Annotated in this window: 52 protein-coding genes (1 of these 52 running past the window's edge); 39 read left to right on the top strand and 13 right to left on the bottom strand. The window is 63.8% G+C overall.

The features are described 5' to 3' along the window. Together metH and LPA37_RS02125 are read left to right on the top strand one after the other, a co-directional pair. Positions 1–1431, top strand: the 3' portion of a protein-coding gene (metH, locus tag LPA37_RS02130) for a methionine synthase (protein ID WP_267478078.1). Its footprint begins 1368 nt before the window's first position; 1431 of the gene's 2799 nt are visible here — the last part of the coding sequence; the start codon falls outside the window, past its left edge; its stop codon occupies positions 1429–1431. 158 nt (positions 1432–1589) lie between these two features. After that, a complete protein-coding gene (locus LPA37_RS02125) occupies positions 1590–1802 on the top strand; it encodes an acid-shock protein (RefSeq protein ID WP_228977266.1) in 213 nt (70 codons plus the stop codon). A gap of 130 nt (positions 1803–1932) precedes the next feature. Here LPA37_RS02125 and LPA37_RS02120 read toward each other — a convergent pair whose 3' ends face one another. Then, entirely contained in the window at positions 1933–2259 is a 327-nt protein-coding gene (locus LPA37_RS02120; protein WP_228977264.1) for a DUF1840 domain-containing protein, read from the bottom strand. A gap of 357 nt (positions 2260–2616) precedes the next feature. Between LPA37_RS02120 and argS the strand changes: the two genes are divergently transcribed. The 5 genes from argS (at position 2617) to LPA37_RS02095 (ending at position 8668) form a co-directional block, all read left to right on the top strand. Continuing rightward, positions 2617–4407, top strand: coding sequence for an arginine--tRNA ligase (gene argS, locus LPA37_RS02115; RefSeq protein WP_228977262.1), 1791 nt, complete (start codon positions 2617–2619; stop codon positions 4405–4407). A 94-nt stretch (positions 4408–4501) separates the two neighbouring features. Next, complete coding sequence (locus LPA37_RS02110; RefSeq protein ID WP_228977260.1) at positions 4502–5263, top strand: SPOR domain-containing protein; 762 nt, start codon at positions 4502–4504, stop codon at positions 5261–5263. 44 nt (positions 5264–5307) lie between these two features. Beyond that, positions 5308–5949 (top strand): thiol:disulfide interchange protein DsbA/DsbL, encoded by a 642-nt coding sequence (locus LPA37_RS02105; RefSeq protein ID WP_228977528.1) that lies wholly within the window; start codon positions 5308–5310, stop codon positions 5947–5949. A gap of 15 nt (positions 5950–5964) precedes the next feature. Continuing rightward, positions 5965–6744, top strand: a complete 780-nt coding sequence (locus LPA37_RS02100; RefSeq protein WP_228977258.1) for an SDR family oxidoreductase — start codon at positions 5965–5967, stop codon at positions 6742–6744. Between the two features lie 337 nt (positions 6745–7081). Next, positions 7082–8668, top strand: coding sequence for an ABC transporter substrate-binding protein (locus LPA37_RS02095; protein WP_229011265.1), 1587 nt, complete (start codon positions 7082–7084; stop codon positions 8666–8668). An 87-nt stretch (positions 8669–8755) separates the two neighbouring features. On the opposite strand, the gene LPA37_RS02090 is transcribed toward LPA37_RS02095, so the two are convergent. Next, a complete protein-coding gene (locus LPA37_RS02090) occupies positions 8756–9826 on the bottom strand; it encodes an MBL fold metallo-hydrolase (protein ID WP_229011263.1) in 1071 nt (356 codons plus the stop codon). Positions 9827–10007: 181 nt separating this feature from the next. Here LPA37_RS02090 and LPA37_RS02085 point away from each other — a divergent pair, with 181 nt between their 5' ends. The 7 genes from LPA37_RS02085 (at position 10008) to LPA37_RS02055 (ending at position 17524) form a co-directional block, all read left to right on the top strand. Next, positions 10008–10490 carry a MerR family transcriptional regulator gene (locus tag LPA37_RS02085; protein ID WP_228977253.1) on the top strand — a complete coding sequence of 161 codons (483 nt, stop codon included), beginning with the start codon at positions 10008–10010 and terminating at the stop codon, positions 10488–10490. A gap of 68 nt (positions 10491–10558) precedes the next feature. Beyond that, positions 10559–12394: a bifunctional isocitrate dehydrogenase kinase/phosphatase gene (gene aceK / locus LPA37_RS02080; protein WP_228977251.1), complete on the top strand. Its 1836-nt coding sequence runs from the start codon at positions 10559–10561 to the stop codon at positions 12392–12394. Between the two features lie 94 nt (positions 12395–12488). Further along, positions 12489–13265: a carbonate dehydratase gene (gene can / locus LPA37_RS02075; RefSeq protein WP_229011261.1), complete on the top strand. Its 777-nt coding sequence runs from the start codon at positions 12489–12491 to the stop codon at positions 13263–13265. Next, complete coding sequence (locus tag LPA37_RS02070) at positions 13258–14451, top strand: acetyl-CoA C-acetyltransferase (RefSeq protein ID WP_229011259.1); 1194 nt, start codon at positions 13258–13260, stop codon at positions 14449–14451. The genes can and LPA37_RS02070 overlap by 8 nt, the downstream gene beginning before the upstream one ends. A 102-nt stretch (positions 14452–14553) precedes the next feature. Further along, positions 14554–15231 (top strand): SDR family oxidoreductase, encoded by a 678-nt coding sequence (locus tag LPA37_RS02065; protein WP_228977245.1) that lies wholly within the window; start codon positions 14554–14556, stop codon positions 15229–15231. Between the two features lie 106 nt (positions 15232–15337). Beyond that, positions 15338–15790 carry a YchJ family protein gene (locus LPA37_RS02060; protein ID WP_228977243.1) on the top strand — a complete coding sequence of 151 codons (453 nt, stop codon included), beginning with the start codon at positions 15338–15340 and terminating at the stop codon, positions 15788–15790. A gap of 459 nt (positions 15791–16249) precedes the next feature. Beyond that, positions 16250–17524 (top strand): dienelactone hydrolase family protein, encoded by a 1275-nt coding sequence (locus LPA37_RS02055; RefSeq protein ID WP_229011257.1) that lies wholly within the window; start codon positions 16250–16252, stop codon positions 17522–17524. Between the two features lie 613 nt (positions 17525–18137). Here LPA37_RS02055 and LPA37_RS02050 read toward each other — a convergent pair. Continuing rightward, complete coding sequence (locus LPA37_RS02050; protein WP_229011255.1) at positions 18138–18542, bottom strand: hypothetical protein; 405 nt, start codon at positions 18540–18542, stop codon at positions 18138–18140. Between LPA37_RS02050 and bioA the strand changes: the two genes are divergently transcribed. The 4 genes from bioA to bioB are packed head-to-tail and all read left to right on the top strand — an operon-like array spanning position 18535 to position 22918. After that, a complete protein-coding gene (gene bioA / locus LPA37_RS02045; protein ID WP_229011253.1) occupies positions 18535–19893 on the top strand; it encodes an adenosylmethionine--8-amino-7-oxononanoate transaminase in 1359 nt (452 codons plus the stop codon). The two genes, LPA37_RS02050 and bioA, sit on opposite strands and share 8 nt — an antisense overlap. Continuing rightward, entirely contained in the window at positions 19893–21077 is a 1185-nt protein-coding gene (gene bioF, locus LPA37_RS02040; RefSeq protein ID WP_229011251.1) for an 8-amino-7-oxononanoate synthase, read from the top strand. The genes bioA and bioF overlap by 1 nt, the downstream gene beginning before the upstream one ends. Next, positions 21074–21793 (top strand): dethiobiotin synthase, encoded by a 720-nt coding sequence (gene bioD, locus LPA37_RS02035; protein WP_228977231.1) that lies wholly within the window; start codon positions 21074–21076, stop codon positions 21791–21793. The genes bioF and bioD overlap by 4 nt, the downstream gene beginning before the upstream one ends. Before the next feature lie 36 nt (positions 21794–21829). Further along, positions 21830–22918 (top strand): biotin synthase BioB, encoded by a 1089-nt coding sequence (gene bioB / locus LPA37_RS02030; protein WP_229011249.1) that lies wholly within the window; start codon positions 21830–21832, stop codon positions 22916–22918. 127 nt (positions 22919–23045) lie between these two features. Here bioB and LPA37_RS02025 read toward each other — a convergent pair whose 3' ends face one another. After that, a complete protein-coding gene (locus LPA37_RS02025) occupies positions 23046–24095 on the bottom strand; it encodes a sulfate ABC transporter substrate-binding protein (RefSeq protein ID WP_407672471.1) in 1050 nt (349 codons plus the stop codon). 332 nt (positions 24096–24427) lie between these two features. On the opposite strand from LPA37_RS02025, the gene LPA37_RS02020 reads away from it, so the two are divergent. Continuing rightward, positions 24428–25072 carry a hypothetical protein gene (locus tag LPA37_RS02020; RefSeq protein WP_229011247.1) on the top strand — a complete coding sequence of 215 codons (645 nt, stop codon included), beginning with the start codon at positions 24428–24430 and terminating at the stop codon, positions 25070–25072. Positions 25073–25090: 18 nt separating this feature from the next. Here LPA37_RS02020 and LPA37_RS02015 read toward each other — a convergent pair whose 3' ends face one another. After that, the gene (locus tag LPA37_RS02015; RefSeq protein WP_228977525.1) at positions 25091–25693 is read right to left on the bottom strand and encodes an RBBP9/YdeN family alpha/beta hydrolase; all 603 of its coding nucleotides are present in this window, start codon (positions 25691–25693) and stop codon (positions 25091–25093) included. Between the two features lie 202 nt (positions 25694–25895). Here LPA37_RS02015 and LPA37_RS02010 point away from each other — a divergent pair, with 202 nt between their 5' ends. The 7 genes from LPA37_RS02010 to LPA37_RS01980 all read left to right on the top strand — a co-directional run bounded on the left by LPA37_RS02010 (position 25896) and on the right by LPA37_RS01980 (position 30488). Beyond that, on the top strand, positions 25896–26342 hold the full coding sequence (locus LPA37_RS02010; protein ID WP_229011245.1) for a VOC family protein: 447 nt from the start codon (positions 25896–25898) through the stop codon (positions 26340–26342). Positions 26343–26381: 39 nt separating this feature from the next. Continuing rightward, positions 26382–27323 carry a 2-hydroxyacid dehydrogenase gene (locus tag LPA37_RS02005; RefSeq protein WP_229011243.1) on the top strand — a complete coding sequence of 314 codons (942 nt, stop codon included), beginning with the start codon at positions 26382–26384 and terminating at the stop codon, positions 27321–27323. A gap of 41 nt (positions 27324–27364) precedes the next feature. After that, a complete protein-coding gene (locus LPA37_RS02000; RefSeq protein ID WP_229011242.1) occupies positions 27365–28291 on the top strand; it encodes a hydroxymethylglutaryl-CoA lyase in 927 nt (308 codons plus the stop codon). Between the two features lie 70 nt (positions 28292–28361). Beyond that, entirely contained in the window at positions 28362–28889 is a 528-nt protein-coding gene (locus tag LPA37_RS01995; RefSeq protein WP_229011414.1) for a YbaK/EbsC family protein, read from the top strand. Continuing rightward, positions 28886–29128 (top strand): DUF1289 domain-containing protein, encoded by a 243-nt coding sequence (locus LPA37_RS01990; RefSeq protein WP_228977221.1) that lies wholly within the window; start codon positions 28886–28888, stop codon positions 29126–29128. Before LPA37_RS01995 ends, LPA37_RS01990 begins: the two co-directional genes overlap by 4 nt. Then, entirely contained in the window at positions 29125–29574 is a 450-nt protein-coding gene (locus LPA37_RS01985) for a MaoC family dehydratase (RefSeq protein ID WP_228977219.1), read from the top strand. Before LPA37_RS01990 ends, LPA37_RS01985 begins: the two co-directional genes overlap by 4 nt. Then, positions 29571–30488, top strand: a complete 918-nt coding sequence (locus tag LPA37_RS01980; RefSeq protein ID WP_228977218.1) for an MBL fold metallo-hydrolase — start codon at positions 29571–29573, stop codon at positions 30486–30488. Before LPA37_RS01985 ends, LPA37_RS01980 begins: the two co-directional genes overlap by 4 nt. A 309-nt stretch (positions 30489–30797) precedes the next feature. Here LPA37_RS01980 and LPA37_RS01975 read toward each other — a convergent pair whose 3' ends face one another. Then, positions 30798–31697, bottom strand: coding sequence for a DMT family transporter (locus tag LPA37_RS01975; protein ID WP_229011240.1), 900 nt, complete (start codon positions 31695–31697; stop codon positions 30798–30800). Positions 31698–31812: 115 nt separating this feature from the next. Between LPA37_RS01975 and LPA37_RS01970 the strand changes: the two genes are divergently transcribed. Next, a complete protein-coding gene (locus LPA37_RS01970) occupies positions 31813–32298 on the top strand; it encodes an Lrp/AsnC family transcriptional regulator (RefSeq protein ID WP_228977216.1) in 486 nt (161 codons plus the stop codon). A 54-nt stretch (positions 32299–32352) separates the two neighbouring features. Here LPA37_RS01970 and LPA37_RS01965 read toward each other — a convergent pair whose 3' ends face one another. Next, positions 32353–33243 carry an alpha/beta fold hydrolase gene (locus LPA37_RS01965; protein ID WP_228977215.1) on the bottom strand — a complete coding sequence of 297 codons (891 nt, stop codon included), beginning with the start codon at positions 33241–33243 and terminating at the stop codon, positions 32353–32355. Positions 33244–33538: 295 nt separating this feature from the next. Between LPA37_RS01965 and LPA37_RS01960 the strand changes: the two genes are divergently transcribed. Continuing rightward, positions 33539–34492 (top strand): NAD(P)H-dependent flavin oxidoreductase, encoded by a 954-nt coding sequence (locus LPA37_RS01960; protein ID WP_228977214.1) that lies wholly within the window; start codon positions 33539–33541, stop codon positions 34490–34492. A gap of 40 nt (positions 34493–34532) precedes the next feature. Here LPA37_RS01960 and LPA37_RS01955 read toward each other — a convergent pair whose 3' ends face one another. The 3 genes from LPA37_RS01955 to LPA37_RS01945 all read right to left on the bottom strand — a co-directional run bounded on the left by LPA37_RS01955 (position 34533) and on the right by LPA37_RS01945 (position 37756). Then, positions 34533–35471 carry a LysR family transcriptional regulator gene (locus tag LPA37_RS01955; protein ID WP_229011237.1) on the bottom strand — a complete coding sequence of 313 codons (939 nt, stop codon included), beginning with the start codon at positions 35469–35471 and terminating at the stop codon, positions 34533–34535. 222 nt (positions 35472–35693) lie between these two features. Further along, a complete protein-coding gene (locus LPA37_RS01950; RefSeq protein WP_228977206.1) occupies positions 35694–36782 on the bottom strand; it encodes a porin in 1089 nt (362 codons plus the stop codon). A gap of 455 nt (positions 36783–37237) precedes the next feature. Further along, complete coding sequence (locus LPA37_RS01945; RefSeq protein ID WP_229011235.1) at positions 37238–37756, bottom strand: hypothetical protein; 519 nt, start codon at positions 37754–37756, stop codon at positions 37238–37240. A gap of 533 nt (positions 37757–38289) precedes the next feature. Here LPA37_RS01945 and LPA37_RS01940 point away from each other — a divergent pair. From LPA37_RS01940 to LPA37_RS01900, 9 genes are all read left to right on the top strand, one after another. Then, positions 38290–39315 carry a bile acid:sodium symporter family protein gene (locus tag LPA37_RS01940; protein ID WP_229011233.1) on the top strand — a complete coding sequence of 342 codons (1026 nt, stop codon included), beginning with the start codon at positions 38290–38292 and terminating at the stop codon, positions 39313–39315. 268 nt (positions 39316–39583) lie between these two features. After that, positions 39584–41419 (top strand): EAL domain-containing protein, encoded by a 1836-nt coding sequence (locus LPA37_RS01935; RefSeq protein ID WP_228977198.1) that lies wholly within the window; start codon positions 39584–39586, stop codon positions 41417–41419. Between the two features lie 329 nt (positions 41420–41748). Beyond that, a complete protein-coding gene (locus LPA37_RS01930; RefSeq protein ID WP_229011231.1) occupies positions 41749–42735 on the top strand; it encodes a LacI family DNA-binding transcriptional regulator in 987 nt (328 codons plus the stop codon). After that, a complete protein-coding gene (locus LPA37_RS01925) occupies positions 42732–44006 on the top strand; it encodes an AGE family epimerase/isomerase (RefSeq protein WP_228977196.1) in 1275 nt (424 codons plus the stop codon). Before LPA37_RS01930 ends, LPA37_RS01925 begins: the two co-directional genes overlap by 4 nt. A 5-nt stretch (positions 44007–44011) precedes the next feature. Further along, on the top strand, positions 44012–44926 hold the full coding sequence (locus LPA37_RS01920) for a carbohydrate kinase family protein (protein WP_228977195.1): 915 nt from the start codon (positions 44012–44014) through the stop codon (positions 44924–44926). Positions 44927–45039: 113 nt separating this feature from the next. Continuing rightward, positions 45040–45261 carry a hypothetical protein gene (locus LPA37_RS01915; RefSeq protein WP_228977192.1) on the top strand — a complete coding sequence of 74 codons (222 nt, stop codon included), beginning with the start codon at positions 45040–45042 and terminating at the stop codon, positions 45259–45261. A gap of 107 nt (positions 45262–45368) precedes the next feature. Beyond that, complete coding sequence (locus LPA37_RS01910) at positions 45369–45614, top strand: hypothetical protein (RefSeq protein WP_228977190.1); 246 nt, start codon at positions 45369–45371, stop codon at positions 45612–45614. Positions 45615–45747: 133 nt separating this feature from the next. Continuing rightward, positions 45748–46788, top strand: coding sequence for an ion channel (locus tag LPA37_RS01905; RefSeq protein WP_229011228.1), 1041 nt, complete (start codon positions 45748–45750; stop codon positions 46786–46788). Between the two features lie 200 nt (positions 46789–46988). Further along, entirely contained in the window at positions 46989–50624 is a 3636-nt protein-coding gene (locus tag LPA37_RS01900) for an indolepyruvate ferredoxin oxidoreductase family protein (protein ID WP_229011226.1), read from the top strand. A gap of 45 nt (positions 50625–50669) precedes the next feature. On the opposite strand, the gene LPA37_RS01895 is transcribed toward LPA37_RS01900, so the two are convergent. Next, on the bottom strand, positions 50670–51971 hold the full coding sequence (locus tag LPA37_RS01895) for an EAL domain-containing protein (protein ID WP_228977185.1): 1302 nt from the start codon (positions 51969–51971) through the stop codon (positions 50670–50672). 346 nt (positions 51972–52317) lie between these two features. Here LPA37_RS01895 and LPA37_RS01890 point away from each other — a divergent pair, with 346 nt between their 5' ends. Then, positions 52318–53958, top strand: a complete 1641-nt coding sequence (locus tag LPA37_RS01890; RefSeq protein WP_229011224.1) for a Na+/H+ antiporter — start codon at positions 52318–52320, stop codon at positions 53956–53958. A gap of 78 nt (positions 53959–54036) precedes the next feature. Here the strand turns inward: LPA37_RS01890 and LPA37_RS01885 are convergent, their stop codons facing one another. Next, positions 54037–55344 (bottom strand): solute carrier family 23 protein, encoded by a 1308-nt coding sequence (locus LPA37_RS01885; protein ID WP_229011223.1) that lies wholly within the window; start codon positions 55342–55344, stop codon positions 54037–54039. Between the two features lie 163 nt (positions 55345–55507). Next, positions 55508–56191 carry a TetR/AcrR family transcriptional regulator gene (locus tag LPA37_RS01880; protein ID WP_229011221.1) on the bottom strand — a complete coding sequence of 228 codons (684 nt, stop codon included), beginning with the start codon at positions 56189–56191 and terminating at the stop codon, positions 55508–55510. Positions 56192–56262: 71 nt separating this feature from the next. Here LPA37_RS01880 and LPA37_RS01875 point away from each other — a divergent pair, with 71 nt between their 5' ends. Then, positions 56263–56904, top strand: a complete 642-nt coding sequence (locus LPA37_RS01875; protein ID WP_228984154.1) for a glutathione binding-like protein — start codon at positions 56263–56265, stop codon at positions 56902–56904. Positions 56905–56978 lie beyond the last annotated feature (74 nt).

The raw sequence follows: 56978 nt of genomic DNA, 5'->3' as shown, positions 1-56978 counted from the left end.
GGCGACGTGCACGACATCGGCAAGAACATCGTATCGGTGGTGCTCCAGTGCAATAACTTCGAAGTGGTCAACATGGGCGTGATGGTGGCGTGCAACGACATCCTCGCGAAGGCGAAGGTCGAGGGCGCTGATATCGTCGGCCTGTCCGGACTCATCACGCCGAGCCTCGAGGAAATGGCTTACGTCGCGTCGGAAATGCAGCGCGACGACTACTTCCGCATCAAGAAGATTCCGCTCCTGATCGGCGGCGCGACCACGTCGCGCGTCCACACGGCCGTGAAGATCGCACCGCATTACGATGGGCCGGTGGTGTACGTGCCGGACGCATCGCGCTCGGTTTCGGTGGCGTCGAGCCTGCTGTCCGATCAGGGCGCGGCGAAGTACCTCGAAGACCTCAAGACCGACTACGACCGTATCCGCGAGCAGCATGCCAACAAGAAGGCGCTGCCGATGGTCACGCTCGCCGAAGCGCGCGCGAACAAAACGAAGATCGACTGGCGCAGCTATCAGCCGGTGAAGCCGAAGTTCATCGGCCGCCGTGTGTTCAAAAATTTCGACCTGAACGAACTGGCCCCGTTCATCGACTGGGGTCCGTTCTTCCAGACGTGGGATCTCGCGGGCCCCTACCCGGCGATCCTGAACGACGAGATCGTCGGCGAATCGGCGCGCAAGGTGTTTTCGGACGCGAAGTCGATGCTCGCACGCCTGATCCAGGGGCGGTGGCTGCAGGCCAACGGCGTGATCGCGCTGCTGCCCGCCAACACCGTGAACGACGACGACATCGAAATCTACACGGACGAATCCCGCTCGGAAGTCGCGCTGACCTGGCGCAACCTGCGCCAGCAGAGCGTGCGCCCGGTCGTCGACGGCGTGATGCGGCCGAACAGGTCGCTCGCCGATTTCATCGCGCCGAAGGATTCGGGCGTCGCCGATTACATCGGGATGTTCGCGGTGACGGCGGGAATTGGCGTCGACGTGAAGGAACAGCAGTTCCTGAAGGATCACGACGACTACAACGCGATCATGCTGAAAGCGCTGGCCGACCGCTTCGCGGAAGCGTTCGCCGAAGCGATGCACGCCCGTGTCCGCCGTGACCTGTGGGGCTATGCGAGCGGCGAAACGCTTTCCAACGACGACCTGATCGGTGAAAAGTACAAGGGCATCCGTCCGGCGCCGGGCTATCCGGCGTGCCCGGACCACCTGGTCAAGCGCGACATGTTCGACTACCTGCAGGCCGGCGAAGCCGGCATGAGCGTGACCGAATCGCTCGCGATGCTGCCGGCGGCAAGCGTGTCGGGCTTCTATCTGGCCCATCCGGACAGCACGTATTTTTCGGTCGGCAAGATCGGCGAAGACCAGCTGGCGGACTACGCGCGGCGCGCCAGCCTGTCAGCCTCCGATGCCCGCCGGGCACTGGCTCCCCAGCTATAGGCGGCCCGCGCGGGACGGACTATATCGTTGCGCGTATAAGCTGAATATTTCAGGCAGCCTGGTTTTCGGCTTTGTAGACTGCGATTGCCTGATCCCGCCAGACGCGGCCTAAAAACGCGTCGGTTCAATGACTTGCAACCGTCATGGAGAAAAATCGCATGAAGAAGCTGACGCTGATATTGACTGGACTTTCACTCGCCTGCGGCGCCTCGGTGACGCTGGCGCAACAGCCGGCGGCCCCGGCGCAGGCGAGCTCGGTGAGTTCGTATTCACCGCCCACGACCAGGCACGTGAAGAAGCCGAAGAAGGCGAAGACAAAAAAGGGTGCCTCGGCGCCGATGGCCGCACCGGCAAACGCCGCCAGCGAGTAAATACCGGCGATCCATCAGCAGGAAACGAAAGAGCCCGCATCGCATGCGGGCTCTTTTTTGTCAGGCAAGGATCGATACGCACGAAGAGGGCATCGCGCTCCATCAGCGCAGTGGCGTACCGCCGGCCCTGTCAGATGCCCCAAAGGACGTCTGTGTTTTCCTTCTGCGCCGCGCGCAGCATGTCGAGGAACGGGAACGCGCGCTGCGCGAGGCCGATCGGAATCTCGTGATGCTCATGGCCTTCTTCCCCTTCGTGGAAGTGGCCGTCGTGCTCGGCGCGCTCTTTCTTGTCGGTGTGAATCGCGGCTTCGAGTTTCGTGATCGCGCCGGGGAGCTCATCGTGCGTGATGACGCCACGCTCGCCTAACCGCTTGCCCACGATACCGACCAGATACTGGGCGAGATTCTCCAGCATCACCACATCCGGACAGGAGCGGCACTTAAAAGTAATCAACATGACATTTCCCTTTTCGTTTTGTTGGATCCGCGCGCGCGGCGTCAATCGGAACGCGTCCGCGCTGGTCCCGCCAACGCTTTCGCGCGTGCCGGCGGCCCCGGCTGTTGCCGGGTATCTCATTGGATATATTAGCACCTGCTAAAATCCGTCTGAACGGAAAAGCGCCGACTGGTGCGCCGCACAGGGCCTTGTGTGCATGGTCACGCGCCGCGATGGCCGGACATGCCGATGGCGCCGCCGCGGCTGTCGCGGCACGAAGCCCGCTTTCCACCTCATTCGACGGACCGGCCGGAAGCATTAAACAAGGCCGGTGCCGCGCCCGAACACACGGACTGCCTCACTGGACTCGCAACAAGCATGCTGCCCGCACATAAACAAACCATCGAAACCCTCTTCGCCGATGCCGTGAAGCAGGTCGCCCGGACGACCCAGGGCGCGACCGAAGCCGCCTTCGTCGAGCCGGTGATCACACTCGAACGCCCAAAGGTCGCCGCGCACGGTGACGTCGCGTGCAACGTCGCGATGCAGCTCGCCAAACCGCTGCGTGCGAATCCACGCCAGCTCGCGCAGCAGATCGTCGAAGCCGTGCTCGCGCATCCGAAGGCTGCGGGGCTCGTCGAAGGCGCGGAAGTGGCGGGTCCGGGCTTCATCAACCTGCGTCTTGCCGCGACCTCGAAGCAGGCCGCGGTCGGCGCCGTCTTCGCCGAAAAAGAAGCGTTCGGCCGCTCGACGCGCGAAGCCGGCAAGCGGGTGCTGGTCGAATTCGTGTCGGCGAACCCGACCGGTCCGTTGCACGTGGGTCACGGCCGTCAGGCCGCGCTCGGCGACGCGCTGTCGAACGTGCTCGCTTCGCAAGGCTATGCGGTGCATCGCGAGTTCTACTACAACGACGCCGGCGTGCAGATCGCCACCCTCGCCGCTTCGACCCAGGCCCGCGCCCGCGGGCTCAAGCCGGGCGATGCCGGCTGGCCGGAGTCGGCCTACAACGGCGAGTACATCGCTGACATCGCGCGCGATTACCTGGCGGGCGAAACCGTGTCGGCAAGCGACGGCGAGCCGGTCAAGGGCGAAGGCGACGTTGAGAACATCGACGCGATCCGCCGCTTTGCCGTGGCGTATCTGCGCCACGAGCAGGACATGGACCTGCAGGCCTTCGGCGTGAAGTTCGACCAGTACTATCTGGAATCGTCGCTGTACAAGGAAGGCCGCGTCGAAAAGACGGTCGCGGCGCTCGTCGCCGCCGGCAAGACGTACGACCAGGAGGGCGCGCTGTGGCTGCGCACCACCGACGACGGCGACGACAAGGACCGCGTGATGCGCAAGACCGACGGCACGTACACGTACTTCGTGCCGGACGTCGCCTATCACGTCGCGAAGTGGGAGCGCGGCTTCACGAAGGTCATCAACGTGCAGGGCTCGGATCACCATGGCACGATCGCGCGCGTGCGCGCCGGTCTGCAGGGACTCGGCGTCGGCATTCCGAAGGGCTATCCCGACTACATCCTGCACAAGATGGTCACCGTGATGCGCGACGGCGCCGAGGTGAAAATCTCGAAGCGCGCGGGCAGTTATGTGACGGTGCGCGACCTGATCGAGTGGTCGGGCGGCGCGACGCCGGGCGCGGAAGTGTCGCCGGACCTGCTCGACGAAGAGACGATCCGCCGCGGCCGCGACGCCGTGCGCTTCTTCCTGATCTCGCGCAAGGCCGATACGGAATTCGTGTTCGACGTCGACCTCGCGCTCAAGCAGAGCGACGAAAACCCGGTGTATTACGTGCAGTATGCGCATGCGCGGATCTGCTCGGTGCTGAACGAATGGAAGTCGCGCTACAACGCCGACGAAGCCATTCTGCCGGCGGTTGATCTCTCGCCGCTGGTCACCGAACGCTCGCTCGCGCTGTTGCAGAAGATCGCCGGATTCCCGGACATGCTCGAACACGCCGCGAGCGAGCTCGCGCCGCACGCGGTCGCGTTCTACCTGCGCGATCTCGCGGGTGAATTTCACTCGTTCTACAATGACCGCGCCGAACGTGTGCTGGTCGACGACGAAGCGGCCCGCAACGCGCGCGCCGCGCTTCTCGCCGCGACGCGCCAGGTGCTGGCCAACGGTCTCGCGACGATCGGCGTCTCGGCCCCCGAAAAGATGTAATCGTCGCAATGCGACTTGCGTGCGGCCGTCGTTATAATCGACGGTCGTTCCAGGCTCTTTTCAAGACTCATTTCTCTGGCAGGTGATTCAGACGATGGCAAAACCACGCCGCACAACGAAGCAGTCAAAGCAGTCCGGGGGCACGTTCCTCGGCATCGTGCTGGGCCTCATCGTAGGTCTCGCGATCGCGGTGGTGGTGGCGCTCTATATCACACGTGCGCCCACGCCATTTGTGTCGAAAGTCGCGCCGCCTGCGGCATCGGAGGGTGGCGCAAGCCAGCCGCAATACGATCCGAACCGTCCGCTGCAAGGCAAGACGCCGGGGCAACCCGTGCCGCAGGCCGCCCAGCCGGCGCCGCCGAACACCGCGCCCGGCCAGACGACCAACCAGACGCAGTCGTCGGGCATGCTCGAAGAGCCGCAGATCGTCGAAGTGCCGCCTTCGACCGCGAACGGCGTCGCCGTACCGCCGAAGGCCGCCACCGACAACGGCAGCAGCGCCGCGCCAGGCAAGAAGCCACAACCTTCAGGCGCAACCGCGGGCACGGCAACGTCCGCACCGAAGCAGGCCGAGGCGAACGCGAAGTCAGGCTCCGCGCCCTCCGCCGCGGAGGCGAACACCGGCTATTTCCTGCAGGTCGGCGCCTACAAGACAGCCGCCGACGCCGAGCAGCAGCGCGCGCGTCTTGGCTTCCAGGGTTTCGAATCGAAGGTCACGCAGCGCGATGCCGGCGGCGTCACGTACTATCGCGTACGCATCGGGCCGTTCTCGAAATTCGAGGATATGAACACAACACGCCAGCGGCTGTCTGATGCTGGAGTGGACACCGCCGTGATCCGCTTCACCAGACAGTAACCACAGGCCAACGCCATTCCGCCTTCACAGGTCAATACAACATGATCAAAAAACTACTCGGCATTCTCTTTCTCTCGCTCGGTCTCGTGACCGCTGGCGCAGCGCAGGCTTCGCCCGCCGCGCCGGTCGCCGGCAAGGACTACACCGTGCTCGCCTCGCCGCAACCGGTCGAAGCGCCGGCCGGCAAGATCGAAGTCACCGAATTCTTCTGGTACGGCTGCCCGCACTGCAATGAATTCGACCCGTTCCTCGAGGCGTGGATCAAGAAGCAGGGTCCGGATGTCGTCTTCAAGCGCGTGCCGGTTGCTTTCCGCGACGACTTCATTCCGCACTCGAAGCTGTATCACGCACTCGACGCGCTCGGTCTCGCGCAGCAACTCACACCGAAGATCTTCAACGAAATCCACGTCAACAAGAACTACCTGCTGACGCCGGAAGATCAGGCCAGATTCCTCGCGAAGAACGGCGTCGATCCGAAGAAGTTCATGGACGCGTACAACTCGTTCTCGACGCAGAGCGAACTGCAACGCGACAAGAAGCTGCTCGACGCCTACAAGATCGAGGGCGTGCCGACGCTCGCCGTGCAGGGCAAGTATGAAACCGGCCCGGCCGCGACCGACAGCCTGCCGGGCACGATCCAGGTGCTGGATTACCTCGTCGCACAGATCCGCGCGAAGAAGATGTAACACCCGGGCGCCGGTATGAATTCACCGTTGAAGGTTTTCATTACCGGCGCGTCGAGCGGTATTGGTCAGGCACTCGCCGCCGAATACGTGCGGCGCGGTGCGATTCTCGGCCTCGTCGCCCGTCGCGGCGAAGCACTCGCCGCGTTTCAGCAGGCGCATCCGCAGCACCTCATCTCCGTTTATCCCGTCGATGTTCGCGATGCCGACGCGCTGGCGTCCGCGGCCGAACAGTTCATCGCGCAATATGGCTGCCCCGACGTGGTGATCGCCAATGCGGGCATCAGCCGCGGCGCGGTCACCGGTCAAGGCGATCTGGCGGCGTTTCGCGACGTGATGGACATCAACTACTTCGGCATGGTCGCGACGTTCGAGCCGTTCGCGCGCGCAATGATCGCGGCACGCAAAGGCACGCTCGTCGGCGTGACGAGCGTCGCGGGCGTGCGTGGACTGCCGGGTTCAGGCGCGTACAGCGCGTCGAAATCGGCGGCGCAGAAGTATCTCGAGGCACTGCGCGTCGAGATGCGGCCGTTCGGCGTCCCGGTCGTGACGATCGCGCCCGGCTACATCCGTACGCCGATGACCAGGCACAATCCGTATCCGATGCCGTTCCTCATGGACGCAGACCGCTTCGCCACGAAGGTCGCCGATGCGATCGCGAAGAAGACCGTCTTCGCGACGTTCCCGTGGCAGATGCGCATCGCGGGTGCGATGCTGCACGTGTTGCCGCGCTGGCTGTACGACCTCGCGTTCGAAAAGGCACCGCGCAAGCCTCGGGCGTCCGATAGCGGATCGTGACGCGTGCGCGTCGAGACACCAACGCGTCGCACAGGAACGCTGTCGACATCGATGCCGGCCGCACGCCGCAATCCATCCATCGGATAGCCGCGCGTTAGGCAACGGGCAAACGCCGTCGCCCATATCGGTATGCCGATTAAGTTGTTGTCGTCGCAACCACGCAGCGTTTAAGCTTTCCCCCAGGCGGGCACGCCCGACTGGCACCCGGCTGGGTCACGCGCCCGCATCGAAAACGATTCACAATAAAGCGGTCTGTATCAGCCACGATCCGCGTCCTCGCAGCGCCCATGCAACGAACCCGGCGCACTGCCTGACCACGTTTGTTACCGGAGATCCTATGCGCTTCAAACTGTTCGCCGCCGCCCTGCTCGCTACAGCGCCCGTGCTCGTCCTCGCGAAGCCGCTGACCGTCTGCACGGAATCGAGCCCGGACGGCTTCGACGTCGTCCAGTTCAACTCGCTCGTGACCACCAACGCTTCGGCCGATGTGATCTTCAATACACTCGTGTCGTACGACGAAGCCGCGAAGAAAGTCGTGCCCTCCCTCGCCGACAAGTGGGACGTAAGCGCCGACGGCCTCACATACACGTTCCATCTGCGTCCGAACGTGCAGTTCCAGAGTACCGGTTACTTCAAGCCATCGCATGCGCTGAACGCCGACGACGTCGTTTTCACATTCACGCGCATGCTCGACGAGAACAATCCGTGGCACAAGGTGGCTGGCCCGAGCGGCTTTCCGCATGCGCAGTCGATGGGTCTCGTGAAGCTGGTCAAGGCCGTCACGAAAGTCGACGACAACACGGTGAAATTCGAGCTGAACGAGCCGAACGCGACGTTCGTGCCGATTCTCTCGATGGGCTTCGCATCGATCTATTCCGCCGAATACGCCGACCAGTTGCTGAAGGCCGGCAAGCAGGTCGACCTGAACGCAAAGCCGATCGGCACCGGCCCGTTCGTGCTGAAGAGCTACACGAAAGACGCGGTCATCCGTTACGACGTGAACCCGACCTACTGGGGCGCGAAGCCGAAGATCGACCGCCTGATCTACGCGATCACCCCGGACGCCTCCGTGCGCGCGCAGAAGATCAAGGCCGGCGAATGCCAGATCGCGCTGTCGCCGAAGCCGCAGGACGTCGCCGATGCGAAGACCGACAAGTCGCTGAAGGTCGTGCAGACGCCCGCCTTCATGACCGCGTTCGTCGCGCTGAACACGCAGAAGAAGCCGCTCGACAATCCGGAGGTGCGCCAGGCGCTGAACATGGCGTTCGACCGCGCGACGTATCTGAAAACGGTGTTCGACAACACGGCATCGCCCGCGACGAATCCGTATCCGCCGAACACATGGAGCTACGACAAGGCGATCCAGCCGTATCCGTATGACGTCGCGAAAGCGAAGAAGCTGCTTGCCGACGCGGGCCTCCCGAACGGCTTCGAAACGACGATCTGGGTGCGCCCGAACGGCAGCGTGCTGAATCCCAGCCCGAAGGCCGGCGCGGAACTGCTGCAGGCCGACTTCGCGAAGATCGGCGTGAAAGCCGACGTGAAGGTGATCGAATGGGGCGAGCTGATCAAGCTGGCGAAGCAGGGCCAGCACGACGCGCTCTTCATGGGCTGGGCCGGCGACAACGGCGACCCCGACAATTACCTGTCGCCGCTCTTTAGCTGCAATGCGGTGAAGTCGGGGATCAACTTCGCGCGCTATTGCGATCCGCAACTCGACAAGCTGATCGACGAAGGCAAGGCGACACCGGATCAGGCGAAGCGCACGAAAGCCTATGAGGCCGCGCAGAAGATCATCCACGACGAAGCGCTGTGGATTCCGCTGGGTTATCCGGTCGCGGCGGCGCTGACGCGAGCGAACGTGAGCGGCTATAGCGTGAGCCCGTTCGGCCGGCAGAACTTCACGACGGTCGTGGTGCGGTAACGCCGTCACCCGTCGTTTAACGGCGTGCAGAAAAACAGGCCCATGCGGGCCTGTTTTTCCATCAGCAGCGATACGTCAGCGTCATCGTCACGTGGAAAAGCGGATCACGCCATCGCCATCGAACTGACGCTTCAATTCTCCCTTGAGCCATAGCACGTGAAGATGGGCAAGCGCCTCGCCCATCGCGAACGTCAACTGATGGATATCGAGCTGGCGTTTGAACATCAATGGCACGATGTCCGCGGCGCTATGCGGTTTTTCCGCACAGGCGGCGCGTACCTCGGCGAGACGCGCATCGTGATGATCGCGTAGCTGGCCGATACGCGTACGCACGCCCGTAAACGGCTTGCCGTGCGACGGCAGCACGAGCGTATCGGGTGCCATCGTTTCGTAACGGCCGAGCGACTCCAGATACAGCGCAAGCGGATTGCTTTCCGGCTCGATGTCGAACACCGACACGTTCGTCGAAATACGCGGCAACACCATGTCACCGGAAATCAGCACGGCGGTTTCCTCGCAATGCAGCGCGCAGTGTTCCGGCGAATGGCCGAAACCCGTGACGACGCGCCACGTGCGCCCGCCGATCGCGAGCCCGTCGCCTTCGCGCATCCGGCGGTATTGCGCGGGTATCGAGGGCACCAGGCTCGAGTAATAGCTCGTGCGGTTGCGCAGCTTGTCGATCGACGCCTCATCGGTCAGACCATGCCGCTCGAAATGCGCCGCCGCGCGCTCGCCGCCGGCGTTCGAGCCATCGCCGGCCGCCATCACGCGCCCCAGCATGTATTCGCCGAGCGAGATCCATAGCCGGACGTCCCAGCGCTTTCGCTCGCCGCCGGTGCAGATCCAGTCCGCGAGGCCCAGATGATCGGGATGACAGTGCGTGACGATCACCCGCAGCACCGGCAGGCCTTCGAGCGCCGTGTCGAAGACCGTTTCCCAGTTCGCCTTGATCGTGTCGCTGGCGACGCCGCAATCGACGACCGTCCAGCCTGCCTCGCCGTCTATCTCGTCGCGCAACAGCCAGAGGTTGATGTGGTCGAGCGCGAACGGCAGCGGCATGCGCAGCCAGCGCACACCGGGCGCGACTTCGAGAGCGTGGCCCGGTTCGGGAAGCGTGTCGCGGAACGGATAGTCGAGTTGATGTTCAAGAGCATTCATCGTAGGGATCGGTCCAGAAGCGTGGCAGGCGTAGTGCGGGTATTGCGGCAGGTATTGCGATATCGGGCGCACCCTGCTTCGAGGCAATGTTGCGCTTTATCAAGGTTGACGATAACGTAAACGTCTATCTCACGTCCAATCCGCTTTGGGCCAGTCGAGTCGGCCATTCACGGGATACCCGATGAACACGCAATACACGATCACCGAGCTCGCGCGCGAATTCGACGTCACGCCGCGCGCCATCCGCTTCTACGAAGATCAGGGTTTACTCTCTCCCAGCCGGGAAGGATCGAGCGGGCTGCGACGCGTATATTCCGGTCGCGACCGCACGCGCCTGAAGCTCACGCTGCGCGGCAAGCGGCTTGGCTTCACGCTGTCGGAAATCCGTGCGTTGCTCGATCTGTACGAATCCCCGACCGACACCGTGCCGCAACTGAACGCGTTCCTTGCGACGGTGAACCGTCATCGCGAAGTGCTCGAACGCCAGCTGGAAGACCTGAACGCGACGCTCGAGGATCTCGCCCAGTACGAAACACAGGCGCGGGCGCTGCTCGAAAGCGGCACGCGAGCCGGGGTTGAAAACGTCGCCGGGCCGGCTACCGGAGACGCCGGGCGCGCTCCGGCGCAGCACGCGCGGCCGGCAGACGGGAAAGTGGCGCATTAGCTTCGGCGCGCGCCCGGGACGATACAATTGCGGGTGACTTCACGACATCAAACGCACGCACGGTCGGTATGAGTCAATTTCCCAAACTGCTTTCGTCGCAGATCGGCTTCGATGTCGCGCAGACCATGCTCGAGGGATTCGATCGTCACTACCGGATTTTCCGCGAGGCGGCGATCCGCGCAAAGACGCTGTTCGAAGCCGGCGACTGGCTCGGGCACCAAAAGCTCGCACGCGAGCGCATCACGTCGTATGACGAACGCGTCGCGGAATGCGTCGTCCTGCTCGAAGACGAATACGACGCGGAAAACATCGACGACGAAGTGTGGCAGCAGATCAAGCTGCACTTCATCGGCCTGCTGACGCGGCATCGCCAGCCCGAATGCGCGGAAACGTTCTTCAATTCCGTGTGCTGCAAGATCCTGCACCGCTCGTATTTCAACAACGATTTCATCTTCGTGCGTCCGGCGATCTCGACCGAATACATCGAGAACGACGAACCCGCCGCGAAGCCGACGTACCGCGCGTATTACCCCGGCAAGGATGGTTTCGCGGCAACGCTCGAACGCATCGTCACGAACTTCCAGCTCGAGCCGCCGTTCGAGGATCTGACGCGCGATGCCGGCTGCGTGATGCAGGCCATTCACGATGCGTTCGGTACGTTCGAAGCGGCGGCCAACTTCCAGATTCACGTGCTGTCGTCGCTGTTTTTTCGCAACAAGGCGGCGTATATCGTTGGACGCATCATCAATGGCGAGGCGGTGCTGCCGTTCGCGATACCGGTACGCCATGTGCAGCCCGGCCTGCTCGCGCTCGATACGGCCCTGCTCAGACGCGAGCAGTTGCTGATCATCTTCAGCTTTTCGCATTCGTATTTCCTCGTCGATATGGAAGTGCCGTCGGCATACGTGGTGTTTCTGCAAACCGTCATGCCGGGCAAGCCGAAGGCTGAAATCTATACGTCGGTCGGCTTGCAGAAGCAGGGCAAGAACCTGTTCTATCGCGACCTGCTGCATCATCTGAAGCACTCGAGCGATCCGTTCATCGTCGCGCCCGGCATCAAGGGGCTCGTGATGCTGGTGTTCACGCTGCCGTCGTTTCCGTATGTGTTCAAGCTGATCAAGGACAGTTTCCCGCCGCCCAAGGAAACCACGCGCGAGAAGATCCAGCAGAAGTACCAGCTCGTCAAACGGCACGACCGCCTCGGGCGCATGGCCGACACGCTCGAATATTCGAGCGTCGCGTTGCCGCTGTCGCGCCTCGACGACGCGCTGCTTCGCGAGCTGGAAAAGGAAGTGCCGTCGCTGCTCGAATACGACGGCGACAGCGTCGTGATCAGGCATCTGTACATCGAGCGAAGAATGGTGCCGCTCAACCTGTATCTGCAAAACGGCACGGATGCCGATGTCGATCACGGCATCAAGGAGTACGGCAACGCGGTGAAGGAGCTGATGCAGGCGAACATCTTCCCCGGCGATATGCTGTACAAGAACTTCGGCGTGACGCGCCACGGACGCGTCGTGTTTTACGACTACGATGAAATCGAATATCTGACGGACTGCAATGTGCGCGCCGTGCCGGCGCCGCGCAACGAGGAAGACGAACTGTCGGGCGAGCCGTGGTATGGCGTCGGCCCACACGATATCTTTCCGGAAACGTACGGCACGTTCCTGCTCGGCGACCCGAGGGTGCGCAAAAGTTTCATGAAGCACCATCCGGATTTCTTCGAGCCGGCATTATGGCAAACCAGCAAGGAGCACCTGCTCACGGGTGAACTACCCGACTTCTTTCCCTATGACCCAGGCATGCGATTCTGCAACTGCTATCCAGAGCGCTTCAGCGTTCCGGATGCGCAACCGCAAAACGCGGACGGCGAACCTGCCGCGCGCGCTGAACGTGTCGCGTGATTTCGCGCGCAATACGCGTGGACCGTCCATGCCGTTTGTTCCTGTTGTTAAGACACTGGGCGCATGACCGGCCCTGAACCCTGACAAGACACCTATGAATACGACTACTCAACCTCCTGCCAATCCGCTCTCGCGCCTGTTCGACAATAACGAGGCGTGGGTTGCACGAGAACTCGCCCAGGATCCGGAATACTTCTCGCGGCTCGCGCATCAGCAGACGCCGGAATACCTGTGGATCGGCTGCTCCGATTCGCGCGTGCCGGCGAACCAGATCATCGGCCTGCCGCCGGGCGAAGTGTTCGTGCACCGCAATATCGCCAACGTCGTCGTGCACACCGATCTGAACTGTCTGTCGGTGATCCAGTTCGCCGTCGATCTGCTGAAGGTCAAGCACATCATGGTGGTCGGCCATTACGGATGCTCCGGCGTCGGCGCGGCGCTGCATGGGCGACGTATCGGTCTCGCCGACAACTGGCTGCATCACGTGCAGGACGTGCGCGAGAAACACGCAGCGCTGCTCGAGGAGTGGCCGCTTGGCGATGCGCGTCACCGTCGTCTTGTCGAGCTGAACACGATCGAGCAGGTCGTCAACGTGTGCCGCACCACGATCGTCAACGACGCGTGGGCGCGCGGCCAGGAGCTGACCGTGCATGGCTGGGCGTATGGCATCCATGACGGCCGCGTGCGCGATCTCGGCATGGCGACGAGCGCGCCCGACACGCTCGCCGCAACGTACGAACATTGCGTGGCCGCCGTATCGGCGGGCCGCGCGCACGAAGCCGACAACGACGTCGTCGTCGCCGATGCCGCGAGGCTCGGCGATGTGCCGGCCATCGTCGAAGGTGTGATCAAGGAGCTGAAACATGAGTGAGATACAACGTGATCCGGTCGTGATCGTTTCGGTGGCGCGTACACCGATGGCCGCGTTCCAGGGCGATTTCGCCGCATTGACCGCACCGCAACTCGGTTCCGTGGCGATCAGGGCGGCCGTCGAGCGCGCCGGCCTGAAACCGGAGCAGGTCGAAGAAGTAGTGATGGGCTGCGTGCTGCCTGCCGGCCTGGGCCAGGCGCCCGCGCGGCAGGCCGCGCTCGGCGCGGGCCTGCCGCTCGCCACGGGCAGCACCACGGTCAACAAGATGTGCGGCTCGGGCATGCGCGCGGCGATGTTCGCGCACGACATGCTGGCCGCCGGTTCTGTCGACGTGATCGTCGCGGGCGGCATGGAAAGCATGACGAACGCGCCGTATCTGTTGCCGAAAGCGCGCGGCGGCATGCGCATGGGGCACGGACAGGTACTCGATCACATGTTCCTCGACGGCCTCGAAGACGCCTACGAAAAGGGCCGTCTGATGGGCACGTTCGCCGAGGAATGCGCAGGCTCCTTCGACTTCACGCGCACGGCGCAGGATGCGTTCGCGATCGAATCGCTGCAACGCGCGAAGCGCGCCAACGAAGACGGCTCGTTCGCATGGGAAATCGCACCGGTTACCGTCGCAAGCCGCAAGGGCGACGTGACGGTCGACCATGACGAGCAGCCGTTCAAGGCGAACCTCGACAAGATCCCGACGCTCAAGCCCGCGTTCAGCAAGACGGGCACCGTGACGGCGGCGAATTCGTCGTCGATTTCCGACGGCGCCGCGGCGCTCGTGATGATGCGCGAGTCGACCGCGAAAAAACTCGGCGTGACGCCGCTCGCGCGCGTCGTCGGTCATACGACGTTTGCGCAGGAACCGGCGAAGTTCACGACGGCGCCCGTCGGCGCGATCCGCAAACTGTTCGAAAAGAACGGCTGGCGCGCCGACGATGTCGATCTGTACGAAATCAACGAAGCCTTCGCGGTTGTCACGATGGCCGCGATGAAAGAGCACCATCTGCCGCACGAGAAGGTCAACGTGAACGGCGGCGCGTGCGCACTGGGTCATCCGATCGGCGCGTCGGGCGCACGCATTCTCGTCACGCTGATCGGCGCGCTGAAACAGCGCGGCTTGAAACGCGGTGTCGCGAGCCTGTGCATCGGCGGCGGCGAAGCGACCGCGATGGGCGTCGAGCTGGTTTAAGCAGATGTTTCGCGTGCGGCGCGCGCCGCACGCGAGTGGACGCAAAGCGCGGACGCGGCAAATGACAGGCATGCAAACCGTACATCAGGACGAGGTCGGCAGATGAAGACAGCGTTGATCGTGGGTGCATCACGCGGCATCGGTCGCGAGTTCGCCCGGCAGTACCGGCGTGCCGGCTGGCGCGTGCTGGCCACCGCGCGCGACGAAGCCGCGCTCGATGCGCTGGCCGATCTCGGCGTGGAGACGTTTTCGCTCGATATCGCCGAACCCGAAGAGATCGCCGCCCTCGGCTGGAAACTCGACGGCGAGCCGCTCAATGCCGCGGTGATCGTCGCCGGCGTATACGGTCCGCGTACGGAAACCGTCGAGACCTTCACCGCCGAGGATTTCGATCACGTGATGATCACCAACGTGCGCGGACCGATGCAGCTGATTCCGGTTCTGCTGCCGCTCGTCGAAGACGCGGGTGGCGTGCTCGCCGTGCTGTCGAGCAAGATGGGCAGCATCAGCGAGGCGAGCGGCACGACCGGCTGGCTCTATCGCGCGAGCAAGGCGGCGCTCAACGACGCGATCAAGGTCGCGTCGCTCGAGACCACGCGGGCGGCGTGTCTGTCGCTGCATCCGGGCTGGGTGCGCACCGACATGGGTGGCGCGCAGGCGGCCATCGATCCGGAACGCAGCGTCGCCGGCATGCGCGACGTGCTGGCGCAGGCCGCCGGCGCGCGCGACGCGTTCAATGGCCGCTTCTACCAATACGACGGCACGCCACTCGAGTGGTGAGGAGACGAGGCAGCCATGGTGCTTGATCAGGACCATCAGATGATCCGCGACGCGGTTCGCACCCAGAAGATACTGATCGCGCGCGGACTGAACTGAACCTTCGACGATGACCCTTTCCGCCTCGAAGACAGCGCGGCCGTCCGATTGCCCGTGCGGCGGCGCCGCGCCCAGCCTGCGCAACGGTGCGAAACCGCCTCGTTTTGCCGCGTGTTGCGGGCGGCTCATCGATGGCGGCGCGAGCGCATCCGACGCGCTGGAACTGATGCGCTCGCGTTACAGCGCGTACGTGCTGGGCGAAACGGCGTATCTGCGCGCGACGTGGGCGCCGCAAACCTGCCCCGCGGACCTCGACGTCGATCCCGAAGCCGCCGATGCGCCTCGCTGGCTCGGACTGCAAATCAAACGCTTCACCGCCGTTGACGCCCGCAACGCCGAGGTCGAATTTGTCGCGCGATACAAGGTGGGTGGACGCGCGCACCGGCTGCAGGAACTCAGCCGCTTTGTGCGTGGCGAGGATGGCCGGTGGCGTTACGTCGACGGCGATGTAAGCGAACGCTGATTCCGGTCAGCTTACGATTAGCCTGTCCAGATGGCACGATCCTTCATGGCCCTCAAAATCGCCAGTATTTTCCTGTTGGCCTCGCGCCACTATGTCTTTGGGGCCGGTCCGTCCGCAGGCCGCGCCGGCGCTTGTTCCCGCTGTTTCGCCGATCTGTCTCGCCGGGGTATTGCCTCGATCCGGGGGTTCTCCTGCATTGCACAAAGATAATTTGTCGTGCCAGGATGCCCATGTGGATCTTGCAGTGCCGGCGTATCGCTGGTGCTCAAATAACGGCGTAAACGATTTGCGCGCCGGCCGGCTTTCGGTTCATCCCATACGAATTGCAACTGTATGCGAGTGCTTTGCGCCACATACACGAGATTTTTTGCGCTCTGGCGGGCGCTGAAAACGATTCGTCAGGTGAGAACCGGGAGGCGGCAGTTCTCAGGTGGCGTCCAGGGCAGGCGGGTAGAGCGGATGATGTTCAGAAATATTTTGACCGGATGGATCGTCATGGCGTGTGCGACGCTTGCCGCATCGCCGGTCTGCGCGGATCCGCTTCACGACACCCCGGCTGGCCCGCTGGGAAGCGCGCACGTCGCGCCGATTGTTCTCGACGACGCCTACCTTCCCACCGTTCCCGCGAGCCTGAATGAGCAGGTCATCCGCATTCCGGCGGACGCTTCCGGCTCGATCACGCTTGAAACGACGATCTACAAGCCGGACGGCGCAGGTCCGTTTCCGATGATCGTTTTCAACCACGGCAAGATTCGCGGCGATCCGCGCACGCAGGAGCGCAGTGATCCGTTGCCGCTTGCGCGTGAGTTCGTGCGACGCGGTTACGTGGTCGTGGCGCCGAACCGTCGCGGCTTTGCGGAATCAGGGGGCACTTACGAGCAGGATGGTTGCGATATCGCGCGCAACGGGTTGGGTCAGGCGGCCGACGTGGCGGCGACGATAAATTTCATGTCGAGGATGCCGTACGTCGATGCGACGCATATCGTTGTGTCCGGCACGTCACACGGTGGTCTCGCGACGATTGCATATGGTTCCGAAGCGACGTCGGGCGTGCGGGCGCTGATCAATTTTTCGGGCGGACTGCGGCAAGACTCGTGCGCCGACTGGCAGGGCAACCTGGTGCAGGCGTTTGGCGATTACGCCGAAAAGACGCGTGTCCCGTCGCTGTGGCTGTATGGCGATAACGATTCGATCTGGCCGGCCGCGCTGGTTGGGAAGATGTACACCGCTTACGTGGAGCATGGCGCGAGCGCGAAGATGGTCGATTTTGGCGTGTACAAGAACGACGCGCATCGGCTGGTGGGCGATCGCGACGGCGTGCGGGTCTGGTGGCCGGCCGTCGAGGCATTCCTTGCGCGGGTGGGGATGCCCACGGGCGTGCAATATCACGTGACTGATCCGGCGCCACCGAAGCCGACGGGATTTGCATCGATCGATGCTGTCGATGCCGTGCCGTTTCTCGATGAAGCGGGACGCAATGGGTATCGGAACTTTTTGCATCAGTACCCGAGCCGGGCGTTTGCTGTTTCGGATTCCGGATCGTGGTCATGGGCGGAGGGCGGCGATGATCCGATGTCGGTGGCGATGGCCAACTGCCAGAAGCATAGTGAGGATGCGTGTCGGCTTTATGCTGTGAATGAGGCCGTCGTATGGAAGGGGTCTGCTGATACGCAGACGGCTGATGGGGCGGGTGATTCTGCTGCTGAAGGGAAAGGAGCGCTTGCTGCTCGCTAGCGCGAGCGGTTTTTTGCTTTTTCCTTTTCTGCTTTTTTCTGCTTGCGGTTTTTGCTCTTTCTGGTTGGCCTTTCCTTGTTTTGCATTTGGTCTATTAGCGTCGCCCCTGTGCGGGGCAGCACCTACTTTTCTTTGTCTTGCCAAAGAAAAGTAGGCAAAAGAAAGGCGCTTCGACAACTCGTCTTTTCCTGGTGTGTCATCCCCCGGGAACGGCAACCCATGGGATGTCGCCCTCGCGCTTCCCCCCGTGCTGGTCCGCGCACGATCTGATTCCCCGCACAGCACTGCTCGTGACAAAGGGCTCATTCATCCGACTCCGCACTACGTGCGTCGCGGAGCGGCCGTTTGGCGCTACGGGTTCAAAGAGCCGAAAATCCCCGATGGCGATGGCGCGAGTGCGAGTGCGAGTGTGCGGAGGGGTTATGCCGGTCGGCGATGCGCGTAGCGCGGAGTCGGGTGAATGATGGCTTTGTCACCAGCATGGAGCGCGCGTGGGATGGAATCGCGCGGGGACCGATGCCGTGTGAAGTGTGGAGGTGACACTTCATGGATTGCCATTCCCCGTAAATGATGCACGAGGAAAAGATGGCCTTTCGAAGCGCCTTTCTTTTGCCTACTTTTCTTTGGCAAGCCAAAGAAAAGTAGGTGCCGCCCCGCACAGGGGCGACGCTAATAGACCAAATGCAAAACAAGGAAAGGCCAAAAATCCAGAAAAACAAAATGCCGCCCCGCCAAAGGGGCAAAAAGATCCCTCATTGGGCGGCATGACTTTGCCGTCGTCATCTGCGCTCATCTGCGATGTTCGTAAACCAACAGCCCTGAGCCGCGCCAAACCCCCTTCAACCTCGAGCCAAACAGAAAAACCCAGCAAATTCCAGCTAATGCAAACACCAGGATAAACAGCTAATCTGAGCCCCGCATCGACCGCGATGCCCCACATCGCCGCGCAAAAAACCGACGATTGACCAAAAACCACCGAACAAACACGCCTGAAAAAAAAGCAGGCCCGCATGAACATGCGCACAACACCTACATCAACCGAAGACTGGATCACCCGCAGCCTGCGTGCCGTCTGGCATCCCTGCACGCAGATGAAACATCACGAGCGTCTGCCGCTCATCGCCGTCGCGCGCGGCGCGGGCCCGTGGCTTTATGATCGCGACGGCCGTCGCTATCTCGATGCCATCAGCTCCTGGTGGGTCAACCTTTTCGGTCACGCCAATCCACACATCAACGCCGCGCTCAAAACGCAACTCGATACGCTCGAACACGCAATGCTCGCCGGCTGTACGCACGAACCGGCAATCGAACTGGCCGAACGTCTGCACGCACTCACGCAGAACACGCTCGGTCACGCATTCTTCGCGTCGGACGGCGCGTCAGCCGTCGAAATCGCGCTCAAGATGAGCTTTCACACGTGGCGCAATCGCGGCCACGATGAGAAACGCGAATTCGTCTGCGTCGCGAACAGCTATCACGGCGAAACGATCGGCGCACTCGGTGTCACCGACGTCGCCCTCTTCAAGGACGCCTACGATCCGCTGATCCGCAACGCACATGTCGTCGCTTCGCCAGATGCCCGACTCGCGCAGGATGGCGAAACAGCCGCCGACGCCGCACGCCGCGCGCTCGATAACGTGCGCGCGCTCTTCGATGCGCGAGGCACGCACATCGCCGCGCTGATCGTCGAGCCGCTCGTGCAATGTGCCGCTGGCATGGCAATGCACGATACGTCGTACATTGCCGGCCTGCGCGCGCTATGCGACCAGTACGGCATCCATCTGATCGCCGATGAAATCGCCGTCGGCTGCGGCCGCACGGGCACCTTCTTCGCGTGTGAACAGGCCGGAGTGTGGCCCGATTTCCTGTGTCTGTCGAAGGGCATCAGCGGTGGCTATCTGCCGCTTTCAATCGTTCTGTCACGCGACGAAATATTCGAAGCGTTCTACGACGACGACACGACGCGCGGCTTTCTGCACTCGCATTCGTACACAGGCAATCCACTCGCGTGCCGCGCCGCACTCGCGACACTCGATCTCTTCGAAAACGATAACGTCCTCGCTGCCAATGCGAAAAAATCCGCGATGCTGCGCGCCGCGCTCGAACCGCTAGCAACACATCCGCAGGCACGTAATCTTCGCCAGTGCGGAACGATCTTCGCGTTCGATGCCGTCCTCGAAGACAAAGCAGAAGCCGCGACCTTCTCGCGCCGCTTCTTCGAAAACGCGCTGCAGCGCGAACTGTTGCTACGCCCGATCGGCACAACCGTGTATCTGATGCCGCCGTACATTCTCGACGACGCGGAACTCGCGCTGCTCGCAGCACGCACGCGCGATACGTTCGACGCCACACTCACGAGAGCTCGCTAATGCATTTGCTGGACACACTCACACAAGGCCTGAACGATATCGACGCACGCGGTCTGCGGCGTCGCCGCCGTACCCTCGATACACCGTGCGCCGCACACATGACGGTCGACGGTCGCGCGATCGTCGGCTTCGCAAGCAACGACTATCTGGGCCTCGCCGCGCATCCGGAACTCATCGCGGCCGTCGCGGAAGGCGCACAGCGCTACGGCGCGGGTAGCGGCGGCTCGCATCTGCTCGGCGGCCACTCGCGCGCCCACGCGCAACTCGAAGAGGATCTCGCCGCATTCGCGGGCGGCTTCATCGATGCGCCGCGCGCGCTCTACTTCAGCACCGGCTACATGGCGAACCTCGCCGTCGTGACGGCGCTCGCGGGCCGCGGTACGACGCTCTTCTCCGATTCGCTGAATCATGCTTCGCTGATCGACGGCGCGCGGCTCTCGCGTGCCGACGTGCAGATTTATCCGCACGCGGACGCGGATGCGCTTTCGGCAATGCTCGAAGCGTCGGACGCCGCGGTGAAGATGATCGTCACCGACACGGTCTTCAGCATGGACGGCGACATCGCGCCGCTCGCCGCGCTCGTCGCGCTGGCGGAAAAGCACGGCGCGTGGCTCGTCGTCGACGATGCGCATGGCTTCGGCGTGCTCGGCCCGCAAGGTCGCGGGGCACTCGCGCACGAAGCGCTGCGCTCGCCGCATCTCGTGATGGTCGGCACGCTCGGCAAGGCCGCGGGCGTGTCCGGCGCATTCGTCGCCGCGCACGAGACGGTGATCGAATGGCTCGTGCAGCGCGCGCGCCCCTACATTTTCACGACCGCGGCGGCGCCCGCCGTCGCGCATGCGGTCTCGGCAAGCCTGCGCATCATCGGCGGCGCCGAAGGCGAGACGCGTCGTGCGCATCTGCGGACGCTGATCGAACGCACGCGCGCGATGCTCAAGGAAACCTGCTGGTTGCCGGTCGATTCGCACACAGCCGTGCAACCGCTCATCATCGGCGCGAACGAAACCACGCTCGAAGTCGCCGCCGGACTCGATCGCGCGGGCCTGTGGGTGCCTGCGATCCGTCCGCCGACAGTGCCCGCCGGCACGTCGCGCCTGCGCATCTCGCTGTCGGCGGCGCATTCCCACGCGGATATGGACCTGCTGGAAACCGCGCTGAAAACGCTGAGCGGGTGCGCTGCATGAACGCGCCGCTCTCCGTTTTCGTCACCGGCACCGACACCGGGATCGGCAAGACGCTCGTCTCGGCAGCGTTGCTTCGCGGCTTCTCGCGTGAAGGACTGCGCGCCGCCGCGATGAAGCCGGTCGCCGCCGGCGCATTCGAGCGCGACGGCGTGTGGCATAACGAAGACGCGGATCAGCTCGACGCAGCCGCCAGCGTGCTGCTGCCCGCCGCGATACGCACGCCGTTTCTGCTGCGCGAACCCGCCGCGCCGCACATCGCGGCCGCGCTGGAAAACGTGTCGCTCGATATCGCGCACATCGTCGATTGTCACGCCGAGGCGCTGACGCTTGCGGATGTTGTCGTGGTCGAAGGCGTCGGCGGCTTTCGCGTGCCGCTCACCGATGCACACGATACGGCCGACCTCGCGCTCGCGCTAAACCTGCCGGTGGTGCTCGTGGTCGGCATGCGGCTCGGCTGCATCAGCCACACGCTGCTCACCGCGGAAGCGATTGCCGCACGCGGACTGCAACTGGCCGGCTGGGTCGCGAACCGCATCGACCCGGCAATGCATTTCGCTGACGAAAACATCGCCACGATCCGCGACTGGCTGGACCGGCACTACGACGCGCCGCTCCTCGGCGTCGTGCCGCATCTGAGCCCCACATCACCCGACGACGCCGCGAATCATCTGGACGTCGCCACCCTGTTGCATGCGCTGCGCGAAGCGCGGCACTGAACACGAATTGAATCACCGTCTCCGAGGATTGACGCCATGACCGATCTCCACACAGAAACCACACTCGCCGAGCCTTCCGCTCAACATGCTGGGGGCGCCGCGAATATCGCAAGCACGGCAAATGCAGCATCATCACCCGCGCGCTGGCGCGTGGCGGATATCGTCGCGTTGTACGAACTGCCGTTCAACGATCTGCTGTTTCGCGCGCAACAGGTGCATCGCGCGCATTTCGATGCGAACAGCGTGCAGCTTTCCACGCTGCTGTCGATCAAGACGGGCGGCTGCGAGGAAGACTGCGCGTACTGTCCGCAATCGGTGCATCACGACACGGGTCTGAAGGCCAACAAGCTGATGCCCGTCGACGAGGTGCTCGCAGCCGCCCGCGTCGCGAAAGAGAACGGCGCGACGCGCTTCTGCATGGGCGCGGCGTGGCGCAATCCGAAGGACCGTCATCTTGAGCCGATCAAGGAAATGATCCGCGGCGTGAAAGCGATGGGTCTCGAAACGTGCGTGACGCTCGGCATGCTCGAACCACATCAGGCCCACGGACTGCGCGAAGCCGGTCTCGACTATTACAACCACAACCTGGATACGTCGCCGGAGTTCTACGGTCAGATCATCTCGACGCGCACTTATCAGGACCGTCTCGATACGCTGGAGCGCGTGCGCGATGCGGGCATCAACGTGTGCTGCGGCGGAATCGTCGGGCTGGGCGAATCGCGTCGCGAGCGCGCGGGCCTCATCACGCAGCTGGCGAACATGGAGCCGTATCCGGAGTCGGTGCCGATCAACAATCTGGTGCAGGTCGAAGGCACGCCGCTCAGCGGCACCGAGGCGCTCGATCCGTTCGAATTCGTACGCACGATCGCGGTCGCGCGCATCACGATGCCGAAAGCGATGGTGCGCCTGTCGGCCGGGCGCGAGCAGATGGACGAGGCGCTGCAGGCGATGTGTTTCCTCGCGGGCGCGAACTCGATTTTCTACGGCGACCAGTTGCTGACTACCCGCAACCCGCAGGCCGAAGCCGACCGCAAGCTGCTGGAACGCCTCGGCATCCGCGCCGAAGCGGCACAGCAGATGCCCGTCGAGCAAAGCGGCTGCGAACATGGCTGTGATCGTCACTGATTTTTCTTCGACGTGAAGCGTGGCGCGACGCCCTGAACGCGTCACGCCGGACCGCTGCAATGCAAAAGGCCGCCTGATCGCTCAGGCGGCCTTTTGCATGGTGCTACGTGCGCGTCCGCTCAGCGCATCACTTCCGGTCGACGATGATCTGATCGAACGTGCCGCCATCCGAGAAATGCGTTTGCTGCGCCTTCTGCCAGCTGCCGAATTCCTGCTCGACGGTGAATGTCTTCAGCGGCCTGAATTCGTTTGCGTGCTTTGCCAGCACACTCGCATCACGCGGACGCAGATGATGCTGCGCGATGATCTCCTGCGCTGCCGGCGAATACAGATACTGCAGGTATGCCTGCGCCTCCTTGCGCGTGCCGCGCCTGTCGACCACCTTGTCGACGAGTGTCACCGGCGGCTCGGCCAGCAGGCTGATGGACGGATAGACCGCTTCGAAACTGTCCGCGCCCACACCGGTATCGATCAGCGAAACCTCGTTCTCGAACGTCACCAGCACGTCGCCGATATCGCGCTGGGTGAACGTCGTGGTCGCGCCACGACCGCCCGTGTCGAGTACTGGCACGTTCCTGAAGATGGCTTTTTCGAAATCGAGCGCCTGGGCGTCCGTGCCGCCGTGCTGCTTGCGATAGCCCCACGCCGCGAGATACGTGTAGCGGCCGTTACCCGACGTCTTCGGATTCGCGATCACGACCTGCACGCCCGGCTTCGCGAGATCGTCCCAGTCCTTGATGTGCTTCGGGTTGCCCTTGCGCACGAGGAACACCATGGTCGTCGTGTACGGTGCGCTGCCGTTCGGCAGGCGTGTGCGCCAGTTCGCCGGCACGAACTGGCCGCGTTCGGCGAGCAGGTCGATGTCGTTCGGCTGGTTCATCGTGACGACATCTGCCTGCAGACCCTGTGTCACCGATAGCGCCTGTGCGCTCGACGCGCCATGCGACTGGCGTATGGATACGGTTTCGCCCGTCTTCTGCCTGTAGGCCGCAACGAAGCTCGTGTTGATGTCCTTGTACAGTTCGCGCGTCACGTCATAGGACACGTTCAGCAGCGACACGTCCGCCCGCGCGCTACCTACGCAACCCAGCGACAGCGTGAGCGCCGATATCCCCGCCGCCAGCCGGCGCGCCTTCCCCGATTTGCCTGCCTTGCCTGTCATTACTTCCCCGCTCATTGATGATGAATGCATATGCCGCCAGCTAAAGATCTGCAGCCAGAAGCGCGACTTTATCGAATCGACCGGAATGGCGCTGACAGGCAACGACACATCCTATGCCATCCGGGCGAATGTCCGACATGATCTGGATTCCGTACGATCGGCCCGATGCTGTTATCTCACAGCCTTGTTCGGTCATTCGCCATGGATATGCGAATGAATCTGTCAATTTTGTTTGCAGGATGGTTCGCCACGTCATGGATATCCTATACGATGATTCTCCCAGGTTGATCGATGCGAATGCGCACGAAACGTCGCACTCGGCGTTTCGCCGAAGTGAGGAGGAAGAGATGACCGTACACATCAGCAGACTCGATGCTGCCTGGAGGCAACTCAAGGAAGACGTCCAGGTATTGCGGCACGATATCCGCGACGTTCGCGATGTCATGTTCAACGGCTTCCGTGACCTTCGCGCGGAGTTTCGTGCCGAACAAAGCGCGCTTCGGGATCAGTCTCGCGCCGACAATAGCGCGCTACGAGGCGAGATTCGCACGGACATCAGCGAGATTCGCGCGGAGATCGGTCAATGCCGAGCTGAAGCCCATACCGATATCGGCGGCCTTGGCGCCGAAACACGCGTGGAATTCAAATCGGTCCGCACCGATATCAGCGATCTCAGAGCCGAAATGCGCACTGATTTCAACTCCGTTCACAGTGAAATCGATAGCCTTCGGACTGAAATGCATGCTGAAATCGGTGGTTTCCGGACTGAAATGCGTGCTGAAATCGGTGGTTTCCGGACTGAAATGCACGCTGGAATCGGTGGTTTCCGGACTGAAATTGACGGCCTTCGAACGGCAGTGCGCGCTGACATCGCCGATGTCCGTACCAGCATCACCGGCGTCCGAAGCGAGCTACGCCTGGAAATCCGTCTCATGTGGGCGGGATTCTTTGCGCTGGCGGGCATCATGGCGAAAGGCTTTAACTGGGTCTGACCAGCGCAGGCCGGTCGCTCACACCACGGCCTGCACCGCGCACACCGTCGCTTCCTCGAGAAATCGCAGCGGTGCCGCGCAATGCGCCAGCGTATCGACGAAGTACTTCGCCCGGGGCCAGGGTCCAAATCCTGCTGCCGTATTGATGTGCCCCGCATCGCCCAGATTGACGAACGCACTGCCGAGACGCGCCGCCATTTCGCGCGCCCCGGCAAGCGGCATCCACGGGTCGGTCTCGCTCGCGATCAGGATGGACGGAATGCCCAGTCTTCGTGCGTCGAACGCACCGGCGAACGCGAATTTCTCCGGGCTCGCCGGTGCAACGAGCAGCACGCCCACGACTTCGCTCGCGTACGCGGCCTGCTGCAATGCATGCGCGGTCGCAAGGCACCCAAAACTATGCGCGGCGAGCACGAACGGACCACGCTCGCGCGCGATCACATCGCGAACCGATTGCGACCATCGAACGAGTTCAGGCGCATTCCAGTCGGCCTGTTCGACGCGCAGCGAGCGGGCGAACTGCCGTTCGAGCCAGGTTTGCCAGTGTGCGCCTTCGCTGCCATGCAGGCCTGGCACGGTGACAACGCGCGGCGGCCACGTCGATTTGCTGCAGGACATGATTCTCCTCACGGGCGGAATCCTTAAATTGCATTGTCGCGTGCGATTCCTTGCCGCCGAACCAATTTATCGTGCTTTGTTTATCGTATGAATCGGCACGGCAGGCCCCTTGAGGTGAGGTTCAGGGACAGCGCGCCGCCAGGCGGCGCGCGCGTTGTCCCGCGAAAAAGTAGAATGAGGCCTGTCCATAAAAGGAGAACGCCTCATGTCGCAAGCACCGTCCCCACAGGCACGTTCGCTGCAACCGTTCCACCTCGCGTTTCCGGTAACCAGTCTCTCGAACGCCCGCGGGTTTTACGGTGACCTGCTGGGTTGCGCCGAAGGCCGCAGTTCGCCGGAATGGGTCGACTTCGATTTCTTCGGCCACCAACTGGTCGCTCACCTGGCGCCGGACGAAGTGAGCCGCGCCGCCGTCAACGCCGTCGACGGCGACGACGTACCGGTCCGTCACTTCGGCGTCGTGCTGACAATGGATGACTGGCACGCGCTCGCGGAACGTCTGAAGGCCGCAGGTACGCGCTTCATCATCGAGCCGCATATCCGCTTCAAGGGTGAGGTTGGCGAGCAGGCAACCATGTTCTTCCTCGATCCGTGTGGCAATGCGCTCGAATTCAAGGCATTCAGGGACATCGGACGGCTCTTCGCGAAATGACGCGCTTCGCCGCCATCACCGGCCTGCATACGTGAGCCTATGAAGATACTTTTCTACATGCCGCATGCGGACGCAGGCGCCTGGCTTCATGACTTCGCCCGCGCGCTGCCGGAAGCCAATCTGCGTGAGTGGCAGCCAGGCGATCGCGAGCCGGCCGATTTCGCTGTTGTCTGGCGCCCGCCGCGCGAAATGTTCGAGAGCCGCGATGACCTGCGCGCCGTGTTCAATCTCGGCGCTGGCGTGGATGCGATTCTCGCGCTCGAACACGCGAATCCCGGCACGCTCCCGCGTCACGCGCAGGTCGTGCGTCTCGAAGATTCCGGCATGGCGCCGCAGATGGCCGAATACGTCACGCACGCCGTGCTGCGCTACATGCGCCGGTTCGACGAGTACGAACGTCAACAGACCGAACGGCGCTGGCGCGAAATCGACCCGCATCCGCGCGCGACGTTCACCGTCGGTGTGCTCGGCCTTGGCGTGCTCGGTGCGCATGTCGCGAAAACACTCGCGTCGTTCGACCTGCCGGTACGCGGCTACAGCCGCGGCGCCAAACAGATCGACCGCGTGGCGACATACGCGGGCGATGCGCAGCTCGATCCGTTCCTCGATGGCGTCAAGGTGCTGGTGAACCTGCTGCCGCACACGCCCGACACCCGCGATGTGCTGAACGCCCGAACCTTTTCGAAGCTCGCGCGCGGTGCGTACCTCGTCAACGCGGCGCGCGGCGGACACCTGGTCGAGCAGGATCTGCTCGACGCGCTCGCGCACGGCCAGCTCGCCGGCGCGACACTCGACGTTTTCCGCGAAGAACCGTTGCCGCCCGACCATCCGTTCTGGCGCGAGCCGCGCGTTACGATTACACCGCATATCTCGGCCGTGACGTTGCGCGAAGACAGCGTCGTGCAGGTCGCGCGCAAGATCCAGTCGATGATGCGCGGTGAGCCGGTCACCGGCGTGGTCGATCTCGCACGCGGATACTGAACACAATCAATACGCCGCTCCGATGCGGCAGGAGACAGGTCATGGCGTTGCCCCAGTCAGTCAAGATCGTTGAAGTCGGTCCGCGCGACGGACTTCAGAACGAAAAAGAGTTCGTCCCGACCCGCATCAAGGTCGACCTCATCAACCGGCTGTCGGCGGCGGGATTTCGTAACGTCGAATCCGCGTCGTTCGTTTCGCCGAAATGGGTGCCGCAGATGGCCGACGGCGCCGATGTGATGGCCGGCATCGCACGCCGTCCGGGCACGATTTACTCGGTGCTGACGCCGAACCTGCGCGGCTTCGAAGGCGCGCTCGCCGCGAAGGCCGATGAAATCGTGATCTTCGGCGCAGCGAGCGAGGCGTTCTCGCAGAAGAACATCAATTGCAGCATCGCCGAAAGCATCGCGCGCTTCGAGCCGGTTGCGCAGGCAGCGAAAGCGGCCGGACTGCGCATTCGCGGCAGCGTGTCGTGCGCGCTGGGATGCCCGTATCAGGGCGAAGTGCCGGTCGCGTCGGTGGTCGACGTGGTCGAACGCTTCGCGGCGCTCGGCTGCGACGAAATCGATATCGCCGATACGATCGGCGTCGGTACACCGAAGCGCACGCGTGAAGTCTTCGAGGCCGTGACTCACGTGTTTCCACGCGAACGTCTGTCGGGTCACTTTCACGATACGTACGGTCAGGCGCTCGCCAACATCTACGCCGCGCTGAACGAAGGCATCGAGATCTATCACGCGTCGGTGGCCGGGCTGGGTGGCTGCCCTTACGCGAAAGGCGCGACCGGCAACGTCGCCACCGAGGATGTCCTGTATCTGATGAACGGCCTTGGCATCGAAACCGGCATCGACCTCGCGCAGGTCGTGGCGATTGGCGACTTCATCTCGACGGCGACCGGCAAGCCGAGTGGATCGCGCGCGGGCAAGGCGCTCCTTGCGAAAGCGCGCAGCGAAGAGACGCGGTGCGCCTAGCACCACGTTCGCGCCACATTAGCGGCGCACGATTACAGCAAACAGAAAGTAGAACGGAACAGCAACCATGATGGACAGCACCTCCACGACCTCTCACGGATCCGGCAACCTCGACGATCTGCCCGACTCTGCCCGCCGCGTCGCGCTGCTGCTGCGCGAGCATGGTCACGCGAAGCCGGTTGTCATGCTGCCGGAAACGGGCAAGACATCGGCGGAAGCGGCGGCCGGGCTCGGCTGCTCAGTGGCGCAGATCGCCAAGTCGATCCTGTTTCGCCGGCGCGACGACGATGCGCCCGTGCTCGTGATCGCGAGCGGCGTGAACCGCGTCGACGAAAAGAAGGTGGCGGCACAGGTCGGCGCAATCGGACGCGCGGACGCGAAGTTCGTGCGCGAGAAAACCGGCTACGCGATTGGCGGCGTGTGCCCGATCGGCCATGCGACGCCGCCCGTCACGCTGATCGACGCCGACCTGCTCGCGCTCGACAGCCTGTGGGCCGCGGCCGGCCATCCGCACGCGGTGTTCAACCTTTCGCCGCAGGAACTCGTCGCGCTGACTGGCGCGCCGGTTGCCGACGTCGCACTTCGCGAGCCCGCATGACGGCGGGCAGCAACGCCGGAGACAGGGAAAGCGGCAACGCGAACATCGCACCGGTGCCGTCGCCGTGCATCGACGTCTGTCGCATGAACCGTGCAGCGGGATGGTGCGAAGGGTGTCTTCGCACCATCGATGAAATCAGGGGCTGGTCGTCGTTCGACGAACAGCAAAAGCGCGCGGTCTGGGACGCCATCGATGTGCGCCATGCACAACTCATCGCTGAAAAGAAGGTTCCAACGTGAACGCGCCGCCCCGGGTTGTGACCATCGGCGAGACGTTCAGCAGCACGCTCGCGCTATCGGCGGATTCAGTGAAGTCGTTTGCTTCGCTGGTGAACGATCTGAATCCGCTCCATCACGACGACGCGTACGCAACTGCAAGCCGCTTCGGCGGGCTGATCGCATCGGGCACGCAGCCGTCGGCGCATTTCATGGCGCTCCTCGCGACCCATTTCTCGACGTACGCACAGCCGCTCGGCCTCGAATTCGACATCAAGCTGAAGAAGGCCGTCTACGCGAACGACACGCTGACCATCACGTGGCATGTGCGCGATGCGTGGTGGAAGCCGAGCCTCAACGGCGACCTCACGCAACTCGACGGCAACGTCGTGAACCAGCGCGGCGAAACGGTGCTGCTCGGCACCTCCACCATTCTCGTCATGCCGAAACCGGAGCGCGCCGCACGATGATCACACTGCCCGCGTCGATACGCGTCTTCGAACGCGGCTGGCTGTCGTCGAACAATGTGCTGCTCGTCGACGATGCGTGCGCGGCACTCGTCGACACCGGCTACGCGTCGCATGCACAGCAGACGCTCGCGCTCGTTCAACGGGCGCTCGGCGAGCGGCCGCTGGATCTGATCGTCAACACGCATCTACATTCGGACCATTGCGGCGGCAATGCGCTGTTGCAGGCCACCTGGCCGTGCCGCACGGCGATTCCGTCGCTGGAAGCGGACGCCGTGCGCGAATGGGACGAAGCGCGCCTCACCTTCCGCGCGACCGGGCAAACGTGCGGACGCTTCGGGTTCACCGAGACGATCGAACCCGGCACGACGCTTACGCTCGGCGCGCTGCAATGGGACGTGCTCGGCGCGCCCGGACACGATCCGCATTCACTGATGCTGTACTGCCCGGCCGAACGCGTGCTGATCAGCGCCGACGCGCTGTGGGAAAACGGCTTCGGCGTGATCTTTCCCGAACTGGAAGGCGAAAGCGGCTTTGCGGAAGAGCAGACGGTGCTCGAGCAGATCGCGCAGCTCGACGTGCGCGTGGTCATTCCCGGCCACGGCGCACCGTTCACCGACGTCCAGCCGGCGCTCGAAAGGGCGTTTTCGCGCGTCGCGTGGCTGCGCGCCGATCCCACGCGCAATGCGAAGAACGCGCTGAAAGTCCTGATCGTGTTCAAGCTGCTGGACGTGCGTGCGATGACGTTCGACACGCTGCTGGCCATGCTGGATGAAGCGAACGCGATGCGCGCGGCCGCCACGATGCTCGCGCCGCGAACACAATGGCCGGCGCTGCTGGCGGAGCTGGTCGAAGGGCTTGCGAAGAGCGGCGCGCTGAGCGTCGATGGTGAGCGCATTCTCGCGCCCACGGCGTGAGGCGGCCTGTAGACGTGCCCTGCACACGGTGACGCTCAACAGCGGCCGCACAAAAAAGAAAGCCGCTCACCAGCGATGGCGAACGGCGCAATTTTTGACGACGTGATCAACGTCGAAACGGATGATACCGAGCGGACCTTTCGAACGCATCGGTGATTTCCCTACAGAAGCATGACGTCCACTGAAAAACCGCATGCCCTCTGATGGTGCGAACCGCACTCGTAAGCGTTCGCAACATTCATCGTTCTTCGCGACCGGTCATCTTGCGCGGCGAACTGGCGAAGAAGCTGCCGCCGTGGAATTCACGCTTTAAGATACCGAATAACGTCGCTGTGGCACGATACGCCAGCCGAGATTGACGCCCGCGGCGGCGAGCAGAATGAGCGCGGCACCCGCCACCTGCACCCAGGCGAGCTTCTGCCCGAACGCCACGCGATCCACGATGATGGCGACGACCGGATAGATGAACGAAAGCGCGCCGGTCATCGCGGTCGGCAGCTTCTGGATCGCGCCGTAGAGCAGCACGTACATCACGCCGGTATTGACGATCCCGAGCGTCGCCAGCTTCAGCCATTGCGTGCCGCTCGCGGGCAGTGCGTCGAAATGGACGAACGGCGCGAGCATCAGCACGCCGAGCCCAACCTGGATCAGCGCGATCAGATGCGGCGGCGTGCCCTTCAGATGCTTCGTGATGATCGACGACACCGCGTACAGAAACGCCGCGCCGACTGCGAGCGCGACGCCATCGAGATACTCGCCGGGCACGGCGAGCACCGCCGGCTCGACCTTGACGACCAGCACGAGCCCGGCGAACGCCACAAGCAGCCACACCACGACAGATGCCGTAATGCGCTCGCGAAACACGACCGCCCCGAGCGCGACCAGCATGAACGGCTGGGTGTTGTAGACGGCGGTCGCCATCGAGATCGACGCACGCGAATACGCCGCGAACAGCAGGATCCAGTTGGCGACGATCGCCGCGCTGCCAAGCGCCGTGAGTCCCAGCATGCGCCAGGAGAACAGGTCGCGACGGAACAGGCCGAGTGCCGCGCACACGATGGCGAGCGTCGCCGAGCCGAAGACGCACCGGAAGAACACCACGTTTTCCGACGATTGATGCGATGACACGACGAGCCAGCCGATCACGCCCGACATCAGCATTGCGATGGTCATTTCGGCAGCGCCGCGCCGGATTTCGCTTGAAGCCATGATTCGATCCTTCCTGCCAGTTCCTTACTTATCAGGAGTGTAATTAATCCGGCGAGTCGAATACATGGATAAACTTAAGCCGGAGACAGAAATCACCTTTCGAACGAAGGTTGACATGACGAAACGCCTTTTCTCCGACGTCGCGCCCGTCACGCTCGACGACATCGACCGCGTGCTCATCACCGCACTCGCCGAAGACGCGCGCATTGCAGTGAGCGAACTCGCGCGCCGCGTGGGACTTTCGGCGCCGAGCACCGCGGACCGTTTGCGCAGGCTCGATGCGCAGGGCGTGATCGAGCGCTTCACCGTGCAGCTCGACCCGCGCGCACTCGGCTACACGCTGCAGGCAATCGTGCGCGTGAAGCCGTTGCCCGGCCAGTTGCATCTCGTGGAAGACGTGATCCGCCGCATTCCGGAGTTCGTGGAATGCGACAAGGTGACGGGCGACGACTGCTTCGTCTGCCGGCTGTTTCTGCGCTCGATCGATCAGCTCGACGCGATCCTGTCGAAGGTGACGGAGCGCGCCGAAACGAGCACGGCGATCGTGAAATCGACGCCCATCGCACGCCGGCTGCCGCCGCTCGCGTTCACCGACCCGTGATCGACACCTGACGGCTAACGACTAACGACTGGCGAAGACACGCGCGCGGCGCCGTTACTGCTCGATCGCTTCGAAGAACGCGAGCATTTCGGTGACGAGCGCATCCGGCGCTTCTTCCGGGATGTAATGCCCGCACGGCAGCGCGCGTCCGCTGACATCGCGCGCAACGTGCCGCCACTCATCGAGCGGCGCGAAGCATTTTTCGACGACGCCCTCCGCGCCCCACAGCACGCGCAACGGACAGCCGATCTTGTGACCGCGCTCGATATCCGCGCGATCGTGCGCCAGATCGATCGTCGCGGATGCCCGGTAGTCCTCGCACATCGCGTGGACCGCGCCCGGCTGGCGCAACGCGTCGCGATATGCGGCGAGCGCTTCGGGCGCGAACGGCGCCAGCCCGGCATGACGGCCGCCCATCACGCGATCGACGTATACATCGGGATGCGCGCCGATCAGCGTCTCCGGCAGCGGCTCGGGCTGGATCAGGAAGAACCAGTGGAAATAGAGCGTGGCGAACGTGCGGTCGGTGGCTTCGTACATCGCGAGCGTCGGCGCGATGTCGAGCAGCATCAGACGCTCGACGGCGTCCGGATGATCGAGCGCCATCCGGTGCGCGACGCGCGCGCCGCGATCGTGCGCGCACACGAGAAAGCGTTCGAAGCCGAAGTGCTTCATGACGGCGACCTGATCTGCCGCCATCGCGCGCTTCGAATAGGGCATGTGCGACGCGTCGCTCGCCGGTTTCGCCGATGCGCCGTAGCCGCGCAGGTCGGTGGCGATCACGGTGAAGTGTTCGGCCAGCTGCGCGACGCAGCGATGCCAGATCATGTGCGTCTGCGGATGGCCATGCAGCAGCAGGAGCGGCGGCCCGGAGCCGCCCTTGACGCCGAAAATGTCGATATCGCCGGCGGCGACGCGAAACGGCGTGAATTCCTCGAAGGACATGGCAGGCCTCTTGTCATTTTGTGTGTCCTGCATTGTAGAAGCGGGAGGTGTCCCGGGGAGGTGTCCCAGACCACCATTTCATGAAAACCGAACACTCCCTCAAACACGCATCCTCGCGCACGTCCGTGCTATTCCCCTATAATCGAACGATCGTTCTGAAAATGATGCGCTGAGATGCTGATGACGAACGGCGCGTGCCGCGCCGGCCTCGCCCGCCCCGTTCAGCCGCTACACTCACAGGACCGGGCGCGCCCAGCACCGCGTGCACCGTTCCGCCCACAAGGAGACTTGCGCCATGGCATTGCCCGCCGTCCTGCAGAATCTTGCGTTGCCTGTCGTCGCCTCGCCGATGTTCATCGTCAGCTATCCCGAACTCGTGCTTGCGCAATGCAAGGCCGGTATCGTCGGTTCCTTTCCCGCGCTGAACGCGCGCCCCGCCGAACTGCTCGACGAGTGGCTCACGCAGATCCAGACGTCGCTGGCTGAACACAAGGCGGCGAATCCGGATGCGGTGATCGGGCCGATCGCGGTCAACCAGATCGTCCATCAGTCGAATACGCGGCTGGAGCACGACGTGCGTGTGTGCGTCGAACACAGGATTCCGATTTTCATCACCAGCCTGCGCGCGCCGTCGAAGGAAATCATCGACGCCGTGCATAGCTACGGCGGCATCGTGCTGCACGACGTGATCAACCTGCGGCACGCGGCGAAAGCGCTGGAAGCGGGCGTCGACGGCCTGATTCTCGTCGCGGCCGGCGCCGGCGGGCACGCGGGCACCACTTCGCCATTCGCGCTGACCGGCGAAGTGCGAAAAATGTTCGACGGCCCGATCGTGCTGTCGGGCGCGATCGCCAACGGCGGTTCGATCCTGGCTGCCCAGGCAATGGGCGCCGATCTCGCCTACATGGGCACACGCTTCATCGCGACGCGGGAAGCGCACGCGGTCGAAAGCTACAAGCACGCGATCGTGAATTCCAGCGCGTCGGACATCATCTACACGAACCTCTTCACGGGCGTGCACGGCAATTACATTCGCGAGAGCATCGTGAACGCCGGGCTGGATCCGGACGCGCTGCCGGAATCCGACAAGACGAAGATGAACTTCGGCGGCGACAAGGCCAAGGCGTGGAAAGACATCTGGGGTGCGGGCCAGGGCGTCGGCCTGATGGACGACGTGCCTTCGGTGGGCGGGCTTGTCGCGCGTCTGAAGCAGGAATACGAAGCGGCAAAGTCGCGGCTGCGCATCTAGCGCGGCTTGACCCGTCGCGCGCGGGGCGGGCAAGGCTCACTCAGCGTATGGCGGCGGCCTTGATCTGATCGAGCGTCGGCCAGAGCGTTTCGCTCGCAAACCGTTCGGCGAGAAAATCGACAAACGAACGCACCTTCGCCGACAGATGCCGCCGGCTCGCGTACACGACGTGAATCGGCAACTCGCGCGGCGCCAGTTCATCGACGAGGAGCGGCACGAGCCGGCCGGCCGCGAGATCGTCGCCGATCACTTCGGTGCCGAGCATCGCGATGCCGGCGCCCTGCAGCACGACCACGCGCTGCGCCTCCAGATGGTTGACGATCATGTTGCCGGCGAGGCGCAGGCGCGCGCCGGCCGCATCGACACCCTGCGCGAGTTCCTGTGCCGACACGCCGGTGTACTGGATAAAGTTGTGCTTTTCGAGGTCGGCGAGCGTCTTCGGCGTGCCGTGGCGACGCAGATAATCCGGCGAAGCGCACAGCACGATATGCGCCATCGCGATCTGCCGCGCAATCAGCGAAGACGACTTCAAGCCGGTCGGCGATGCCCGGATCGCCACATCGAACCCTTCGTCGATCAGTTCGACGACGCGATCCGACAACGTGATATCGACCGTGACCTGCGGAAACCGCGCTGCGTAATCGGCCAGCGCGCTCATCACGTGACTCAACCCGAATGCCGTGAGCGACGAGACCCGCAGCTTGCCTTGCGGCACCACGCTCGCCGCCCCGACAGCCTGCCCGGCTTCGTCGAGTTCGGTCAGCACCTGCGAGAGTCGTTCATAGTATTCGCGCCCGGCCTCGGTCAGGGCAACCCGGCGCGTCGTGCGGTTGAGCAGGCGCGCACCGAGCTGCTGCTCGAGATGCATCACATGCTTGCTCGCCATCGCAGCCGAAATGTCCATCCGCTCCGCCGCGGCGACGAAGCTGCCCGCTTCGACGACGTGGCGAAATACTTTCATGCTGACGAGGGTATCCATGGTTAATCGCTCACAACAGGAATGAATCGGGACTGCCGGAAGGACTTTATCAAGGATCAGTGTGGAAAGCGCGACAGGATCCAGTACAGCGCACCGCAAAAAAGCCTCACGTTCCGAAAGCAACGTGAGGCTTTTTCAGGACTTCCCGCGATGCCGCTTTCCGGCAGAGCCTCGTTGTGCTGCGAGCGAGACCGGAGATCTACCTGTCAGACGCTGTGACGTTTAGAACTTCGCGCGGATACCGACGCCGAACGTGTCGCCCGACGACTGCGAGCTGATCTTGTCGTACATGTAAGCCGCGTAGACGTCCGTGCGCTTCGACAGCGGGTAGTCGTAGCCGAGCGCCGCCGTCTGGCGCGTCTGGTCGAGGCCGCCGCCGTCACGCGAGTACGCGTACGACGCCATGACCGTGCCCGGACCCGCCGGCACGGTCACGCCGCCCTGCGCCGTATTGACGTGCCAGCTGCCAAACGCGCCCTGATCGTTCTTCGTGTACATGTACTGGCCGAAGAACTTCACGTACTTCAGGTCGTACGTCAAACCGAGCTGACCCACACCCTGGCTCTTCAGGCCGAGGACACCCGACGCACCCGGATCCGTCAGGTCGCCCGGGGCGTTGTTGAAGTTCACGTACTGGTACACGGCGGTCGCCGCGAACGGGCCGTGGAAGTACAACACCTGGCCGCTCCACTTCTTCGCGCCGTTCTCGGTCGTGTTGCCGAGCGCGTACATCGCGCTCGCCGACAGGCCGTTGAAGTTCGGCGACTGATACTGCACCGCGTTACTCCAGCCCGAATCGCCGGTCACGCCCTGATCGGTGTTGTACGTCGGGAACGTGCCGAGGCCGAGATAGGTGTGGTACACCATCGGCGAGAATACGTACGAGTCGGTGAACGGGTTGAACAGAATCGTCGAGACGAACAGCGACGTCGTCAGACGGCCGGCGGTCAGCGTGCCCCACGGCGCTTCGATACCGACGTACGCGTTACGCGAGAACATCGTGTCGCCGGTGAAGCGGCCGTACTGACCGTTCTGCGCGAGGAAGAAGCCTTCCAGCGTGAAGATTGCCTTGTAGCCGTTACCCAGGTCTTCCGCGCCCTTCATGCCCCAGTACGAAGTCGACATCCCGCCACCCGACACAACCCACGAACGCTGGTTGCCTGGGAATTTCTGCGAGCCGACCCACTCGTCTACCTGTCCATAGAGCTGAACGCTCGACTGCGCGAACGCAGTCGAGGCGCCTGCCAGCAGGCCGGCGATCACGCTTGCCTTGAGAGCGGTCTTCAGCGTGCGGCTGACGTTTGTTTTCATGGGTTCTCCTGTCTTTGTCAAAAGTAAGCGTGGCTGGCGCGGCGGGTTCACTCGCGCAAACGGTTGTTGTTGTCCGTCAGGTCGTCGAGCTGATCTGGGTCAGTGGGCGGAGACCATCTTTGCGGACCATTTTTATGAAAAAAAATATGTCTGGTTATTGCCGGTATATGGGTCTGCCTAGTTTCTTCGGATAACGACTTGTTAAAGCACGGTCGTATCCGGCACCGGCTGCAGTGCGACATGCGTTCCAGTTCGTCGCGAGCACGGTGGCCATTGCCCCGCAGACAGGCGACATGTGCAAACCGGGTGCGCATGATGCGTTGCCGCAACCGGCACTTCATCGAAGGTCGAATCGTGCCCTGAAGATTGGGGGTTTCAAAAAAGTGTGGTGCGCACGCGTCATATCGACGGGCGGCAAGCGCTCCGCTGCAGCAATCAGCTGCAGTCAGTTGCGATCAATTGCGATACGGCGAGGGCGGTGGAGGACGGGGAACGTCATCCGGCGGATGGGGAATGGAGCGCACGGCCCCGCGTTCTTCGTTATAGCGGGCGACGTCGGCACGGATCGATCCGGTGCGGACAACAGGTGCGTTGACGGGAGGACGCGGCACCGGGCGACCTTCGGCACTCACCGGCGTGATCGCACCCGCGTAACGGACCGGTTCGCCGTCGGCGCGGAACGAACGATCCTGTGCGGCGAGGTGCGGCAAGCCGCTATACGCCGATGCCGGGCGACGAGCCGTGCCGAAATTGCGGTCGCCCGGGCTGACGCGTGTACCGGGTTGCAGGCCGTACCAGTGACCGCCGCCCGGTGCACTCTGCTGCACCGGGCGGAAGAACCCGCCGCTGTGAGCAGTACCGCGAGGTACGTCGCCGCGCGGGGCAGACGAAGGTTTCGCAAAGGCGAGCGTAGCCATGAGCGCAAACAGCACGCCCAGCAGCCAGCGCAACCCTTTCGAATACCCTGCGTTCACGATCCTTCACCTGCTCGACAACCCGCCACAGGTTCGCCGTTCGAGCATCGGCGGAACCTGATTTGAGAGTCGGATACGCCAGCGACGCAGCGCCGGGCCTGACGACTTCCCAATAGCCTGTGAGCAGTAATTTATGGGCGGCCATCCGACGTGTCGAGCCAAAAAATGTTATGCCACCGGAAGGGTTGTAACACCATGTTACGGCAGGGTTTTTCGTGAAAAAGCGCATACGGCAAGGCTCTCCGGGAAGTGAACTGCGGGCGCCCAGCACCCCTGATACGGCACGCCAGAACCAGTCAGTAAATCCGACCGAATGCATTGCGTCTGACGAAATCGCACCTGCAACCAGAGAGGCGTCGTGCGCTTGCAACATGCTCAATACGCATTAATCGATTCATCAAATGAATTTGCATATTCAATCGAAAACGCCGGACAATAGGCGTTTCCATTGTTTGCCTTTCGTGACCGGCGCTCCTGTTCACGCGCCAGCGTTTTTCGCGTCACACTGCATCTATTGCTTCGAGATTCCCGAGATGGCCCGCCCTAAACTGCTTCCCGACAATTTCACGCTGTGCCTCGTCAGCACCGTCATTCTGGCTAGTCTGCTGCCTGTTCACGGCCAGGCAGCCATTGCGTTCAACTGGCTAACGAACATTGCAGTCGGGCTGCTGTTTTTCCTGCACGGCGCGAAACTGTCGCGTGAGGCGATCGTTGCGGGCGCAACGCACTGGCGGCTGCATCTGGTGGTACTGCTAAGCACGTTCGCGTTCTTTCCGCTGCTCGGCCTCGCGCTCAAACCGCTTCTTTCGCCGCTCGTCACGCCGGCGCTCTATGCGGGCGTTCTCTTCCTCTGCACGCTGCCATCGACGGTCCAGTCCTCCATTGCGTTCACCTCGATTGCGAAGGGCAACGTGCCCGCCGCGGTGTGCAGTGCGTCTGCTTCGAGTCTGCTCGGAATCTTCATCACGCCCGCGCTCGTCAGCGTGGTCATCACGAACCAGGCTGCCGGCGGCACTTCGGCCTGGCACACGGTGTGGAGCATCGTGCTGCAACTGCTCGTGCCGTTCGTGGCCGGGCAGCTGCTGCGCCCGATGATCGGCCGGTGGATCGAGCGTAATCGCGGCGTGCTGAAGTTCGTCGACCAGGGCTCGATCCTGCTCGTGGTGTATGCCGCCTTCAGCGAGGCCGTGAACGAAGGCCTCTGGCATCACATTCCGCTCGCCGCCCTGGCAGGCCTCCTCGTGGTGTGTGCGGTGCTGCTCGCTATCGCGCTCGCGCTCACGATGTTCGTCAGCAAGCGGCTTGGCTTTAACCGCGCGGATCAGATCACGATCATCTTCTGCGGTTCGAAGAAAAGCCTCGCGGCCGGTGTGCCGATGGCCAAGGTGATTTTTGCTTCGCATTCGGTGGGGGCGGTGGTGCTGCCGCTGATGTTGTTCCATCAGATCCAGCTGATGGTGTGTGCGGCGCTCGCGCAGCGCTGGGGCGCCCGCGATATCAGCCCCGAGAAGCGCGCCGCCAGCAAGGAAGCCCGACCAGCCGCGGTTGCGCGCCGCTGAGCGGATGGATGCGTCGAACAGATGAACCATGAGATCTCCTGAGCGAGAGTACGACGAGGCAACAACCCCTCGTGAAACTGGAAAGCCGCCGTGTGCGGCTTTTTTGTTATTTCACGCGACGCCGCGCCCGCCGTCACCTCGGCCGGATGGCATAGTCAGTGACATCCATCACGCACCATTGCAGTGCAAAGCTTCACCAAAAATTCACTTAATTGCTACCCGCCGCGGCCGTTAAGCCGACAGTCCACTCGTTTCGGCAACCCTGCTCATGTCTGTTCGCTCGCCCCTCGGCCAGCCCTCGTCGGGCATCGAAGATCTGATTGCCCGTCGCGATCTGTCCGCGGTGTTCCAGCCCATCGTCGATTTCGACGACGGGACGATCCTCGGCTACGAAGGTCTGATCCGCGGTCCGTCCGGCTCGCCGCTGGAAGCGCCGCACGCGCTCTTCGCGCAGGCGACGGCCGAAGGCTGCGCGATCGCACTCGAACGCGCCGCCGCGCACGTATGCATCGACGCATTCGCGCGCCTCGAATGCGAAGGCAAGCTGTTTCTCAACTTCAGCGCCGGCGCCATCCGCGCGCTCGCCGACGCACGTGAAAGCACGCTTTCGCTTCTGCGACAGTCGGGCGTCGCGGCGAACCGGATCGTGATCGAACTGACAGAACAAAGCGCGATTCCGGACATCGGCAGCTTCCTGCCGATCATCCAGGCGCTGCGTTCGTCCGGCGCGCAGTTCGCGCTCGACGACTACGGCACGGCGAACGCGAGCATGAACCTGTGGGTGCGCCTGCAACCGGACGTCGTGAAGATCGACCGCTTCTTCATTCACGACATCGCGAGCGATCCGCTCAAGTTCGAAGCCGTCAAGGCGATGCAGCATTTCGCGAACGCGAGCGGCGCGCGGCTCGTCGCGGAGGGCATCGAGAACGAAGCGGACCTGATCGTCGTGCGCGACATGGGGATCGGTTGCGGGCAGGGGTATTTCTTCGGACGTCCGCACGCGCAGCCGTCGCGCCTTGTCAGCGACGACGCCCGCGAGGCCATCCGCGCGCATCACATCGCGGTGTTCCCGGAGACGACACGTACCGTGAGCGCATCGCCGTCGGGCGGCATGGCGTCGGACAGGATGCTGGTGCATGCGCCCGCGCTGCCGCGCGAAGCGACGAATAACGACGTGCTCGATCTCTTCAACCGCCTGCCGGACCTGCACGCCCTTGCCGTCGTCGAGAACGACGAGCCGGTCGCGCTCATCAATCGCCGCGCATTCATGGACCGCTACGCGCTGCCGTATCACCGCGAACTGTTCGGCAAGCGCCCGTGCCTGCTGTTCGCGAACGCGTCGCCCTTCGTCATCGAAAAATCGATGACCGTCGAGCAGATGGCGAAACTGCTCGCGAGCGACGACCAGCGGTATCTGGCCGACGGCTTCGTCATTACCGATAACGGCAGATATGCCGGCCTCGGCACCGGCGAGAAACTCGTGCGCGCGGTCACGGAAGTGCGCATCGAGGCGGCGCGCTACGCGAATCCGCTGACGTTCCTGCCGGGCAACATTCCGATCAGCTCGCACATCGGGCGGCTCCTCAACAACAACGCCGCGTTCTGCGCGTGCTACGTCGACCTGAACCACTTCAAGCCGTTCAACGACGAATACGGCTACTGGCAGGGCGACGAAGTGCTGAAGTTCGCGGCCGCCGTGCTCGCCGACGTCTGCGACCCGACGCGCGATTTTCTCGGGCACGTCGGCGGCGACGATTTCCTGATCCTGTTCCAGAGCGAAGACTGGCTCGAACGCGCGATGGACGCGATCCACGCCTTCAACGAAGGCGCGCAGCGTTTCTACGCACCGGCCGACCGGCTGGCGGGCGGCATCCACGGCGAAGACCGGCGCGGCAATCCGACGTTCTTCAGCTTCGTGACGATGGCGATCGGCAGCGTGCGCGTGAAACCGGACAGCGATGCCGCGCTCTATACGAGCGAGGAGATCGCCTCGGTTGCGGCACTGGCGAAGCGTCGGGCGAAACAGGAGCCTTCGGGTTTCGTGCTGATCGACAGCGCCGAGAGCGAGGCGCTGCTGCGCGGGCGCATCGAATCGCCAGCATGAGCGGCAGCTGAACGGCCAGGGCCACCCGAAGTTACCCGCACGCACCCACGGCAAGCGCCACGAACGCGCTGCCGTCCGACCCGGATATCACATCAGACTGACACGACAACCCGGCATCGTGGGGATGCGCCCGCCTGCACACGCCCGTCGAAAATGCACTGCAACAGCTCGTTTAGTTGATTTTACTAAACACATAAAAGCTTGATATCAGCCATTAAATACAGTGCTTTACACGGGTTAACACCGTGACGAACGGGTTTTCCTGAGTCCGTTTTACTATACAATCTCCGGACTCGAAACCAGCGGCCTTCCCGGCCAGCCATACGTACATGGGGACTACCATCCGTGACGTCGCGCGCGCTGCCAGCGTGTCGATCGGCACTGTCTCACGCGCGCTGAAGAATCAGCCCGGTCTCTCCGATGCCACGCGTCTGCGTGTCGTCGAGGCCGCGCGACAGCTCGGCTACGACGCCGCGCAACTGCGTCCGCGTATCCGCCGGCTCACGTTCCTGCTGCATCGCCAGCACAACAACTTCACCGTCAGCCCGTTCTTTTCGCACGTGCTGCACGGTGTCGAGGACGCGTGCCGCGAGCGCGGCATCGTGCCGTCGCTGCTGACGGCCGGCCCGACCGAGGACGTGATCCAGCAGATGCGTGTCCATTCGCCGGACGCGGTCGCCGTCGCCGGGTTCGTCGAACCGGAGACGCTTGCCACGCTCGTCGCGATGCAGCGGCCGCTCGTGCTGATCGATCTGTGGGCACCCGGCCTGCGTTCGGTGAATCTCGACAACGCCGAAGGTGCGGCACTCGCGATGCGGCATCTGTTCGCGCAGAAACGCACACGCATCGCGTTCATCGGCGGCTCGCTCGCGCATTTCAGCATCGCGCAGCGCGCGCTCGGCTACCGTCGCGCGTTCTTCGAGGCGGGGCTGCTGTTCGACCCGTCGCTGGAAGTCGCGATGGACGCCGGCCTCGATCCCGACACCGGCGCCGCGCAGGCGATGGAGCGTCTGCTCGACGCACCGGGCCCGCGCGTCGACGCCGTATTCGCCTACAACGACGCCGCCGCGCTCGCCGCGATGCGCGTCTGTCTGGCGCGCGGCCTGCGCGTGCCGGAAGACATCGCCATCATCGGCTTCGACGATATTCCCGCTGCGGCGCATGCCACGCCGCCACTGTCAACGATCGCCGTCGACAAGGAAGCGCTCGGCCGGCGCGGCGTCGAGCTGCTGCTCGAAGACGCGCCAGCCGAAACGGAAGTCCGCCTGCCTGTTCAACTCATCGCCCGTGCCAGCACTTCGGTGAAAAAGCCATGACGCAACCCGACCTGAATCACGCCAACCCTCACGCCGAAGCCCCGGTGCCCGTGCCGCCCGTCGCCAGCTTCCGCGAACCGGAATTCCTGCTTTCGCACATCAAGGACACGCTGCGCTTCTACGCGCCGAACGTGCTCGATCCAGGTGGCGGCTTCTTCCACTTCTTCCGCGACGACGGTTCGATCTACGACAAAACCACGCGCCACCTGGTAAGCAGCTGCCGCTACGTCTTCAACTACGCGATGGCATACCGCCAGTTCGGCGACCCGCAGCATCTGGAATACGCACGCCACGGCATGCGTTTTCTGCGCGACGCGCACTGGGACGCCCAGCACGAAGGCTACGACTGGGAGCTCGAATGGCGCGACGGCCACAAGCGCGTGCTCGATTCGACGCGCCACTGCTATGGCCTCGCGTTCGTGCTGCTCGCGTATTCGCATGCGGCGATGGCGGGCATCGAGGAAGCGAAGCCGATGATCGCCGCGACCTTCGAACTGATGGAACACCGCTTCTGGGACGCCGCCGCCGGTCTTTACGCCGACGAAGCATCGGCCGACTGGCACGTATCGAGCTATCGCGGCCAGAACGCGAACATGCACACTACCGAGGCGCTTCTGACCGCGTACGAAGCGACCGGACATCTCGTGTATCTCGACCGGGCGGAGCGCGTCGCGTCGAATATCACGCTGCGGCAGGCAAAGCTGTCGCAAGGTCTGGTGTGGGAACATTTCCACGCGGACTGGTCGGTGGACTGGCATTACAACGAGGAAGACAGCTCGAACATCTTCCGTCCGTGGGGTTTCCAGCCGGGCCACCAGACAGAATGGGCGAAGCTGCTGCTGATTCTCGAACGTCATCGTCCGCTGCCGTGGCTGCTGCCGCGCGCCATCGAACTCTTCGACGCCGCGATGACGCACGCATGGGACGAAAACCACGGCGGCCTGTACTACGGCTTCGGCCCGGACCGTACAGTCTGCGATCATGACAAGTACTTCTGGGTGCAGGCCGAAACCTTCGCGACGGCGGCGCTGCTCGGCAAACGCACGGGCAACGAGCGCTTCTGGGACTGGTATGACGAAGTCTGGCGTTACAGCTGGGCATACTTCGTCGACCATCGTCATGGTGCGTGGTATCGCATTCTCACGTGCGACAACCGCAAGTACAGCGACGAAAAGAGCCCGGCCGGCAAGACCGACTATCACACGATGGGCGCGTGTTACGAAGTGCTGACGCACGCACTGGCCGACGCGCCTGTCGAATCCGCACGGTGACCACCATGACAACGAGCACCGAATTTCCCCTCTTCGTTTCCGCCGGCGACATCCTGACCGACATGGTCCGCACCGACGACTCGCGCTGGCTCTCCGTGCCAGGCGGCGCCGGCTGGAACGTCGCGCGCGCCGTCGCGCGGCTCGGGCTGCGCACGGCCTCGGTGGGCGCGCTCGGCAACGACTGCTTCTCCGACGCGATCTGGAACGCGAGCGTCGCGGCCGACCTCGACATGCGCTTCATGCAGCGCTTCGACCGCTCGCCGCTGCTGGCGATCGTCCACGAGACGCATCCGCCGACCTACTTCTTCATGGGCGACAACAGCGCCGATCTCGCGTTCGATCCGTCGCTGCTGCCGCAGGGCTGGATGGAGCAGGTGAAGTGGGCGCACTTCGGCTGCATCAGCCTCGTGCGCCAGCCGCTTGGCGACACACTCGCGACGCTCGCCGCCGACCTGCGCGCGCGCGGCGTGAAGATCAGCTACGACCCGAACTACCGCAACCTGATGGAACACGGCTACGAGCCGATCCTGCGCAAGATGTCCGCGCTCGCCGACCTGATCAAGGTCTCCGACGAAGACCTGCGTCTGCTGTTCAAAACGGATGACGAAGCCGCCGCGCTCGCGCAGCTGCGCGCGCTGAATCCGTCAGCGACGGTGCTCGTCACGCGTGGGCCGGAAACGTCGACGCTCCTCGTCGGCGATGCGGTGTATGAAGACCAGCCGCCGCGTGTCGAAGTGGCCGACACCGTCGGTGCCGGCGATGCGTCGATCGGCGGCCTGCTGTTCAGCCTGATGACCGCGCCGAGGCGCACGTGGCCCGAACATCTGGCGTTTTCGCTGGCGGCGGGCGCCGCGGCATGCCGGCATTCCGGCGCGCATTCGCCGACGCTCGACGAAGTCGTCGCGTTGCTGAAAGAATAGGAAGAACCGCACCGGCGACAGATCACGCGCGTCCCGGTGCGCGCATGGTTACGCGCCGGTAAGGCTGCGATCTGCGTGCTACGATGGAATCTCCCACTTGCCGGAGTTGCATCATGGCCGAGCTCACCTACACCAAGGGTATCTACACGGCGATCGCAACCGTTCGTGAGCTGAAACGCGACCAGTATCAGGGCGTCGTCTCCCTCGCGCGCGACGACGGCGACGAGCAGGAGAACACCGTCTACGAAGTCGATGCCACGTCAGCGACGCCCGAAGAGGCGCTCGAGGAGGCCAAGGCGCTCGCCCACCGCATCCTCGGCGAACTTGAACTCTAGCCGCGCGAACTCTGGACGCCGCAAAAAGTCACATGGTCTATGTAGCCCCGGCGCCGCGGCCTCCCTGCCGCTGACGCCATTTCCGGACGAACCGGCTGGAGGCGAAGATGGCTGAACAGCTCTTCCTCTACGGTGTGTACGCGATCCATGTACGCCCGCTCGAACTGCAGGGCGCGCGATGGGACGCGGAATACGAAATCCGTCATCGCGACAAGCCTGTCCAGCCGTGGACCACGGTGGGCGGCGACGCGGGTTTCGGCGAACCCGGCGAAGCGGTCGAATCCGCGCATCGTCAGGCCGTCGCCGATATCGAGCACGGCGCGGGCATTCCCAAACCACGTTCGTTCCCGTAAGCGCGTTTTCCTGCAGCGCACATGCGTGACCGTATCCGGCAGACCCGGGGTCACGTAACCGCGCTCACAGCCACTGCGCGCGCGTTGCGTCGAAAGACACACGTGCCGCCACCGCGCGGCGAGGCGCCCTTGCGTGCTACGCTTTGCACGTTTCCACAGCCGCCGCAACGCGATGCCTCACGACCCGTCAGAACGCGTCACGTCTTCCGCTTCGCAAGACGGTTCCGTGCCGCCCGCGCGCGACCTGCGCGGCCGTCCGGGGCGCAGGATACGCAACGGCCAGCGCATCGTGATCGCGCACGGCCTGCCGCTGCCGGTCTGGAAGGATCTCTACCACCGCGCGCTGATGGTCACGTGGCCGATATTTTTCGTGTCGCTCGCCGCGCTGTTCCTGCTGCTCAATACCGCGTTCGCGTCGCTCTACATGCTCGGGCATGCGTCAATCGCCAACCAGGCGCCGGCGGGCTTCGCCGGCGCGTTCTTCTTTAGCGTCGAAACGCTCGCGACCGTCGGCTACGGCGACATGCATCCGCAAACGGTCTACGCGCACAGCATCGCCACGCTGGAAATCTTCGTCGGGATGTCGGGCATCGCGCTCGCGACCGGGCTGATCTTCGCGCGCTTCTCGCGGCCGCGCGCGAAGATCATGTTCGCGCGCTACGCGGTGGTTCATCCGGTCGACGGCCTGGAGACGCTGATGGTGCGCGCCGCCAACGCGCGTCAGAACGTGATCTCCGAAGCACGCGCGCGATTGCGTCTGATGCGCCGCGAAACCACGTTCGAAGGTCTCTCGATGCTCAAGATTCACGACATGAAACTGATGCGCGATCAGCATCCGATGTTTCTGCTCGGCTGGAACATGATGCATGTCATCGACGAAAACAGCCCGCTCTTCGGCGAAACGCCGGCGAGCCTCGCGGCATGCGATGCCTCGCTCCTCCTCACCATCGAAGGCTCCGACGAAACGACCTCGCAGACCATGCAGGCGCGCCACACGTGGCTGCACCAGAATATCCGCTGGCGCCACCGCTACGCGGACGTACTCTTCGAACAGGACGGCGTAACGCACATCGACTACGCGTTCTACGACTCCGTCATTCCGTTTGAAGAACCGGCAACGGTGAAAACGCAGCCCGCCGCCGACGCGCCCGTACCGAAAACGCGGCCGCACTGAGCGGCGCGCCGGGGTGACGCCGGTAGAACTCACTCAAAAGGGCTAGAAATCGCCCAAGGGCTCGCGCGAATACATACCCGCCGCCCCCAGTTAGTAAAAAAACACTCCAATCGGCGATAAAAAATAGAGTCTCTTTCGCTGCGGCGGCGTTGCGCTGTCTTTTCCGTTCCAGCGAAGCGATAACAAGGAGACTCCCCCCAATGACCGCACGACTGCCTGTCGACGGCACGCCCGCCCTCGCCGATTACCGTCTTTCCGACAATCTGACTGCCACGCGCGGCCGCATCTTCCTGACCGGCACGCAGGCGATCGTGCGCCTGCCGCTGATGCAGCGCGCGCTGGACAAGGCAAACGGACTGAACACAGCCGGCTTCGTCAGCGGCTATCGCGGCTCGCCGCTCGGGATGGTCGACCAGCAGTTGTGGAAGGCGCAGAAACTGCTCGACGCCAGCGACATCCGCTTTTTGCCGGCGATCAACGAGGAACTCGGCGGCACCGCCGTGCTCGGCACGCAGCGGGTGGAATCGGATCCGGAGCGCACCGTCGAAGGCGTGTTCGCGATCTGGTATGGCAAGGGTCCGGGCGTCGACCGGGCCGGCGATGCGCTCAAGCACGGCAACGCGTACGGCTCGTCGCGGCATGGCGGCGTGCTCGTCGTGGCGGGGGACGATCACGGTTGCGTGTCGTCGTCGATGCCGCACCAGAGCGACTTCGCGATGATGTCGTGGCACATGCCGGTCGTGAACCCGTCGAACATCGCGGACATGCTGGAATTCGGCCTGTACGGCTGGGCGCTGTCGCGCTTTTCCGGTGCGTGGGTCGGCTACAAGGCGATTTCCGAGACGGTCGAATCCGGCTCGACCGTCGATCTCGACGCGCTGCAAACCGAATGGATTCCGCCGGCTGATTTCGTCGCGCCCGCCGATGGCCTGCATAACCGCTGGCCCGATCTGCCGAGTCTGTCGATCGAAGCGCGGCTGGAAGCGAAGCTCGACGCCGTGCGCCACTTCGCGCGCACGAACAGCATCGATAAATGGATCGCGCCGAGCCCGCATGCGAACGTCGGCATCATCACGTGCGGCAAGGCGCATCTGGACCTGATGGAAGCGCTGCGCCGGCTCGATCTCACCGTTGCCGATCTCGAAGCAGCCGGCGTGCGGATCTACAAGGTCGGCCTGTCGTTTCCGCTGGAAATGGGTCGCATCGATACGTTCGTCGAAGGGCTGTCGAACGTGCTCGTGATCGAGGAGAAGGGTCCCGTCATCGAGCAGCAGATCAAGGACTATCTCTACAACCGCCGCGAAGGCGCGCGCCCGGCGATCCTCGGCAAATACGCCGAAGATGGCTCGATGCTGCTTTCCGCGCTTGGCGAGCTGCGCCCGTCGCGCATCCTCCCGGTGTTCGCGAACTGGCTCGCGCGGCACAAGCCCGCGCTCGACCGGCGCGAACGCGTCGTCGATCTGGTCGCGCCGCAAATACTGTCGAACGCCGCCGATGCCGTGAAGCGCACGCCGTACTTCTGCTCGGGCTGCCCGCACAACACGTCGACGAAGGTGCCCGAAGGCTCGATCGCGCAGGCGGGCATCGGCTGCCACTTCATGGCTTCGTGGATGGAGCGCGACACGACCGGCCTCATCCAGATGGGCGGTGAAGGCGTCGACTGGGCATCGCATTCGATGTTCACGAAAACGCGCCACGTGTTCCAGAACCTCGGCGACGGCACGTACTTTCACTCGGGCATTCTCGCGATCCGCCAGGCGGTCGCGGCGAAGACCAACATCACGTACAAGATTCTCTATAACGACGCCGTCGCGATGACGGGCGGCCAGCCGGTCGACGGCAGCATCTCCGTGCCGCAGATCGCGCGTCAGGTGGAGGCGGAAGGCGTATCGCGCTTCGTCGTGGTCAGCGATGAGCCGGAAAAGTACGACGGCCAGCACAACCTCTTTCCGTCCGGCACGACGTTTCATCACCGCGACGAACTCGACACGGTGCAGCGCGCGCTGCGCGACATCGACGGCGTGACCGTGCTGATCTACGACCAGACATGCGCCGCCGAGAAACGTCGCCGTCGCAAGAAAGGTGAGTTTCCCGATCCGGACAAGCGTTTGTTCATCAACGAAGCCGTCTGCGAAGGCTGCGGCGATTGCGGCGTGCAGTCGAACTGCCTGTCGGTCGAACCGCTCGAAACGACGCTCGGCCGCAAGCGCCGCATCGACCAGTCGTCGTGCAACAAGGACTATTCGTGCGTGAACGGCTTTTGCCCAAGCTTTGTCACGGTCGTTGGCGGCAAGCTGAAAAAGGCCGCGGGTAACGCGTTCGATCCGGCCGCGCTCGCCAGGCGCGTCGACGCGCTGCCGATACCCGCGACGCACCTCGACGCCGCGCCGTACGACATCCTCGTGACGGGTGTCGGCGGTACGGGCGTCGTGACGGTCGGCGCGCTGATCAGCATGGCCGCGCATCTGGAAGGCAAGAGCGCGTCGGTGCTCGACTTCATGGGCTTCGCGCAGAAGGGCGGCGCGGTGCTGTCGTTCGTGCGCTTCGCGGCACGCGACGAATGGCTGAACCAGGTGCGCATCGATACGCAGCAAGCCGACGTGCTGCTCGCGTGCGACATGGTCGTCGGCGCCAGCAGCGATGCGCTGCAGACAGTGCGCCACGGCCGCACGCGCATCGTCGTGAACACGCACGCGATTCCGAACGCCACGTTCGTGCAGAACCCGGACGCGAACCTGCACACCGATGCGCTCATCGACAAGATGCGTCACGCGGCGGGCGGCTCGAAGGAAGCCTCTCCGGGAGTGGAGGAATACCTGTCGATGTGCGATGCGCAGTTGCTGGCGGGCCGTTTCCTCGGCGACACGATTGGCGCGAACATCCTGATGCTCGGCTTCGCGTGGCAGCTCGGCCTCGTGCCGGTCTCGTTCGCGGCGCTGATGCGCGCGATCGAACTGAACAACGTCGCGATCGAAGCGAACAAGCTGGCGTTCGCGATCGGCCGCATCGCCGCCGACGATCCAGCCGCACTCGATACGCTGCTACAGACCCGCGCCGATGCAGTCGCGTTGCCCTTCGCCGTCGCCAGCGACGCAGCGCTCGACGTCGATGCCGTGATCGCCGATCGCGAAACACGTCTCGCCGCGTACGGCGGCGCGGCGTATGTGAAGCGCTTCCGCATGCTCGTCGACCGGGTTCGCCAGGCCGAACGGCAGCGCGCGCGCGGAGCAAGCGAGCCGCTCACTCGCGCGGTCGCGACGACGTTCTACAAGCTGCTCGCCGTGAAAGACGAATACGAAGTCGCGCGCCTCTATTCGGACGACAGCTTCCGCCGTGTCATCGAAGCGCAATTCGAAGGCACCGCGGGCCGCGACTTCCGGATCGGCTTCAACATGGCGCCGCCGACGCTCGCGCGCGCGGAGCATGGCGCGCGTCCGAAGAAGGTGAAGGTCGGTCAGTGGATGTGGCCGGTGCTCGGCGGTCTCGCGAAGATCCGCGCATTGCGCGGCACGGTGCTCGATCCGTTCGGCCACTCGCTGGAGCGCCGCATGGAACGCGCACTCGCCGACGATTACGAAACGACGATCGACACACTGCTGGGCGCGCTCACGCCCGCAACGACGGAAAGCGCGATCGAGTTCGCGCAGGTCATGCAGCGCGTGCGCGGCTACGGTCCGGTGAAGCTGAACAGCCTCGTCGCGGCAAAGGCGCGTGAGCGCTCGCTTGCACGGCCTCTGAACATTGAACCGGCAACGTCCGCCGTCGTGCAGGAAGCGATCGCCAGCGTGCGCGGCGGCAGCGCATTGAGCGGCATTCCGGTGGTGGTGGCGAAGTAAGTAAGTGAAGTGCGGTACGCCGCGTTGCGATGCGGCGTACCGGTTCTAGATCATCGCGTGCGTGGAGGCCGCTTCTTCGCTCTCGGGATGCCAGTCGATATCACCGCACAGCACCGCCGTGCGTTCGCCGATGCGCGTGGCAATCGAAAGCGTCACGCACAACGTCGCCTCGTTGATCGACAGATACGGCTGCGTCACCTGCACGCGCTGCGGTTCACGAATCGCCGCGCGAAAATACGGCCTGCGCAACCAGCTCGCCCCCTTCGCGTCCGACAGTGGCAGAAAGCGCGACATCTGCACCGCGCGGTCCGCGCGCAGCACGACGTTGCGCTCCGACTGACGGCCGTTGTCGTCGAGCAGGAAACAGCGCGCCGCATCGTCGAGCGACAGAAAATTCCAGCAGACTTCGTCGAGCGCCTCGCCTGCGGCAAGCCGCTCGGCGGCGCGCTCGAACGCCCGCACATACGGCGCGAGTCGCGACGCGTCGCGCTTCTCGCGCATTTCGGTGAGCCTGCGATTGCGTTCCGTCAAACCGGCGATCACCGCGGTGCTCGCGCACGCATCGGCGAGCACCGCGCTCGGCCGGCCGAAGTAAAAGCCCTGGACGAAATCGGCGTCGCAAGCGAGCGCCATCAGCGCTTCGCTTTCCGTCTCGATGCCTTCGACCAGCACGAGCTTGCCCGCCTCGTGCAGCAACGACACCAGACCCGGCAGTATCGACGAGCCTTGCGGCCGGATCGGGCCTGGCGCCAGCAACGAGCGGTCGAGCTTGACGATATCGGGATTCAGTTGCCAGACGCGCTCGATGTTCGAGTGGCCCGCGCCGAAATCGTCGAGCGCGATCAGAAACCCGCGCTCGCGGAACTGGCGGACCGCGTCCGCCAGCCGTTCGAGATCGTCGGCGCGCTGCTCGAGCACTTCGAGCACGACGCGGCGCGGCGGCAGATCGAGACGCCGCAGATTCGCAAGCAGCGCGGCGGCATGATACGGGTCCGTCAGCGCACCCGGATGCACGTTCAGGAACAGCCATTCGCACCCGGCGTCCAGCGCCTTGAAGTTCTCCAGATGCAGCGACTGCGCGAGCCGGTCGACCTGCAGCACATCGCCGATGCGGGCAGCCTGGCCGAATACGTCGAGCGGCGAAACGGGCCGGTCGAGTGAATCGTGCGCGCGCAGCAGTCCCTCGTAGCCGACCGCGCGCATGTGCGACAGACTGAAAACCGGCTGGAAGACGCTGGTCAGTTCCAGATCCCCGTGGTGCGTCGAATACCGCTCACGCCCCGAGGTAAAACTGACCTCGAAGCCGTGCGGCGCGACCGCTGTAGTGTCCTGCTGCGCAATGCTCATGCAATCCTCTCACGCGCGAGTGGAACGATCCTGCCGGGGAACGACCGGGCCTGGTCCCATTCTCAAAATGTGCGTCATGGCCACTTCATAAGCAAGCTCCGTGCGCACGCTGGCGCACGTATCGCGCTAATTCGCGCGCCAGCTTGCAGCGACCGTAAGCTTCGTGCGTCGAGCAGGGGCGCCCATTGCACCGCGACGGTGCATCAGGATTAGCCGAACCAGCCAAAATATGCGCCGGACGACAGTTTAGTAAGCGCCGGGCTACACTCCGGGCTGATGTTCCCGTACCGCGAAAAGTTGCCGCCGCGCACCGAAGTCACCTTCCCACCTCCGCTGTCCGAGTCTGATGGAAATCGTTTTTACTGTTCTGATCCTGCTTCTCGCCGTGGCTGTTTCGGGTCTCGCGATCCGTCTGCTGCCAGTCAGGCTGCCGCTCCCCCTGATCCAGATCGCGATCGGCGCACTGCTCGCGTGGCCGACGTTCGGCCTGCACGTCACGTTCGATCCCGACATCTTCATGGTGCTGTTCATTCCGCCGCTGCTCTTCGCGGACGGCTGGCGAATTCCGAAGCGCGAATTCTTCATGCAGCGGCGCTCCATCCTGATGCTCGCGCTCGGGCTCGTGTTCATGACGGTGGTCGCGGTCGGCTACTTCGTACATGCGCTCGTGCCGGCGATTCCGCTGCCTGTCGCGTTCGCGCTTGCCGCCGTGCTGTCGCCGACCGACGCCGTCGCGCTGACCGGCATCGCCGGCAAGGGAAGAATCGCGCCGCAACTGATGCATATCCTCGAAGGCGAGGCGCTGATGAACGATGCGTCGGGCCTGGTCGCACTCAAGTTCGCGATCGCGGCGGCGCTGACCGGCGTGTTCTCGCTGCGCGCGGCGTCGCTCAGCTTCGTGATCATCGCCGCCGGCGGACTGGCGACGGGCGCCGCGGTCGGCTGGGTCTTCAGTTTCGTCTCGTCGCGCTTTCTGAACATGACCGAGGAAGGCGACCCGGCGCCGGGCGTCGTGATGACGCTACTGATTCCGTTCGCGTCATATCTGTTCGCCGAGCACTTCGGCTGGTCGGGCATTCTGGCGGCCGTCGCGGCCGGGATGATGATGAACTACACCAGCATCACGCACGTCGGGCCGGTCTCGTCGCGCATGCGTGCGGCGAGCACGTGGACGATGATCGAGTTCGTCTTCAACGGGATGGTGTTCATTCTGCTCGGGCTGCAGTTTCCCCACATCCTCGGCGATGCGCTGCTCGACGCCCATCACACGAGCGACGCGCAGGCGCTGCAGCTGATCGGTTACGTCGCGGCCGTGCTACTCGTGCTGTATGTGCTGCGCTACGTGTGGGTGTGGATACTGCGGCTCGTCGCAAGCCGCGGCGCCAAACGCAAGGGCGTCACGAACGCCGTGCCGGGCGTCCGGATGGTCGCGGTGACGACGATCGCAGGCGTGCGCGGCGCCGTCACGCTGGCGGGCGTGCTGTCGCTGCCGGTCACGCTGGCGGGGCGCGATCTGGCGATCTTCATCGCATCGGGCGTGATCCTGGCGTCGTTGCTGGTGGCGGTGATCGTGCTGCCGTTGATTACGCACGGCAACCGTCGCGATCCGCACGAAGCCGAGGAAAAGCTCGCGCGGGCGCAGGCGGCGCAAGCGGCGATCCGCGCCGTCGACGATATGCATGACCCGGTGAACGCCGGTCTCGACGAATCGGAGTCGGCCTCGGCCGCGGACGTGACGGCACGCGTGATGGACATTTACCGGCGAAGGCTCGCGACGCTCGGCGAGGAAGGCACGCCGCGCGAAATGGCGCGACAGGCGGAAGCGCTGGAATTGCGGATGCGGCTCGCCGCGATTCATGCCGAGCGCGCGACGCTGGTCGCGCTGCGCAACGCCCAGAAGATCAACGACGAAACCCTGACGCGGCTGATGCGCGAGATCGACCTGTCGGAAACCGCGCTGACGACGCGCGGCCGCATGCGCGGATGACGGGCAATCGGGGGCGGTGAACGCCGCGCGCGTCACGGGTTGAACCGGGGCGCGGCGGGCGGCTGTTGTTGCTTTCGCTTAAACGACCGGCTGCTGTGCCGGCTTGCGACGCAGCAGCGCGTACAGGATGATCGCGCCGAACGTCGCCGTGCCGATCCCGCCCAGCCCGAAGCCGCCGAGTTTCAGCGTGAAGTCGCCCGCGCCGAGCACGAGCGTGACGGCCGCGACGATCAGATTGCGGTTATCGGAGAAGTCGACCTTGTTGACGACCCAGATACGCGCGCCGGTCACCGCGATCAGTCCGAACACGACGATCGACACACCGCCCAGCACCGGACCTGGAATCGTCTGGATGACCGCACCGAACTTCGGCGAAAACCCGAGCACGAGCGCGATCAGTGCGGCGATCACGAACACGAGCGTCGAATAGATCTTCGTGACGGCCATCACGCCGATATTTTCGGCGTACGTCGTGACACCCGTGCCGCCGGCGAATCCCGACACGATGGTGGCGAGGCCGTCGCCGATAAACGCGCGGCCGATGTAACGGTCGAGGTTCTGACCGGTCATCGCGCTCACTGCCTTGATGTGTCCGAGGTTTTCCGCGACGAGAATCACGGCGACCGGCGCGAGCAGTGTCATCGCCTGCAGGCTGAAGACGGGTGCCGTGAAGTGCGGCATGCCGAACCACGCGGCGTTCGCAACGACCGCGAAGTCGATCGGCTTGCCCATGCCCAGACCGTTCGTGACGATCGCATAGATCACATACGCGATCAGCAGGCCAACGAGAATCAGCAGACGCTGCAGCATGCCGCGCGCGAACACGGCGACCGCGCCGACGCACAGCACCGTCACGAGCGCCATCCATGCATCGAACGCGTTCGCGCTCACGCCCTTCACCGCGATCGGCGCGAGATTCAGCCCGATCACCGCGACAATCGCGCCGGTAACGACGGGCGGCATCAGCGTCTCGATCCATTTCGTGCCGATCGCCGACACGATCAAGCCGATGATCGCGTACACGACGCCACACGCGATGATCCCGCCGAGCGCCACGGGAATGTTCAGGTTCGGACCGTGTCCGCCGTAGCCGGTCACCGCGATCACGAGGCCGATGAACGCGAAGCTCGAACCGAGGTAGCTCGGCACGCGCCCACCCACGAGCACGAAGAAAAGCAGCGTGCCGATGCCCGACATGAAGATACAGAGATTCGGATCGAAGCCCATCAGCAGCGGTGCGAGCACCGTCGAACCGAACATCGCCACGACGTGCTGGATACCCATCGCGAGCATCTGCGGCCAGGCGAGCCGCTCGTCGGGCCCGACGACGCGCCCCCCGATGGCTTGCGGCTGGACGCGCCAGCGGGGGAAGTAGGAATCGGCCATGGCGGGATGTCTCCTCTAATCGGCGTGAAGGCTGCGGGAAGCGACGCAAAAGCGGCACTGTTCGGGAATTACGCGCGAGTGTACGGAGCAGGCCTGCCGATGACAAGCCGTCAACGAGTTGCCGCTTGCCGCGCCTGCACGTCGAGGTCCCGGATGAAACCACTCACCTGGCCTTGCGGCGCGGTTTTGGCGGTTCCACCGAAGGCGCCGCTGACGTTGATGCTGGCGCCGCGCAGATCAGCGCGACGCCAGCCGCCGCCGTCGCGCGCAGCGTCGCGCGCGTGTCGCCCGCGCGCGAGCGCAGCGCGAGGCTGTGCATGATCGCGGACGCGACTCTTGCGAGCACCGCTGTGTCGGCGGCGGGATCGAGTTCACCCTGCGCCTGGGCGCGCAGCAGACGCCGCTCCAGCGCGCCATCGAAGATCCGGAGCCCATCGGCGAGCTTCGCGCGAACGTCCGCATCGCGCTTCGCTTCGACCACGGCCGTGCCGATCAGGAAGCATCCGCGCGGCTCGCCGCCGGCCGGGAGATAAATCGCGAGCGCCGTATCGTAGACGCGCATCAACGCCTGCGCGAGCGGCAGGTCGCCGCCGAGCGCCACTTCCATCGCCTTGAGTCCGGCGTCGATGTAACCGTCGAGCGTGTCCAGATAGAGCGCGTGCTTGTCGCCGAACGCGCCGTAAAGGCTCGGACGGTTCATGCCCGTCGCGACGCTCAGGTCGTCGAGCGACGTGCCCGAGTAGCCGCCTTGCCAGAACGCCTCCGTGGCACTGGCGACTGCTTCGGTTGCGTCATAGGCGCGTGGCCTTCCGCGAGGACGTTTTTCTGTTTTTGTACCGGTATGCATAAAAATATCTGGCGCCATTTAATTTTGTTCACTATAGTACAAAACTCAAACCACCGACTGGAGACACCGGAATGGATCTGTATTTTTCTCCCATGGCCTGCTCGCTCGCGACCCGCATCACGTTTTACGAAGCGGACGCGGGCGCGAACTTCATTCAGGTCGACACAAAGAAGAAGCGCATTGCCGACGGAACGGATTTCTATCAGGTCAGCCCGCTCGGGCAGGTGCCGGTGCTGCGCACGAACGAGGGATGGCTCCTCACCGAAAACACAGCGATCCTGCCGTACGTCGCCGACCAGTTCCCGCAAGCGCAGCTGATGCCGCCAGCCGGCACGGCGGAGCGCGCGAAAGTGCAGCAGTGGCTCGGTTTCATCAGCACGGAATTGCACAAGGCTGTGTTCGTACCGCTGCTCGATCCGGGTGCATCTGAAGACGTGCTGAATTACACGCGCAAGCGGGTGCCGTTGCGTCTCGCGGTGCTGGACGCGCATTTCGCCGCGAACGCGTTCTTGCTGGAGCGATTCACGGTCGCCGATGCCTATCTTGCTACCGTGCTGAACTGGGCACAGTACTCGGGTGTGAGTCTGGCTGCATGGCCTTCGGTGGATGCGTATTACCGGCGAATCGCGCAGCGGCCCGCGGTCGCAAAAGCGCTCGCCGAAGAGATGGCGTTGTATCTCGAGGAACAGGCGCGCGAGAAAGCGGCTGCCTGAGCTGAAACGTGACGCCGGGCATGGAGCGAAGTGCGTCCATGCGCGGCGCGGGCGACGAAACGTTCATGCTTCGT

It is taken from the genome of Paraburkholderia gardini, from assembly GCF_907164545.1.
Classification (GTDB): domain Bacteria; phylum Pseudomonadota; class Gammaproteobacteria; order Burkholderiales; family Burkholderiaceae; genus Paraburkholderia; species Paraburkholderia gardini.
The sequence above is the reverse complement of the archived record's forward strand: the minus strand, read 5'-3'. Positions and strand labels throughout refer to the sequence as shown.

Excerpts from the sequence above, each read along its gene's own strand:
- bioB (WP_229011249.1), top strand. The coding sequence starts at position 21,830 with ATGACCGATCTCCACACAGAAACCACACTCGCCGAGCCTTCCGCTCAA.
- LPA37_RS01955 (WP_229011237.1), bottom strand. The coding sequence starts at position 35,471 with ATGGATACCCTCGTCAGCATGAAAGTATTTCGCCACGTCGTCGAAGCG.
- LPA37_RS01915 (WP_228977192.1), top strand. The coding sequence starts at position 45,040 with ATGGCCGAGCTCACCTACACCAAGGGTATCTACACGGCGATCGCAACC.
- LPA37_RS02095 (WP_229011265.1), top strand. The coding sequence starts at position 7,082 with ATGCGCTTCAAACTGTTCGCCGCCGCCCTGCTCGCTACAGCGCCCGTG.
- LPA37_RS02070 (WP_229011259.1), top strand. The coding sequence starts at position 13,258 with ATGAGTGAGATACAACGTGATCCGGTCGTGATCGTTTCGGTGGCGCGT.
- LPA37_RS01930 (WP_229011231.1), top strand. The coding sequence starts at position 41,749 with ATGGGGACTACCATCCGTGACGTCGCGCGCGCTGCCAGCGTGTCGATC.
- aceK (WP_228977251.1), top strand. The coding sequence starts at position 10,559 with ATGAGTCAATTTCCCAAACTGCTTTCGTCGCAGATCGGCTTCGATGTC.
- LPA37_RS01885 (WP_229011223.1), bottom strand. The coding sequence starts at position 55,344 with ATGGCCGATTCCTACTTCCCCCGCTGGCGCGTCCAGCCGCAAGCCATC.
- LPA37_RS01920 (WP_228977195.1), top strand. The coding sequence starts at position 44,012 with ATGACAACGAGCACCGAATTTCCCCTCTTCGTTTCCGCCGGCGACATC.
- LPA37_RS02025 (WP_407672471.1), bottom strand. The coding sequence starts at position 24,095 with ATGAGCGGGGAAGTAATGACAGGCAAGGCAGGCAAATCGGGGAAGGCG.
- LPA37_RS02055 (WP_229011257.1), top strand. The coding sequence starts at position 16,250 with ATGATGTTCAGAAATATTTTGACCGGATGGATCGTCATGGCGTGTGCG.
- LPA37_RS01995 (WP_229011414.1), top strand. The coding sequence starts at position 28,362 with ATGGACAGCACCTCCACGACCTCTCACGGATCCGGCAACCTCGACGAT.
- LPA37_RS02090 (WP_229011263.1), bottom strand. The coding sequence starts at position 9,826 with ATGAATGCTCTTGAACATCAACTCGACTATCCGTTCCGCGACACGCTT.
- LPA37_RS01990 (WP_228977221.1), top strand. The coding sequence starts at position 28,886 with ATGACGGCGGGCAGCAACGCCGGAGACAGGGAAAGCGGCAACGCGAAC.
- LPA37_RS01975 (WP_229011240.1), bottom strand. The coding sequence starts at position 31,697 with ATGGCTTCAAGCGAAATCCGGCGCGGCGCTGCCGAAATGACCATCGCA.
- argS (WP_228977262.1), top strand. The coding sequence starts at position 2,617 with ATGCTGCCCGCACATAAACAAACCATCGAAACCCTCTTCGCCGATGCC.
- LPA37_RS02065 (WP_228977245.1), top strand. The coding sequence starts at position 14,554 with ATGAAGACAGCGTTGATCGTGGGTGCATCACGCGGCATCGGTCGCGAG.
- LPA37_RS02010 (WP_229011245.1), top strand. The coding sequence starts at position 25,896 with ATGTCGCAAGCACCGTCCCCACAGGCACGTTCGCTGCAACCGTTCCAC.
- LPA37_RS01970 (WP_228977216.1), top strand. The coding sequence starts at position 31,813 with ATGACGAAACGCCTTTTCTCCGACGTCGCGCCCGTCACGCTCGACGAC.
- LPA37_RS02005 (WP_229011243.1), top strand. The coding sequence starts at position 26,382 with ATGAAGATACTTTTCTACATGCCGCATGCGGACGCAGGCGCCTGGCTT.
- LPA37_RS02125 (WP_228977266.1), top strand. The coding sequence starts at position 1,590 with ATGAAGAAGCTGACGCTGATATTGACTGGACTTTCACTCGCCTGCGGC.
- bioD (WP_228977231.1), top strand. The coding sequence starts at position 21,074 with ATGAACGCGCCGCTCTCCGTTTTCGTCACCGGCACCGACACCGGGATC.
- LPA37_RS01875 (WP_228984154.1), top strand. The coding sequence starts at position 56,263 with ATGGATCTGTATTTTTCTCCCATGGCCTGCTCGCTCGCGACCCGCATC.
- LPA37_RS02020 (WP_229011247.1), top strand. The coding sequence starts at position 24,428 with ATGACCGTACACATCAGCAGACTCGATGCTGCCTGGAGGCAACTCAAG.
- LPA37_RS02110 (WP_228977260.1), top strand. The coding sequence starts at position 4,502 with ATGGCAAAACCACGCCGCACAACGAAGCAGTCAAAGCAGTCCGGGGGC.
- LPA37_RS01925 (WP_228977196.1), top strand. The coding sequence starts at position 42,732 with ATGACGCAACCCGACCTGAATCACGCCAACCCTCACGCCGAAGCCCCG.
- LPA37_RS01935 (WP_228977198.1), top strand. The coding sequence starts at position 39,584 with ATGTCTGTTCGCTCGCCCCTCGGCCAGCCCTCGTCGGGCATCGAAGAT.
- LPA37_RS02085 (WP_228977253.1), top strand. The coding sequence starts at position 10,008 with ATGAACACGCAATACACGATCACCGAGCTCGCGCGCGAATTCGACGTC.
- LPA37_RS01880 (WP_229011221.1), bottom strand. The coding sequence starts at position 56,191 with ATGCATACCGGTACAAAAACAGAAAAACGTCCTCGCGGAAGGCCACGC.
- LPA37_RS02100 (WP_228977258.1), top strand. The coding sequence starts at position 5,965 with ATGAATTCACCGTTGAAGGTTTTCATTACCGGCGCGTCGAGCGGTATT.
- LPA37_RS02000 (WP_229011242.1), top strand. The coding sequence starts at position 27,365 with ATGGCGTTGCCCCAGTCAGTCAAGATCGTTGAAGTCGGTCCGCGCGAC.
- LPA37_RS01900 (WP_229011226.1), top strand. The coding sequence starts at position 46,989 with ATGACCGCACGACTGCCTGTCGACGGCACGCCCGCCCTCGCCGATTAC.
- bioF (WP_229011251.1), top strand. The coding sequence starts at position 19,893 with ATGCATTTGCTGGACACACTCACACAAGGCCTGAACGATATCGACGCA.
- LPA37_RS02060 (WP_228977243.1), top strand. The coding sequence starts at position 15,338 with ATGACCCTTTCCGCCTCGAAGACAGCGCGGCCGTCCGATTGCCCGTGC.
- LPA37_RS02050 (WP_229011255.1), bottom strand. The coding sequence starts at position 18,542 with ATGTTCATGCGGGCCTGCTTTTTTTTCAGGCGTGTTTGTTCGGTGGTT.
- LPA37_RS01910 (WP_228977190.1), top strand. The coding sequence starts at position 45,369 with ATGGCTGAACAGCTCTTCCTCTACGGTGTGTACGCGATCCATGTACGC.
- LPA37_RS02120 (WP_228977264.1), bottom strand. The coding sequence starts at position 2,259 with ATGTTGATTACTTTTAAGTGCCGCTCCTGTCCGGATGTGGTGATGCTG.
- LPA37_RS01890 (WP_229011224.1), top strand. The coding sequence starts at position 52,318 with ATGGAAATCGTTTTTACTGTTCTGATCCTGCTTCTCGCCGTGGCTGTT.
- LPA37_RS01980 (WP_228977218.1), top strand. The coding sequence starts at position 29,571 with ATGATCACACTGCCCGCGTCGATACGCGTCTTCGAACGCGGCTGGCTG.
- LPA37_RS01960 (WP_228977214.1), top strand. The coding sequence starts at position 33,539 with ATGGCATTGCCCGCCGTCCTGCAGAATCTTGCGTTGCCTGTCGTCGCC.
- can (WP_229011261.1), top strand. The coding sequence starts at position 12,489 with ATGAATACGACTACTCAACCTCCTGCCAATCCGCTCTCGCGCCTGTTC.
- LPA37_RS01965 (WP_228977215.1), bottom strand. The coding sequence starts at position 33,243 with ATGTCCTTCGAGGAATTCACGCCGTTTCGCGTCGCCGCCGGCGATATC.
- LPA37_RS01895 (WP_228977185.1), bottom strand. The coding sequence starts at position 51,971 with ATGAGCATTGCGCAGCAGGACACTACAGCGGTCGCGCCGCACGGCTTC.
- LPA37_RS01950 (WP_228977206.1), bottom strand. The coding sequence starts at position 36,782 with ATGAAAACAAACGTCAGCCGCACGCTGAAGACCGCTCTCAAGGCAAGC.
- bioA (WP_229011253.1), top strand. The coding sequence starts at position 18,535 with ATGAACATGCGCACAACACCTACATCAACCGAAGACTGGATCACCCGC.
- LPA37_RS01940 (WP_229011233.1), top strand. The coding sequence starts at position 38,290 with ATGGCCCGCCCTAAACTGCTTCCCGACAATTTCACGCTGTGCCTCGTC.